This is a genomic window from Micromonospora sp. NBRC 110009 (genome assembly GCF_030518795.1).
Taxonomy (GTDB): domain Bacteria; phylum Actinomycetota; class Actinomycetes; order Mycobacteriales; family Micromonosporaceae; genus Micromonospora.
On record NZ_CP130427.1, the window covers coordinates 286,107 to 343,642 of the forward strand.

Annotated in this window: 49 protein-coding genes and 2 pseudogenes (2 of these 51 cut by a window edge); 33 read left to right on the forward strand and 18 right to left on the reverse strand. The window is 72.2% G+C overall.

Annotation, left to right across the window (positions count from 1 at the left end; genetic code table 11):
• The 12 genes from Q2K19_RS01315 to Q2K19_RS01370 form a co-directional block, all read left to right on the forward strand.
• On the forward strand, positions 1–1,175 hold the 3' portion of the coding sequence (locus Q2K19_RS01315; protein ID WP_302766888.1) for an ABC transporter substrate-binding protein. Its footprint begins 181 nt before the window's first position; only the last 1,175 of its 1,356 coding nucleotides appear in the window; its start codon lies off the left edge, out of view; it ends in the stop codon at positions 1,173–1,175.
• On the forward strand, positions 1,175–2,134 hold the full coding sequence (locus Q2K19_RS01320) for a carbohydrate ABC transporter permease (protein WP_302766891.1): 960 nt from the start codon (positions 1,175–1,177) through the stop codon (positions 2,132–2,134). The genes Q2K19_RS01315 and Q2K19_RS01320 overlap by 1 nt, the downstream gene beginning before the upstream one ends.
• A gap of 2 nt (positions 2,135–2,136) precedes the next feature.
• Positions 2,137–3,072 (forward strand): carbohydrate ABC transporter permease, encoded by a 936-nt coding sequence (locus Q2K19_RS01325; protein WP_302766894.1) that lies wholly within the window; start codon positions 2,137–2,139, stop codon positions 3,070–3,072.
• A gap of 70 nt (positions 3,073–3,142) precedes the next feature.
• Positions 3,143–4,051 (forward strand): ROK family protein, encoded by a 909-nt coding sequence (locus tag Q2K19_RS01330; protein WP_302766897.1) that lies wholly within the window; start codon positions 3,143–3,145, stop codon positions 4,049–4,051.
• The gene (locus Q2K19_RS01335) at positions 4,048–4,641 is read left to right on the forward strand and encodes a D-sedoheptulose-7-phosphate isomerase (protein WP_302766899.1); all 594 of its coding nucleotides are present in this window, start codon (positions 4,048–4,050) and stop codon (positions 4,639–4,641) included. The genes Q2K19_RS01330 and Q2K19_RS01335 overlap by 4 nt, the downstream gene beginning before the upstream one ends.
• A 139-nt stretch (positions 4,642–4,780) precedes the next feature.
• Positions 4,781–7,243 (forward strand): alpha-mannosidase, encoded by a 2,463-nt coding sequence (locus tag Q2K19_RS01340; protein WP_302766902.1) that lies wholly within the window; start codon positions 4,781–4,783, stop codon positions 7,241–7,243.
• A complete protein-coding gene (locus Q2K19_RS01345; protein WP_302766904.1) occupies positions 7,240–9,777 on the forward strand; it encodes a glycoside hydrolase family 2 protein in 2,538 nt (845 codons plus the stop codon). The genes Q2K19_RS01340 and Q2K19_RS01345 overlap by 4 nt, the downstream gene beginning before the upstream one ends.
• Positions 9,777–11,660, forward strand: coding sequence for a YyaL domain-containing protein (locus Q2K19_RS01350; RefSeq protein WP_302766906.1), 1,884 nt, complete (start codon positions 9,777–9,779; stop codon positions 11,658–11,660). Before Q2K19_RS01345 ends, Q2K19_RS01350 begins: the two co-directional genes overlap by 1 nt.
• A complete protein-coding gene (locus tag Q2K19_RS01355; protein ID WP_302766908.1) occupies positions 11,657–13,015 on the forward strand; it encodes a GH1 family beta-glucosidase in 1,359 nt (452 codons plus the stop codon). The genes Q2K19_RS01350 and Q2K19_RS01355 overlap by 4 nt, the downstream gene beginning before the upstream one ends.
• Complete coding sequence (locus Q2K19_RS01360) at positions 13,012–14,271, forward strand: 6-phospho-beta-glucosidase (protein ID WP_302766909.1); 1,260 nt, start codon at positions 13,012–13,014, stop codon at positions 14,269–14,271. The genes Q2K19_RS01355 and Q2K19_RS01360 overlap by 4 nt, the downstream gene beginning before the upstream one ends.
• On the forward strand, positions 14,271–15,260 hold the full coding sequence (locus tag Q2K19_RS01365; protein ID WP_302766910.1) for a hypothetical protein: 990 nt from the start codon (positions 14,271–14,273) through the stop codon (positions 15,258–15,260). The genes Q2K19_RS01360 and Q2K19_RS01365 overlap by 1 nt, the downstream gene beginning before the upstream one ends.
• A 12-nt stretch (positions 15,261–15,272) precedes the next feature.
• Positions 15,273–16,067, forward strand: a complete 795-nt coding sequence (locus Q2K19_RS01370) for a 6-phosphogluconolactonase (RefSeq protein ID WP_302766912.1) — start codon at positions 15,273–15,275, stop codon at positions 16,065–16,067.
• On the opposite strand, the gene Q2K19_RS01375 is transcribed toward Q2K19_RS01370, so the two are convergent.
• The 5 genes from Q2K19_RS01375 to Q2K19_RS01395 are packed head-to-tail and all read right to left on the reverse strand — an operon-like array spanning position 16,057 to position 21,164.
• Positions 16,057–16,686: an aspartate/glutamate racemase family protein gene (locus tag Q2K19_RS01375; protein WP_302766914.1), complete on the reverse strand. Its 630-nt coding sequence runs from the start codon at positions 16,684–16,686 to the stop codon at positions 16,057–16,059. The two genes, Q2K19_RS01370 and Q2K19_RS01375, sit on opposite strands and share 11 nt — an antisense overlap.
• 23 nt (positions 16,687–16,709) lie before the next feature.
• Positions 16,710–17,501 (reverse strand): hydroxypyruvate isomerase family protein, encoded by a 792-nt coding sequence (locus Q2K19_RS01380; RefSeq protein ID WP_302766915.1) that lies wholly within the window; start codon positions 17,499–17,501, stop codon positions 16,710–16,712.
• Positions 17,501–18,391 (reverse strand): hypothetical protein, encoded by an 891-nt coding sequence (locus tag Q2K19_RS01385; RefSeq protein WP_302766917.1) that lies wholly within the window; start codon positions 18,389–18,391, stop codon positions 17,501–17,503. The genes Q2K19_RS01380 and Q2K19_RS01385 overlap by 1 nt, the downstream gene beginning before the upstream one ends.
• Entirely contained in the window at positions 18,388–19,842 is a 1,455-nt protein-coding gene (locus tag Q2K19_RS01390; protein WP_302766918.1) for an FGGY-family carbohydrate kinase, read from the reverse strand. Before Q2K19_RS01390 ends, Q2K19_RS01385 begins: the two co-directional genes overlap by 4 nt.
• On the reverse strand, positions 19,839–21,164 hold the full coding sequence (locus tag Q2K19_RS01395) for a four-carbon acid sugar kinase family protein (RefSeq protein ID WP_302766919.1): 1,326 nt from the start codon (positions 21,162–21,164) through the stop codon (positions 19,839–19,841). Before Q2K19_RS01395 ends, Q2K19_RS01390 begins: the two co-directional genes overlap by 4 nt.
• 136 nt (positions 21,165–21,300) lie before the next feature.
• Here Q2K19_RS01395 and Q2K19_RS01400 point away from each other — a divergent pair, with 136 nt between their 5' ends.
• Positions 21,301–22,104: a DeoR/GlpR family DNA-binding transcription regulator gene (locus Q2K19_RS01400; RefSeq protein ID WP_302766920.1), complete on the forward strand. Its 804-nt coding sequence runs from the start codon at positions 21,301–21,303 to the stop codon at positions 22,102–22,104.
• Here Q2K19_RS01400 and Q2K19_RS01405 read toward each other — a convergent pair.
• Positions 22,101–23,120, reverse strand: coding sequence for a class I mannose-6-phosphate isomerase (locus tag Q2K19_RS01405; RefSeq protein WP_302766921.1), 1,020 nt, complete (start codon positions 23,118–23,120; stop codon positions 22,101–22,103). The genes Q2K19_RS01400 and Q2K19_RS01405 overlap by 4 nt on opposite strands.
• 360 nt (positions 23,121–23,480) lie before the next feature.
• On the opposite strand from Q2K19_RS01405, the gene Q2K19_RS01410 reads away from it, so the two are divergent.
• Positions 23,481–25,970: a low temperature requirement protein A gene (locus Q2K19_RS01410; protein WP_302766922.1), complete on the forward strand. Its 2,490-nt coding sequence runs from the start codon at positions 23,481–23,483 to the stop codon at positions 25,968–25,970.
• Between the two features lie 7 nt (positions 25,971–25,977).
• Here the strand turns inward: Q2K19_RS01410 and Q2K19_RS01415 are convergent, their stop codons facing one another.
• Positions 25,978–26,661 carry a DUF2306 domain-containing protein gene (locus Q2K19_RS01415; RefSeq protein WP_302766923.1) on the reverse strand — a complete coding sequence of 228 codons (684 nt, stop codon included), beginning with the start codon at positions 26,659–26,661 and terminating at the stop codon, positions 25,978–25,980.
• 120 nt (positions 26,662–26,781) lie between these two features.
• On the opposite strand from Q2K19_RS01415, the gene Q2K19_RS01420 reads away from it, so the two are divergent.
• A complete protein-coding gene (locus Q2K19_RS01420) occupies positions 26,782–27,480 on the forward strand; it encodes a TetR/AcrR family transcriptional regulator (protein ID WP_302766925.1) in 699 nt (232 codons plus the stop codon).
• A gap of 81 nt (positions 27,481–27,561) precedes the next feature.
• Positions 27,562–28,008: a DUF1801 domain-containing protein gene (locus Q2K19_RS01425; RefSeq protein WP_302766928.1), complete on the forward strand. Its 447-nt coding sequence runs from the start codon at positions 27,562–27,564 to the stop codon at positions 28,006–28,008.
• Between the two features lie 38 nt (positions 28,009–28,046).
• Here Q2K19_RS01425 and Q2K19_RS01430 read toward each other — a convergent pair whose 3' ends face one another.
• Complete coding sequence (locus Q2K19_RS01430) at positions 28,047–29,432, reverse strand: FAD-dependent monooxygenase family protein (protein ID WP_302766930.1); 1,386 nt, start codon at positions 29,430–29,432, stop codon at positions 28,047–28,049.
• 278 nt (positions 29,433–29,710) lie between these two features.
• Positions 29,711–30,796, reverse strand: a complete 1,086-nt coding sequence (locus Q2K19_RS01435; RefSeq protein WP_302766931.1) for an SdiA-regulated/phytase-like domain-containing protein — start codon at positions 30,794–30,796, stop codon at positions 29,711–29,713.
• A gap of 256 nt (positions 30,797–31,052) precedes the next feature.
• On the opposite strand from Q2K19_RS01435, the gene Q2K19_RS01440 reads away from it, so the two are divergent.
• Together Q2K19_RS01440 and Q2K19_RS01445 are read left to right on the forward strand one after the other, a co-directional pair.
• A complete protein-coding gene (locus tag Q2K19_RS01440) occupies positions 31,053–32,102 on the forward strand; it encodes a sodium:calcium antiporter (protein ID WP_302766932.1) in 1,050 nt (349 codons plus the stop codon).
• Between the two features lie 136 nt (positions 32,103–32,238).
• Positions 32,239–32,754 carry a GNAT family N-acetyltransferase gene (locus Q2K19_RS01445; RefSeq protein WP_302766934.1) on the forward strand — a complete coding sequence of 172 codons (516 nt, stop codon included), beginning with the start codon at positions 32,239–32,241 and terminating at the stop codon, positions 32,752–32,754.
• Between the two features lie 65 nt (positions 32,755–32,819).
• Here Q2K19_RS01445 and Q2K19_RS01450 read toward each other — a convergent pair whose 3' ends face one another.
• From Q2K19_RS01450 to Q2K19_RS01465, 4 genes are all read right to left on the reverse strand, one after another.
• A complete protein-coding gene (locus Q2K19_RS01450) occupies positions 32,820–33,263 on the reverse strand; it encodes an SRPBCC family protein (RefSeq protein ID WP_302766935.1) in 444 nt (147 codons plus the stop codon).
• 1 nt (position 33,264) lies between these two features.
• The gene (locus tag Q2K19_RS01455; protein WP_302766936.1) at positions 33,265–33,612 is read right to left on the reverse strand and encodes an ArsR/SmtB family transcription factor; all 348 of its coding nucleotides are present in this window, start codon (positions 33,610–33,612) and stop codon (positions 33,265–33,267) included.
• Positions 33,609–34,067 carry an SRPBCC domain-containing protein gene (locus Q2K19_RS01460; protein ID WP_302766937.1) on the reverse strand — a complete coding sequence of 153 codons (459 nt, stop codon included), beginning with the start codon at positions 34,065–34,067 and terminating at the stop codon, positions 33,609–33,611. The genes Q2K19_RS01455 and Q2K19_RS01460 overlap by 4 nt, the downstream gene beginning before the upstream one ends.
• A 147-nt stretch (positions 34,068–34,214) precedes the next feature.
• Positions 34,215–34,958, reverse strand: coding sequence for a GntR family transcriptional regulator (locus tag Q2K19_RS01465; protein WP_302766938.1), 744 nt, complete (start codon positions 34,956–34,958; stop codon positions 34,215–34,217).
• 276 nt (positions 34,959–35,234) lie between these two features.
• Between Q2K19_RS01465 and Q2K19_RS01470 the strand changes: the two genes are divergently transcribed.
• From Q2K19_RS01470 to ddaH, 10 genes are all read left to right on the forward strand, one after another.
• On the forward strand, positions 35,235–36,335 hold the full coding sequence (locus Q2K19_RS01470) for an ABC transporter substrate-binding protein (protein ID WP_302766939.1): 1,101 nt from the start codon (positions 35,235–35,237) through the stop codon (positions 36,333–36,335).
• Positions 36,336–36,361: 26 nt separating this feature from the next.
• Positions 36,362–37,897, forward strand: a complete 1,536-nt coding sequence (locus tag Q2K19_RS01475; RefSeq protein WP_302766941.1) for a sugar ABC transporter ATP-binding protein — start codon at positions 36,362–36,364, stop codon at positions 37,895–37,897.
• A complete protein-coding gene (locus tag Q2K19_RS01480) occupies positions 37,894–38,853 on the forward strand; it encodes an ABC transporter permease (RefSeq protein WP_302766943.1) in 960 nt (319 codons plus the stop codon). Before Q2K19_RS01475 ends, Q2K19_RS01480 begins: the two co-directional genes overlap by 4 nt.
• Positions 38,850–39,869: an ABC transporter permease gene (locus Q2K19_RS01485; protein ID WP_302766946.1), complete on the forward strand. Its 1,020-nt coding sequence runs from the start codon at positions 38,850–38,852 to the stop codon at positions 39,867–39,869. Before Q2K19_RS01480 ends, Q2K19_RS01485 begins: the two co-directional genes overlap by 4 nt.
• The gene (gene lsrF, locus Q2K19_RS01490) at positions 39,862–40,746 is read left to right on the forward strand and encodes a 3-hydroxy-5-phosphonooxypentane-2,4-dione thiolase (RefSeq protein ID WP_302766947.1); all 885 of its coding nucleotides are present in this window, start codon (positions 39,862–39,864) and stop codon (positions 40,744–40,746) included. Before Q2K19_RS01485 ends, lsrF begins: the two co-directional genes overlap by 8 nt.
• A 60-nt stretch (positions 40,747–40,806) precedes the next feature.
• Positions 40,807–42,468 carry a glycerol-3-phosphate dehydrogenase/oxidase gene (locus Q2K19_RS01495; RefSeq protein WP_302766949.1) on the forward strand — a complete coding sequence of 554 codons (1,662 nt, stop codon included), beginning with the start codon at positions 40,807–40,809 and terminating at the stop codon, positions 42,466–42,468.
• The gene (locus tag Q2K19_RS01500) at positions 42,465–43,994 is read left to right on the forward strand and encodes an FGGY-family carbohydrate kinase (RefSeq protein ID WP_302766951.1); all 1,530 of its coding nucleotides are present in this window, start codon (positions 42,465–42,467) and stop codon (positions 43,992–43,994) included. The genes Q2K19_RS01495 and Q2K19_RS01500 overlap by 4 nt, the downstream gene beginning before the upstream one ends.
• Before the next feature lie 168 nt (positions 43,995–44,162).
• Entirely contained in the window at positions 44,163–44,837 is a 675-nt protein-coding gene (locus Q2K19_RS01505) for a TMEM175 family protein (protein WP_302766953.1), read from the forward strand.
• Between the two features lie 234 nt (positions 44,838–45,071).
• Positions 45,072–47,306, forward strand: coding sequence for a hypothetical protein (locus Q2K19_RS01510; protein WP_302766955.1), 2,235 nt, complete (start codon positions 45,072–45,074; stop codon positions 47,304–47,306).
• A 58-nt stretch (positions 47,307–47,364) separates the two neighbouring features.
• Positions 47,365–48,135, forward strand: coding sequence for a dimethylargininase (gene ddaH, locus Q2K19_RS01515; RefSeq protein WP_302766958.1), 771 nt, complete (start codon positions 47,365–47,367; stop codon positions 48,133–48,135).
• 54 nt (positions 48,136–48,189) lie between these two features.
• Here ddaH and Q2K19_RS01520 read toward each other — a convergent pair whose 3' ends face one another.
• Positions 48,190–48,972 carry a class I SAM-dependent methyltransferase gene (locus Q2K19_RS01520; RefSeq protein WP_302766959.1) on the reverse strand — a complete coding sequence of 261 codons (783 nt, stop codon included), beginning with the start codon at positions 48,970–48,972 and terminating at the stop codon, positions 48,190–48,192.
• Positions 48,973–48,993: 21 nt separating this feature from the next.
• On the opposite strand from Q2K19_RS01520, the pseudogene Q2K19_RS01525 reads away from it, so the two are divergent.
• The 3 genes and pseudogenes from Q2K19_RS01525 to Q2K19_RS01535 form a co-directional block, all read left to right on the forward strand.
• Positions 48,994–49,404 (forward strand): annotated as a pseudogene (locus Q2K19_RS01525) (L-arabinose isomerase); the annotation flags it as partial.
• A 216-nt stretch (positions 49,405–49,620) separates the two neighbouring features.
• Positions 49,621–50,571, forward strand: a complete 951-nt coding sequence (locus Q2K19_RS01530) for an alpha/beta fold hydrolase (protein WP_302766961.1) — start codon at positions 49,621–49,623, stop codon at positions 50,569–50,571.
• A gap of 410 nt (positions 50,572–50,981) precedes the next feature.
• Positions 50,982–52,129 (forward strand): annotated as a pseudogene (locus tag Q2K19_RS01535) (low temperature requirement protein A).
• Positions 52,130–52,365: 236 nt separating this feature from the next.
• Here Q2K19_RS01535 and Q2K19_RS01540 read toward each other — a convergent pair.
• Positions 52,366–52,605 carry a tautomerase family protein gene (locus Q2K19_RS01540; protein ID WP_302766964.1) on the reverse strand — a complete coding sequence of 80 codons (240 nt, stop codon included), beginning with the start codon at positions 52,603–52,605 and terminating at the stop codon, positions 52,366–52,368.
• Between the two features lie 32 nt (positions 52,606–52,637).
• A complete protein-coding gene (locus tag Q2K19_RS01545; RefSeq protein WP_302766966.1) occupies positions 52,638–53,351 on the reverse strand; it encodes an SDR family NAD(P)-dependent oxidoreductase in 714 nt (237 codons plus the stop codon).
• Between the two features lie 106 nt (positions 53,352–53,457).
• Here Q2K19_RS01545 and Q2K19_RS01550 point away from each other — a divergent pair, with 106 nt between their 5' ends.
• Complete coding sequence (locus Q2K19_RS01550) at positions 53,458–54,075, forward strand: TetR/AcrR family transcriptional regulator (protein ID WP_302766968.1); 618 nt, start codon at positions 53,458–53,460, stop codon at positions 54,073–54,075.
• Positions 54,076–54,243: 168 nt separating this feature from the next.
• On the opposite strand, the gene Q2K19_RS01555 is transcribed toward Q2K19_RS01550, so the two are convergent.
• Complete coding sequence (locus Q2K19_RS01555; RefSeq protein ID WP_302766970.1) at positions 54,244–55,485, reverse strand: esterase-like activity of phytase family protein; 1,242 nt, start codon at positions 55,483–55,485, stop codon at positions 54,244–54,246.
• 290 nt (positions 55,486–55,775) lie between these two features.
• On the opposite strand from Q2K19_RS01555, the gene Q2K19_RS01560 reads away from it, so the two are divergent.
• Complete coding sequence (locus tag Q2K19_RS01560; protein ID WP_302766972.1) at positions 55,776–57,200, forward strand: M1 family metallopeptidase; 1,425 nt, start codon at positions 55,776–55,778, stop codon at positions 57,198–57,200.
• A gap of 124 nt (positions 57,201–57,324) precedes the next feature.
• On the opposite strand, the gene Q2K19_RS01565 is transcribed toward Q2K19_RS01560, so the two are convergent.
• A protein-coding gene (locus tag Q2K19_RS01565) for a 3-keto-disaccharide hydrolase (RefSeq protein WP_302766974.1) crosses the window boundary here: on the reverse strand, positions 57,325–57,536 show its 3' portion. The gene runs 802 nt beyond the window's last position; only the last 212 of its 1,014 coding nucleotides appear in the window; the start codon falls outside the window, past its right edge; it ends in the stop codon at positions 57,325–57,327.

Below are 57,536 nucleotides of genomic sequence, written 5' to 3' on the forward strand. Positions count from 1 at the left end.
TCGACGCGTTCAAGAGCGCCTATCCGAAGGTCCAGCTCAACATCAACGAGGGCGACTTCGACCCGCAGCAGTTCCTTTCCGCGGTCGCCACCGGCAACGCCCCGGACCTGGTGTATCTCAGCCGCGAGCTGATCGGCAGCTACGCCTCCCAGGGGGCCATCCAGCCGCTCGACGACAAGCTGGCCAGCGCCGGGGTCAAGACCGGCAACTACCGGGAGGCCGCGATCAAGGAGGTCACGGTCGACGGGAAGGTCTACGGCGTTCCCGAGTTCTACAACACCCGCAACATCCTGGCGAACGGCAAGGCGCTCCAGGAGGTCGGGCTCTCGCTGACGGACCTGAACACCTCCGACTGGGACAAGCTGCACACCAGCACCGTAAAGCTGTACAAGGCCACCGGCGGCCGGATCTCCCGGATCGGGTTCGACCCGAAGCTGCCGGAGTTCCTGCCCCTGTGGGCGAAGGCCAACGGCGCGGACCTGGTGAACCCCGACGGCTCCCCGAACCTGGAGGACCCGAAGGTCATCGAGGCCCTGACGTACGCGCTGAGCCTGATCAACGAGCAGGGCGGCTGGTCGAAGTTCAAGGCCTTCCGCGACACCTGGGACCTCTTCGGCGCCAGCAACCAGTTCGTGAAGAACCAGGCCGGCGCGTTCCCCTGGGAGGGCTGGCTGGTGAACGTCCTGGTCCAGGCGTCACCGAAGGTCGATCTGCAGTCGCTGCCGTTCACCGACCGGCAGGGCAACCCGATCAGCTTCGAGAGCGGCAGCGCGTGGTGCCTGCCGAAGGGCGCCAAGAACCCCGCCGCGGCGGTCAACTGGATGAAGACCATGACCAGCACCGACACCTGGCTGAAGGCCGGTGAGGCACGCCAGGCGACGGTGGAGAAGAACAAGTCCACGTTCACCGGCCTCTGGACCGCCAACCCCGAGGCCGACAAGCAGATCAAGGCGAAGTACGTCAAGCCCGGCCAGACCGGCTTCGACAAGGCGATCGAGAACTACTACGCGTCCACCGAGTACGCGTTCGCCGTCGTCGGCTCCAAGGCCGGCAGTGAGATCAAGACGGCCTGGCAGGACGCGGTCAACCGGGCCCTCTCCGGCCAGCAGAAGCCCGACGCGGCGATGAAGCAGGCGCAGTCGGAGGCGAGCAAGGCTTTCAGCGCGGCGAAGTGATGGCCGCATCGACATCGGTCGCCGCCACCCGCAGCTTGACTCCGGGTGGCGCGCGCCGCACCAGGAACTGGCGGGAGATCCGGGCCGCCTACGGCTTCATCTCGCTGTGGATCGTCGGGTTCCTCATCTTCACGCTCGGTCCGATGATCGCCAGCCTCGTGCTGTCGTTCACCGACTACAACGCGATCGACTCCCCGCAGAACGTGGGGCTGGAGAACTATCGCCAGCTGGTGGAGGATCCGAAGGTCGCCAAGGCGCTCGGCAACACCCTGGTGTACGCGGCCATGTTCGTGCCGGCGTCGATGGCCGTGGCGCTCGCCCTCGCGTTGGTGCTCAACCGCGTGGGGCGCGCCTCGGGCTTCTTCCGGACGGTCTTCTACCTGCCCAAGATGACGCCGACGGTCGCCGTCGGCGCGTTGTTCCTGCTGCTGCTCAACGGGCAGGAAGGGCTGCTCAACCGGACGCTGCGGGTGTTCGGCATCGATGGTCCCAACTGGACCACGGACACCCACTGGGTGAAGCCGGGCCTCGTCATCACCACGCTCTGGAGCCTCGGCGGGACCGTCGTCATCTACCTCGCCGCGCTGCGCCAGGTGCCCAAGGACCTCTACGAGGCCGCCGAGCTGGACGGCGCGGGCAGGTGGACGAAGTTCCGCAAGGTGACGATCCCGATGATCAGCGGTGCGCTCTTCTTCACCCTGATCGTGCAGACGATCGCCGCGCTGCAGATGTTCAACGAGGCCTACACCATGTTCTTCGGCGCGCAGCAGAACAGCACCTATTCCAACGAGGCCGCGCTGTTCTACGTGATCTACCTGTTCCAGCAGGCCTTCCGGTTCCTGCACATGGGATACGCCTCGGCGCTCGCCTGGCTGCTGTTCCTGATCATCATGATCATCACCGCCGTGCAGGTGCGCGTCTCCCGCCGGTTCGTCTACTACGAAGGCGAAAGGGACTGACCATGACCGCTTCGCCTCCCCACCTGACCGCCGCGGCTGCGGCCCCCGTCGACCCGCCGGCCGGGCAGCGCGTCGACGGCGTCCGCCCGGAGTCCGGGGGGCGCGACCAGGGGCCGTTCTGGAAGCGGGCCCCGTACCTGGTCGTGCTCGCCTTCGCCAGCGTCGTGTTCACCTACCCCTTCGTCTGGCTGATCAGCGCCTCGCTGAAGCCGCGCACCGAGGTGTTCGACAACGCCCTGATCCCCCGCGACGTGCAACTGTCGAACTTCGCCGACGTGTGGGACTACGCGCCCGTCCTGACCTGGATGGGCAACAGCGTGGTGGTGGGCGTCGCCGCGGCCACGACCGTGACGATCAGCAGCGCCCTCGTGGCGTTCGGCTTCGCGTACTTCCGGTTCCCCGGGCGCAACGTGTTGTTCGGGCTGGTGCTCGCGACGATGATGCTGCCGCAGGCCGTCACCATGATCCCGGTCTACCTGATCTGGAACAAGCTCGGCCTCACCGGGACCCAGGTGCCGCTCTGGGCGCAGAACATCTTCGGTTCGGCGTTCTACATCTTCCTGCTGCGCCAGTTCTTCCTGTCGCTGCCCCGCGAACTGTTCGAGGCCGCCCGGGTGGACGGCTGTGGCTTCGTCGGGTTGTTCCGGCGCATCGCCCTGCCACTGTCCCGACCGGCCCTCGCGATCGTGTTCGTCTTCGAGATCCAGGCGAGCTGGGACGACCTGCTCAAGCCACTGATCTACCTACAGGACACCTCCCTGTTCACGATCCCCCGCGGGCTCAAGTCGGTCATCGACACGTTCGGCCAGGGCGGCGAACAGCACTGGGAGATCGTCATGGCGGCGAGCCTGATCGCCACCCTCCCGATGCTCATCATCTTCGCCGTGGCCCAGCGACACATCATCGAGGGCATCGCCACCCAGGGCCGGAAGGGCTGACGACAGCGTGCCGTTCTGCGATCACGTACTGGCGCTCGACATCGGTGGCACCAAGCTCGCGGCAGGTGTCATGAACCGCACCGGGCAACTCCTCTCCTTCGTGCGGGTGCCCACCCGGGTCGAGGAGGGGCCGGACACCGTCATCAAGCGGCTGCTGAAACTCGGTCACGACGCATTGGCGGCGTCCGGGCACAGCCAGACCGACATCGCCGCGGTCGGCATCGGCTGCGGCGGCCCGCTCAACCCGGTGACCGGCCGGGTGCAGGGCCCGCCCGGGCTGCCGAACTGGGACGACGTGCCGATCGTGGAGCTGGTCACCGGCGCCTACGACCGTCCGGCCTTCCTGGAGAACGACGGCACGGCCGCCGTGCTGGGCGAGTACCGCTTCGGGCCCTGGCACGGTGTGCGGCACATGCTCTACCTCACCGTGTCCACCGGCGTGGGCGGCGGCCTCGTCCTGGACGGCCGGGTCCACCGCGGCGCGGCCGGCAACGGCGGCGAGTTCGGCCACGTGATCATCGACTGGCACGGGCGCGTCTGCGGATGCGGCCAGCGCGGCTGCATCGAGGCGTACGCCTCGGGCACCTCGATCGCCCGCCGGGCGGTCGAGGCGCTGGCCACCGGTTCCGCCTCGTCCATGCGCGACGTCGCCGTGGTCACGGCCGAGACCGTGTCGGCGCACGCGGCGCAGGGTGACCGGCTGGCCCGGCAGATCTGGGACGAGACCACGGCCGCGCTGGGGCGCGCCATCGCGGTGATGATCAACGTGGTCGAGCCGCAGCTCGTGGTCCTCGGCGGCGGTGTCACCCGGGCCGGCGACGCCCTGCTGGTGCCGGTCCGCCGCGCCGCCCTCGCGCAGGCCATGCGACCGGCCGGCGCCGCCGCCCGGCTGGAACTTGCCTCGCACGGTGAGACCGTCGGCGTGGTCGGCGCGGCGGCGTCCGCACTTCTCCACCTCGAGGAGGGAACGCACTCGTGACTCCCGACGACCGGTCCCCGCTCGTACACCACGTCGACGAACACCTCACGGTGATCGAGTCCGTCCGCAAGCTCGTGGCCGACGTCGAGGCCCTCGGCGACGAGATCTGCGCCCGCCTGAGCCGGGGCGGCACCGTCTACTCGTTCGGCAACGGGGGTTCCGCGGCGGACGCCCAGCACCTGGCGGGTGAGCTCATCGGGCGGTACTGCCGTGAGCGGCGCCCGCTGCCCGCCGTGGCCCTCTCCACCGACCCGACCGTGACCACCTGCATCGGCAACGACTACTCGTTCGAGGCTGTCTTCGCCCGGCAGGTCTCGGCACTGGCCCGGCCGGACGACGTGGTGGTGGCCTTCACCACCAGCGGCCGGTCCCCCAACGTCGTCGCCGGCCTGCGGGCCGGCCGCGACGCCGGCGCCCTGACCGTCCTGTTCACCGGGCACCCGGAGGCCGGTGGTGGACCGGCCGCGCGGCACGCCGACCACGTCTTCGCGGTCGCGTCCGAACGCACGGCCCGGGTCCAGGAGGCGCACGTCCTGCTCCTGCATCTCCTCAGCGAACACATCGACCGCTGGGCCGTCGCGCCCGGCTGACCATCGCGCACCGCACCACCGGAAGGGATCCCCGATCCACATGCTCCGCGCGCAACCGCAGTCCGGCACCCGTCGGCCATCGGCGATGCCCCGCCAGTCGGCGCCTCCCGCCGGCCGGGCCACCCGAGGCCAACTGCACATGATCGGCAACGCCCACATCGACGCGGTGTGGTTGTGGCCGTGGCAGGAGGGTTACCAGGAGGTGCGGGCGACGTTCCGCGCCGCCCTGCAACGGATCGACGAATATCCGGAGTTCGTCTTCACCTGCGACTCGGTCGGCTACCTGGCCTGGATCGAGGAGCACGATCCCGACCTGTTCGCGGCGCTGCGGGAGCAGGTACGCGCGGGCCGGTTCGAGATCGTCGGCGGTTGGTGGGTCGAGCCGGACTGCAACATCCCCGGCGGCGAGGGATTCGTCCGCCACGGGCTGTACTCCCAGCGGTACCTGGCCGAGAAGTTCGGGCGGATGGCTTCGGTCGGCTGCAACGTCGACCCGTTCGGGCAGAACGCCGTGATCCCGCAGTTGCTGGCGAAGTCCGGCATGGACAGCTACGTGTTCATGCGGCCGCAGCCGCAGGAGGCCGCGCTGCCCGGGCCGACGTTCTGGTGGCAGGCGGCGGACGGCTCCCGGGTGCTGGCCTACCGGATCCCGCACGAGTACTGCAGCCCCGGGGGGCATCTGGGTGTGCACGTCGGCAAGGCGCTGGCCCAGCTGCCGCACACCACCGACCCGCTGATGTGCTTCTACGGCGTCGGCAACCACGGCGGCGGTCCGACCCGGGCGAACATCGAGAGCATCCGGGAGCTGGACGGCAGTGACCAGTTCCCGCAGATGCTCTTCTCCACGGTGCGGGCGTTCTTCGACGCGGCCCGCGCCACCGGACGGGACCTGCCCGAATTCGACGGCGAGATCCAGCCGCACGCGGTGGGCTGCTACTCCGCGCACTCCGGGATCAAGAAGCTGATCCGGCAGACCGAACACGCGCTGCAGGCCGCCGAGAAGTGGGCCGCGGTCGCCAGCGCGACGACCGGCCTGCCGCCCGCGACCGACCAGTTCGAACACGCCTGGCGGCAGGTCCTGCTCAACCACTTCCACGACACCGCGGCCGGCACCGCACTGCCCAGCGCGTACGACGACGCGCGCGACCAGCTCGGTGAGGCGCGGTCGATCGCGGCCCGCCTGCAGAACCAGGCGATCCAGCGCATCAGCCGCCAGATCGACATCCCCGACGAGGACCAGATGACGCCGCTGGCGGTGTTCAACCCGCACCCCTGGCCGGTGCGGACCACCGTCGAGGTCGAATTCGGCAGCTTCCTCGGCAACGGCGGGATCGTGGCCGAGGACGACGCGCAGAACCGCATCCCCGTGCAGTCCGCCCGGTCCACGACGGTGACCGGCGGCCGCCGGCGGCTGGTGGTGCCGGTGGAGCTGCCGCCGCTCGGCTACCGGCTCTACCGCATGTATCCCGATCACCGCACCGCCCCCGGCGCGGCGGTGGAGCGCGACACGGTGCTGGAGAACGACCACCTGCGGGTGGTGGTCGACCCGGCGACCGGGTGGCTGTCGAGCCTCGTGGACAAGGCCACCGACGCGGAGCTGATCAGCGGCGACGCGGCACGCTCGGGGCACGCGGTCGTGCTGAACGACCCGACCGACACCTGGGGCCACGGCGTCATCTCCTACCGGGACGTGATCGGCGCGTTCACCCCGATGTCGGTGCGGCGGATCGAGACCGGCCCGGTCCGGCAGGTGCTCCGGGTCCGCAGCGCCTACGGCGCCTCGACGCTGACCGAGGACTTCGTGCTGGCCGCGGACGCGCGACACGTCGAGGTCAGGGTCACCATCGACTGGCACGAACGCCTCCGGATGCTCAAGCTGCGCTTCCCCACCGGCCTGACCGACGTCACCGCGACCCACGCGGTCCCGTACGGGCACGTCGAGCGCGTCGCCGACGGGCACGAGACGGTCAGCCACTCGTGGGTGGACGTGACCGGCACGCTGGGCGGGCGCCCGGCCGGCCTGTCGGTCCTCAACGACGCCAGGTTCGGTGTCGACGTGACCGGGGGCGACATCGGCCTCACCGCGCTGCGCAGCCCGGCCTACGCCTGGCACACCCCGCAGCCCCTGCCCGCCGCCGACGACGACTACGAGGTCATGGACCAGGGGGTGCAGCGGTTCACCTACCGGCTGCTGCCGCACGCCGGGGACTGGCGGGCCGCCGGGACCGTGCGGGCCGCGGCGGAACTGGACCAGCCGCCGGTCGCCCTGCTGGAGTCGTGCCACGACGGTCCGCTGCCCCAGCAGCGCTGCTTCGCCGCCGTGACCGACGCCGACAACGTGGTCGTCACGGTGGTCAAGCAGGCCGAGGAGCAGACCGGCGACTACGTGGTCCGGGGCTACGAGACTGCGGGTGCGGCGGCGAACGCCACCATCGACCTGCCGTTCCTCGGCCGCACGATCACCGCCGAGTTCGGCCCGCACGAGATCAAGACGTTGCTCGTCCCGCGCGACCCCGCCCGGCCCCCGGTCGAGGCCGACCTGCTGGAGCGGCCGACGGCGGCCGGGGCCGGACCCGACGAGCCGGACGGTGAGCGGGAATGACGTCGGTGACTGCCCTGACCGGGGGCTGGCGGCTGCGCGGCTTCCTCGGCGACGACTGGCAGCTGCACCGGGCCCAGCTGCACGCCCGCGACGGCCAGGACGACGAGCGGCGGTGGATCCCTGCCCGGGTCCCCGGCAGCGTGCTCGCCGACCTGCTCGCCGCCGGCCAGGTCCCCTCCCCCTACGTGGGCACGCAGAGCCTGCTGTCGGAGTGGGTGCCGCAGCGGACGTGGGTGTACCGGACCCGCCTGCGTACCGCCGGGCTCGCGCCCACCGAGCGGGCGTTCCTCGAATTCGACGGCATCGACTACTCGGCCGCGGTCTACCTGGACGGCGAGCGGATCGCCGTGCACGAGGGCACGTTCGTGCCCCGCACGGTCGAGGTGACCGGGCGACTGGGCCCCGGAGAGCACACCCTCGCCGTGGTCGTCGATGCCGCGCCGGTGAGCCAGCCGCAGGTCGGCTACACCGCCCAGGTGAACGTCCACAAGGGGCGGATGGGCTACGGGTGGGACTTCTGCCCCCGGATCGTGCACCAGGGGTTGTGGGGCCCGGTCCGGCTCCGGACGACCGGACCGCTGCGGCTGGCCGACGTGTGGGCGCGACCCACGGTGACGGACACGACGGGACGCGTCACGGTGACCGTCTCGGTGGACGGCGCGGCGACCGGTGCGAGCGCGGAGTGCACGCTGCACGACCCGGCCGGCGCGACCGTCGCCAAGGCCACGGTGCCGCTGGACGGCCCGGTGACCGAGGTCGCCCTCCAGGTCGACGCGCCGCTGCGCTGGGAGCTCAACGGCCGGGGCGACGCCCACCGGTACGCGTTGCGCGTGGCGCTGCACGACGGCGGCGGAGCACGCAGCGACGAGCACCAGCTGCGGTTGGGCTTCCGGGACGTACGCTTCAGCCGCGACGCCGACGCGCCCGCCACGGCCCTGCCCTACCGGCTGACCGTCAACGGGCGGCCGAGCGACATCAGGGGCTGGAACTGGGTGCCCGCCGACGCCCTCTACGGCGCGGTCGACGAGGCCCGACTGCGCCACCTGCTCGGGCTCGCCCGGGACGCCGGGGTGACGATGCTGCGCGTGTGGGGCGGCGGCCTCATCGAGAGCAGCCTCTTCTACGACCTGTGCGACGAGTTCGGGATCCTGGTCTGGCAGGAGTTCGCCCAGTCCAGTTCCGGCATGCGCAGCGTGCCGAGCGAGGAGGTCAGCTTCGTGGCCCGGATGGTCGCCGAGGCCGAACAGATCGTCCCGGCCCGCCGTAACCATCCCAGCCTGGCCATCTGGTGCGGCGGCAACGAGTTGCAGCGGGCCGACGGGGTACCGCTGACCGACGCGGACTCCCCGGTGCTCGCCGCGCTGCACGACGTCGTCGCGCGCCTCGACCCGGACCGGCAGTGGCTGCCCACCTCCCCGTCGGGGCCGGTGTTCGGCAACACGCTGGACAGCGTACGGACCAGCCCGGAGCAGCACGACGTGCACGGACCCTGGGAACACCAGGGACTGTCCGACCACTACCGGCTCTACGACTCCGGCCGCGGGCTGCTGCTCAGCGAGTTCGGCGTGGAGGGCATGAGCAACGTCCGGGCGATCGAGTCCGTCGTACCGGCCCCGCAGCGCGTCCTGCCCACGGCCGGCGACCCCGTCTGGGACCACCTGGGCCGGTGGTGGAACAACGAACCGCTGGTGCGGCAGGCGTTCGGGGACGCCCTCACCGACCTCGCCGCGCTCTCCCGGGCCAGTCAGTTCCTCCAGGCGGACGGCCTGCGCTACGCCGTCGAGGCCAACCGGCGCCGACCGGAGAGCTGCGGGGTACTGCCCTGGCAGCTCAACGAGTCGTTCCCGAACGGCTGGTGCACCGCCGCCGTCGACTACTTCGGCGAGCCGAAGGCCGCCTACCACTACGTGCGTCGCGCCTACCGGCCGCTGCACGTGTGCGCCGCCCTGCCGGCGCCCCGCATCACCGACGACCAGTTCGCGGCGACCGTGTGGGCGTGGTGGGACACCGCGTCCGGGCCGGCGCGCGTCACCGCCCGGGTGGTACGCCTGGACGGGAGCCAGGTCGCCGAGGCGCACTGGGCGACCGAACTCGTCGCGGGCCGGCCCCAGCCGCTCGGCGAGATCCGGTGCTCCACGGCTGAGCTGGGCGGGACACCGTTCCTGCTGGATCTGTCCGTGCACGCCGGCACCGAGTCGCGGACCAACCGCTACCTGCTCACCGCCGGCCCCGACTTCCGGGACCTGCTCGCCCTGCCGCCGGCCGGCATCTCCACCCGGCTGCACACCAGCGGCGCGACCTGGACGCTGCGGCTGCGCCACGAGACCGGGCCGGCCGGGGTGTTCCTGCGGCTGCTCGACGCCCGCCCCGCGGCCGAGCCCGGCTGGCCGACCTGGGACGACAACGCCATCGACCTGCTGCCCGGCGAGGAGCGGGTCCTGCACGGCCGGTGGGACGGCGTGCCGTCCGAGGACCGGCGCGTCCGGCTCGACGGCTGGAACGTGCCCGCTCGACTGATCACCGAGGTCGGCTGATGGCGGCCACCGTGACAGACGCTCCGCTGCACATCAGCGGCCTCGACCCGAACCTGTTCGAGGTGGCGGTGCGACGGGCGGCGACGGCTTCGCCCGCCGGGGGCGTGACCGCGACCATCACGGCCACCTACCGGGGCACGGTGCCGGTGGAGGCACGGCTGCGGGTCTCCGTCGGCCTGGCCGACGCCGACGATCCGTACTGGCTCATCCCCGGGCTCTTCTACGGCGAGAACCGCCCCGCGGACAACCATCGGCTCTATCCGCGCTTCGCCCGCACGGTCGACGAGCCCGCCGACCCCGGGCGGTACGTCTCCCCCGCCTGGAGCTTCCGCGCCGACCGCGCGGCCACGCCCGCGGTGTTCGTCTGGGGGGCGTCCGGCGGCCTGGCGCTGGCCGTCGACGAACGCAGCTCGCTGGGCCTGACCGGGATCGGTTTCGCGCACGAGGGCGACACCGCACAGCTGCACGCCGACTTCCCGTACCGGGAGGAGCCGGTCAGCTACGTCGGCAGTCGGGAACCCGCGGCGCCGCTGGCCCAGACGCACCTGTGGCAGCCGGGCGAGCGGCACGTCGTGGAGCTGTGCCTCTACCGGCTGCCCGCCGACCGGCACGCGTACGCGCCGGTGCTGCGGGAGCGGCACGCCCGGTCGGCGACGGAGCCGCTGCGCCCCTGGGTCGACGTGGCGGAGGCGGCGGACCTGGCCGCGTACGGCCTGCACCGCTGGCACTTCCGCGCCGATCCGGCGGTGCTGCTGGAGACCGCGGCGTTCGACCGGGAGTTCAACGACAACGTCCGGGGCCTGGGTGACCGGGCCGCCATGCACGTCGCGTGGGTCAGCGGCATCCCGTACGCCCACGCGCTGCTGGCGCACGGGCGCCGCCGGGGAGAGGACGACCAGGTGGCGGCCGGCGCGGCGGTGATCGACCACATCTGCGCCAACCTCGCTCCGGCCGGGACGTTCTGGGGCCAGTGGACCGCGGCGACGGGTTGGGGCCAGAGCTGGACGCCGGTTCCGGGCGGCCTGCACGCCCGTACCCTCGCCGAGGCGACCCTGTTCCTGCACCGTGCCGTCCGCGCGGAGCGGGCCGCCGGCGTGGACCGCGCGGGCTGGCTGGCGGCGGTGCGGAGCAACCTCCGCGTCGCGGTCCGCAACCAGCGCGCGGACGGCAACCTGGGCAGCCTCCTGCACGCCGCGGACGGCCGGGTGCTGTCCTGGGCCGGCGCCGCCGGGCTGACCTGGGTCGCCGCGCTCGCCGAGGCGGGCGACCTCGACCCGGGCTTCCTGGCGGCCGCACGGCGGGGTGGCGACTACTACGCCCGCTTCGTCGAGGAGGAGTTCCTGCACGGCGCCCCGGAGGACGTCGACCTGGCGCCGACGTCGGAGGACGGCTACGCGGCGGTGCTGGCGTACGTGGCGCTGTGGCGGGCCACCCGCGAGCCGCGCTGGTTGGCGCTCGCCCGCCGGGCCGCGGACTGGATGCTGACCTTCCGCTACAGCTACGACGTGCACTTCGACGGGCACACCCTGCTGGCGCAGTACGGCTTCCGCAGCCGTGGCGCCGACCAGGCCTCCCCCAGCAACCAGCACCTGCACTCGTACGGGCTGATCTGCCTCCCGGAGATGGTCGAGTTGGCCGCCGCCACCGGCGACCGGCACTACCTCGACCGCACCCGGGAGAACCTGGCCTGCTTCCGGCAGTTCATCGCCCGCGCCGACGGCGACTTCAACGCCTACCGGGGCATGGCCAGCGAACGCTACTACCAGACCGCCTGCTTCCAGGCCAAGGGCATGCTGCTCACCCTGTCGCACGCGTGGAGCGTCGGGGTGCTGCTGCTGGGCTGCGAGGCGGCGCTGCACCTGCCGGAGGTGGACTGGCAGTGAACACCTTCCCGGCCGGATTCCTGTGGGGCGCCGCGACCTCCGCGTACCAGGTCGAGGGCGCCGTGGACGACGACGGCCGGGCGGCGTCCATCTGGGACACCTTCACGGCCGAGCGCGGGATGGACTCCGGTGCCGACGCCTGCGACCACTACCACCGCTGGCCCGCCGACGCCGACCTGATGGCGCAGCTCAACCTGAACGCCTACCGGTTCTCGCTGGCCTGGCCGCGCATCATCCCCGGCGGGACCGGCGCGGTGAACCGGGCCGGGCTGGCGCACTACGACCGGATGGTCGACGGTCTGCTCGACCGGGGCATCACGCCGCTGCCGACGCTGTACCACTGGGACCTGCCACAGGCGTTGCAGGAGCGCGGCGGCTGGACCGACCGCGCGACCGCCGACGCCTTCGCCGCCTACACCGACGTCTGCCTCGACCTGCTCGGTGACCGGATCGACACCTGGCTCACGGTCAACGAGCCGTGGGTGGTGTCCGTGCTGGGCTACCGGCTCGGCCTGCACGCCCCCGGCGAGAAGGACCTCCGCACCTCCGTCCTCGTCGGCCACCACCTGTTGTTGGCGCACGGCCTGGCGACCGGCCGGATCCGCGAGCGCCACCCCACCGCCCGGGTCGGCATCCCGCTGAGCCTGTTTCCCAACTACCCCGCCACCGACGACCCGGCCGACGTCGCGGCGGCCTGGGCCTCCGAGGGGTACACGAACCGCTGGTTCCTCGACCCGGTGCTGCGCGGCAACTACCCGGCCGACACGGCCGAGCTGTTCGAGCGGCTGATCGGGCCGATGGACTGGGTACGCCCGGGCGACCTCGACGTCATCGGCAACCGGCCGGACCTCATCGGGGTGAACTACTACACCCGCCGGCGGGTCACCGCCGCCGCGCAGGACGAGCTGCCCTGGCGGGTGCTGCCCCCCCAGGAGGGCGTGCCGGTCACCGACAGCGGCTGGGAGAGCGTTCCCGACGCGTTCCACGAGCTGCTGGTCCGCCTGCACCGCGACTACGGCGTGCCGGTGCTGATCACCGAGAACGGCGGGGTGTGGAACGCCGAACCCGACGCCGACGGGCGGGTGCGGGACACCGGACGGGTGCACGCCCTGCGCGAGCACCTGCGCGCCCTGTCCCGCGCCATCGACGACGGCGCCCAGGTGCTCGGCTACCTGCACTGGTCGCTGCTGGACAACCTGGAGTGGGCCGAGGGGTACGCCCCACGCTTCGGCCTCGTCCACGTCGACCGGGCGACCCAGCGGCGCACCGTCAAGGACAGCGCCCGCTACTACGCGGCGGTCATCGCCGCCAACGCGGTCGTCGACGCGACCGACGAGACGGAGGGACGATCGTGAAACTGACGATCATCGGCGGCGGGTCGACCTACACCCCCGAGATCGTGGACGGGCTGGTGCGCCGGCGCCACCAGCTCGACGTCTCCGAGCTCGCCCTGCACGACGTGTCGGCCGACCGCCTGGCCGTGCTCGCCGGGATGAGCCGGCGGATGCTCGCCGCCGGCGCTCACCCGGCGGTGGTCAGCACGCACACCGACATCGCGTCCGCCGCAGACGGCGCGGACGTCGTGCTGGTGCAGTTGCGCGTCGGTGGGCAGGCCGCGCGGCTGCGGGACGAGACGCTGCCGCTGCGGTGCGACTGCCTGGGACAGGAGACCACCGGCGCCGGCGGGCTGGCCAAGGCGCTGCGCACCGTGCCGGTGATGCTTCAGGTCGCCAAGGAGGTACGGGCGGTCAACCCCACCGCCTGGCTGATCGACTTCACCAATCCGGTCGGCATCGTCACCCGGGCCCTGCTCGAGGCGGGACACGACCGGGTGGTGGGGCTGTGCAGCGCCGCGGTCGTCTTCCAGCAGCACTTCGCCAGGCTGCTCGACGTCGCCCCGGAGCGCATCACGCTCGACCACGTCGGACTCAACCACCTGACCTGGGAGCGTCGGGTCCTGCTCGACGGGACCGACGTGCTGCCGCGGCTGCTCGCCGAGCACGGCGATCCGGTGGCCCGCGCCACCGGGCTGCCCACCGAGCTGGTGCGGCGCCTGGGCACCGTGCCCTCCTACTACCTGCACTACTACTACGCCCACGACGAGGTGGTCGCCGAGCAGCAGGCGCGCGGCGTCCGGGCCCAGGAGGTCATGGAGATCGAGCGCCAACTCCTGGCCCAGTACGCCGACGAGCGGGTGACCGGCAAGCCGGAGCTGCTCAGCCGGCGCGGCGGCGCCTACTACTCGCAGGCGGCGCTGGACCTGATGGCGTCGCTGCGCCGAGGCGACGGCCGGGTACACGTGCTCAACGTCCGCAACGGCTCGGCGCTGCCGTTCCTGCCGCCGGACGCGGTCATCGAGGTGCCGGCCACCATCACCGCGGCGGACGCCACCGCCCAGCCGGTCGAGCCGGTCGAGCCGCTGATCGCCGGCCTCGTCGCGCACGTCACCGCGTACGAGCAGCTGGCGCTGGAGGCCGCGGTGCACGGCGGTCGCGAACGGGTGTTCCGCGCCCTGCTGGCGCACCCGCTCGTCGGCCAGCACGCCGTCGCCGACCGGCTGGCCGACCTGCTGATCGCCGCGAACCGCGAGCACCTGCCCTGGGCCCGGTGATGCCGCGGCTCGTCCTGGCGGTCGACGGCGGCAACTCCAAGACGGACGTCGCGCTGATGAACGGCGACGGGCTGCTGCTGTCGTGGGTACGCGGTCCCGGCAGCGCCCTCGGCGCGCAGCGCACGGCCGCGCTCGTCACGCGGCTGGCGGCCATCGCCGCGCAGGACGCCGGCCTGACCAGCGCCGCGCTCGCCCGCGCGCACGGGGCGTACTACCTGGCCGGCGCGGACCTGCCGGTCCAGGTCGACGCCCGGCGCGAGGCGATCGCCGCGCACCAGGTGCTGACGTCGATCGAGGTCGGCAACGACGCGTGGGCGCTGCTGCGGCTCGGTGCCGCGGCCGCAGCGCCGGCCGTGGCGGTCGTCTGCGGTGCCGGGCTCAAGTGCGTGGCCCGCGCCGGCGACGAGCGGTACGAGTTCCCCGGGCTCGGCTGGCAGACCGGCGACCTCAGCGGCGGCGGTGACTTCCTGGCCCGGGAGGCCGTCCGGGTGGCGGCCCGCGCCGAGGACGGGCGGGGCGCGGACACCCGGCTGCGCGAGGTGATCTGCGAACAGCTCGCCGTGCCCAGCGTCCGGGCGGTCGCCGAGCGGCTGCTCACCGGGACGCTCGCGGAGCAGCGGCTCGGCGAGCTCGCCCCCGGCGGTCCTGGCCTGCGCCGGCGACGGCGACGGGCTCGCCTCCTTCCTGGTGCACAGTCTGGCGGCGGAGGTCGTCACACTCGCCTACGCCGCCCGCCGGCGGTTCCCGGCCGCCGGGCCGGGCTGGGCGCTGGTACTGGGCGGCGGCCTGCTCGCCGATCCCGACGGGCGGCTGCTCGCCAGGGTCCACGCCGTCGCACCGGACATCGACACCGACTTCACCGTGACCGTCCCTGCCGAGCCCCCCGTGGCGGGTGCCGCCATGCTCGGCTTCGACCACCTCGGGATCTCCGCCGACGACGCGGTACGCGCGGCGTTCCGGGACGCGGAGCCCAGCGTGATCTGCCCTGAGGAGCTGCCGGAATGACGCCACTGCGCATCTTCCCCGACGCCGACGCGCTCGGCGCCGCCCTCGCTGCCGAGATCCTCACCGGGATGACGGAGGCGGCCCGGGAGGGCCGCCGGTATCTGCTGGGCTGTCCCGGCGGACGCAGCCTGATGAGCACGTACCGGGCCGTGGCCGCCCGGCTGCACGAGGCGCCCATGGACCTGGCCCACGTCGTCATCGTGATGATGGACGACTACCTCGACGACGCGCCGGGGCCGGCGCGCCGGGTGCCGGTCGAGGCGCGGCACAGCTGCGAGCGCTTCGGGCGGCGGCAGATCGCCGAGCCCTGGAACCGGGCGGTCGGCAGCCGTCCGGGCGTTCCCGCCGACCAGGTGTGGCTGCCCGACCCGCTCGACCCCGCCGGCTACGACGAGCGCATCGCCGCGGGCGGCGGCGTCGACCTGTTCCTGCTGGCCACCGGCGCCTCCGACGGGCACGTCGCCTTCAACCCGCCGGGCTCGGACCTCGCCGACGGGACCCGGGTGATCCCGCTCGCCGACACCACCCGGCGCGACAACCTGGCCACGTTTCCGCACTTCGCGGCGCTGGACGAGGTACCGCGACGGGGGGTCAGCGTCGGGCCGGCGACGATCGCCCGGCTGTCGCGGCGGGTGCGGTTGGTGGCGACCGGGCCGGCGAAGGCCGCCAGCGTCGCGCGCGTGCTGGCCGCCCCCGGTTGGCAGGCGGAGTGGCCGGCGACCCTGGTGCACGCCTGCCGCGACGCCGAGCTGTGGACCGACCGGGCAGCCGCCGCGGAGCTCAGCCCGTAGCGAAGGGGCCCAGCTGCCGCACGCCGGAGCGGGGTGAGGTGAGCACCGGCGCCGGTACCTGCTCGGCGGGCAGCCGGTCGACCACCCGCGCCATGCTGGCCTGGGCCAGGACCAGCACGTCGACCTCGCCGGCGAGGCGGCGCACCTCGGCGGCGACGATCTCGTCGTGCCGGCCGGGATCGCCGTGGCGCAGCGCGTCGAACGCGCCGGGGCAGACCGACTCGCGGATCTCGCACGGCGCACCGCGCTCGGCGGCCGTGCGCCGCAACAGGTCGCGGGTGGGCTGCAGGGTGGCGGTGAGCGTCGCCAGCACGCCGATCCGGCCGCCGACGGTGACGGCCCGGACGGCCATCGGTTCGTCGACCCGGTAGATCGGGATGCTCACCTCGGCGCGGGCCTGTTCGGCCGCCTCGCCGATGGACGAGCAGGTGACCAGGACGGCGACCGCCCCGGATTCCTCCGCGAACCTCGCGTAGGCGGCCACCCGCCGGCGGGTGCGCGCCAGCATGCCGTGCGCGATGGTGTCCCGCAGCAGCGTCTCGTCCACGATGTTGACCGCGTCCACCGGGCCCACCTCGCCGGGGAGCAGGTCGGCGAAGACGGCGGGAAGGGCCGTCACGGTGTGCAGGAGACAGACGCGGTTCATCGGACCGGCCCCAGGCGGGGGTGGCGCGCCGCGACGGCGCGCAGGCTCGCCGCCGACGGCCCGGTGGGCTCGTACTCCAGCGCGAGCCCGCCGTCGTATCCGGCGACGTCCAGCGCCGCGAGCAGCGCCTCGACGTCCAGAGCGCCGCTGCCCGGCTCGTGCCGGCCGGGGAAGTCCGCGATCTGTACGTGCCCCAGGGCTCCGGCCGCCGCCGCGACCGTCTTCGCCACGTCGTCGCCCATCGCGGCGACGTGGTAGGCGTCCAGCTGCAGTTTGACGGCGGGCCGGCCCACCTGGTCGAGCAGGGCGATCACGTCCGGGACGCGGGGCAGGAGGTAGCCGGGGATGTCGCGGTCGTTGATCGGCTCGACGACCAGGGTCAGCCCGGCAGCCGCGGCCAGATCCGCCGCCCAACGCAGGTTGTCCGTCAGGCAGCGCCGCTGGTCCCACTCGTCCACGTCGGGCAGCCGCCGCCCGGCGAGCACGTTGACCAGCGGGCAGCCGATGTCCCGGGCCAGGTCCACCGCTCGGCGCAGCTGGTCGCGCCAGCGGGGGCTCAGTCGGGGATCGTTGCTGTAGCCGCGCTCGCCGGCGGCCAGGTCACCGGCATCCATGTTCACCAGCGCGACCTGTACGCCCGCCGCCCGCACCAGCCCGGCCACCTCGTCCGGCGGCAGCGGGGGCCACGGGAACTCCACCCGGTCGAAGCCCGCGTCGGCTGCGGCGGCGAAGCGCCGCCGCCACGGCAGCTCGGTGAACAGCAGGCCCAGATTGACGACCGGGTGCATCACCGAACCTCGGTCCAGGGGCGGCCGTACCGGTCGACGATGTCGGTGAGCCGCCGGAGCCGGGCGACGGAGCCCTCCCGCAGGGCCGCCGCCGGGTCGGTGGTGGCCAGGGCGTCCCGCCACAGGGCCCGCCCGGCCAGCATGCCCGACGCCCCTCCCCGGCAGGCCGCCTCGACCGCGGTCGGGAAGTCCGCCGCGTCCACCCCGTTGGAGAGCACCACCCACGGCCGGGACAGCTGCCGGTCGAGCTTCTCGCAGGCGGCCACGAGATCGCACAGGTCACCGCGCCCCTGGCGGGGCACCTGCGCCTTGTAGAGGCTCGGCTCGAGCGGCCCGAGCGCGGCGGCGGCGTCGAGGATGCCCGCCTCGAGGTCGAAGTCCTGTTGCCCCGGCGCGGGGACGGCGACCGGTTCGAGGACGGACAGCAGTCCGGCCTGCCGGCACAGCTCGACGAATCGGTGGGCCAGCTCGACCCGGCGGTCCTCGCCGCCGTCGCGTTTCCAGGTCACCAGCAGCTTCAGCGCCACCACGCCGTCGCGGCCGGCCTGCGCGAGGTCGGCGTCCGGGTCCAGCTCGGTGTCCTCCACCGGGCCACCCGGTTGTTGGGACAGCGCGTCGACGGCGAGGATCAGCCCGCAGCCGGCCGGCAGCACCCGGTCGCGGACCAGCTGGGCGTAGGCGTGGTGCCGGTCGATCAGGAACGCGGAGGCGAGCGGCGCCAGGGTGGCGGCGACGTCGAGCTTGAACGAGGCCAGCGCGGCGTCATCGGCCGGGTGGCCCTGCTCGGTGAGCATCGTCCGCAGGCTCTCGCGCTGATCCATCGCGACCATGGCGAACGTCCCGGTGGGCCGGGCGAGCCGGTCCAGGGTCAGCGGTGGTGTCTCGGTCACGCTTCTTCCTTACTGTCGGGGGCGTTCGCGCGTACCAGGGGGAGGAATTGCGATCGGTACGCCGTCTCCCACTCCGGCGCGGAAACCGGCACCCGGGGCAGCGGTCGTCCCGTCGGCGGGGTGTCCGCGACGCCGATCGCCCGCCCGGCGAGCTGGGCCGCGCCGAGCGCCGCGGACTGCTGCCCGGGCAGCACCACGACGGGCACCGGGGTCACCTGGGCTTTGATCCACATCCAGGTGGGGTTGGCGGTCGGGCCGCCGAAGACCGTGACGGTGTCGGGCTGGCGTCCGCTGATCGTCGCCTGGCTCTCGAGCATCCAGCGGACCTGCAGGCACAGTCCTTCGAGGACGGCGCGGCCGAGGTCGGCGAGGCTGTGCTCGGGTCGGATGCCGTGGAAGGACAGGGTCCGGTGCGGATCCGGCTCGGGGCTGGCCCGCCCCTGCAGGTACGGCTGGACGGTGATGCCGGTGGGCGGGCGGCCCGGCGGGCCGACGAGGTCGCTGAACCACCGGTGCCGGTCCGGCTCCGTCCCGGGCGCGAACCGGTCGAGCAGCCACTCGACCAGCCCACCGCTGCTGGACAGGCCGCTGATGAGGCAGTACGAGCGGCCGTCCACGAAGGGGCCGACCGAGGTGCCGGTGGGCTGCGCGGGCGCCGGCGGCGGCGCGGCGACCGGGGTGACGACGGCCTCGGCCGTACCCATGGAGTCGGCGACCTGGCCAACGGCGCGCACCCCGGCGGCCCAGGCCGCGGCGAGATGGTCGTGGCCGGCGACGACGACCGGCGTCCCGGCCGGCAGGCCGGAGCGGGCCGCGGCCGAGGCGGTGACCCGTCCGGCGACCCGGTCGGCGGCGGCCGGGGGCATCTGGTCGGGCCGCAACCCCGCCAGGTCGAGCAGTTCCGGCGAGTAGGCCATCGCGGTGATGTCGAAGACGCCGGTGCGGGCGGCCAGGGTCGGGCTGGTGGCGACGGCCCCGGTGAGGGCGGCCACCACCAGATCCGCCGCGTTCGCCCAGCAGGACGCGCGGCGCAGCAGTTCCGGTTCATGCCGCCGCAGCCAGATCCACCGGGCCAGGGGCAGCTTCGCGCTGGGATGCAGGCCGGTGGCGGCGAAGAAGGCCGCCCGCCCGACGGCGTCGCGCAGCTCGTCGGCCTGCCGGTGGGCCCGGCGGTCCCGCCAGTGCAGCAGCTCGCCGACCGGGGTGCCGTCGGCGGCCACGAAGCTGCCGGTCTCGGCCATGCTGGCGACGCCCAGGGCGACCGGCGCGGTGCCGGCGGCGGCCACGCATTCGGCGAGCAGCCGCAGCGCGGTGTCCCGGAGCGCCTCGACGTCGGACGGGGTGCCGGCCTTGCGCTGCGCCACCGGGGTGCCGTCCGCCCGGAACACGCCGGCCTTGGTGTGCGTGGTGCCCACGTCCAGGCCCGCCAGCAGCGGCTGCCCCGCCGTCATCGGCCGGCGCCCTGATCGAGCAACGACCGCCGCGGGTCGGGGTCGGTGGTGATCCGGTCGAGGATGTCCCGCAGGGTGCTGTCGGTGCCGACGTTCCCGGGTACGACCACGTAGGACGGGGCGCCCTGCGGCGTGCGCAGGCGCCGCACCGGCACGCCGGGCCGGATCTGCCCCCGGACCCACGCGCCGCTCGCGCCGAGCGCGTCGGTGGCCAGCCGCGCCGAGGTGATGCCACCCTTCGCCACGACCAGGTCCACCTCGGCGGCGAGACGCCGAACGGTCGCCACGAGGGTGTCCATGAGCAGCTCCGGCGCGGCGGCGATCCGGTCGTGACTCGGCGCCCGGTCGCTCGCCAGCAGCGCGTGGCCGTCCTGCTGGAGTCGCTCGCGTACGGCGCCGGCCAGCAGCGCGTCGTCGCCGCGCTGGGCGCTGGCTGGTATCTCCACGCGTCGGTCCCACAGCCCACCCAGGGCCCGCAACTGGCGGGTACTGGCAGCGGTGAAGGAGCCGCAGGCGACCAGGACGCGGCCGGGCGGCGGCAGCGGGATGCGGTCGAGCGGTCGGGTGGAGAGGCCGGCCAGGGCGGCGGCCAACGAGGCGGCGCAGCGCACCACCACCCGCGCGCCGCGGTTCTGGGCTCTGACGAGGCCCGCCGCGATGGCCAGGAGGTCGGCTTCGCGGACGCAGTCGGGGATGACGAAGGCGTCCGGCCCGGCGCCGAGCAGCGCGTCGGCGACCGCGTCCGGCCCGTGCGCGCGTAGCCGCGCCAACGGCACCGGCACCGCGTGTCGGCGGCCGCCGCTGACCTCCCGCACCCAGTCCGCAAGGGTGCCGCTGCGGTAGCCGAAGACGGGGTCGCGGGCGAATTCCGTGTCCGCGACCGGAACCGCCCCGGTGGCGGTCCGGAGGTAGTGGATGCCGTCGCGGGTGAAGCGTCCGCCGTCGAGGAAGGCGGGCACGAAGAGCACCGGCGTGTGCGGCGCGACGGCCTCGACCTCGGCGACCACGTGGCCGCGCAGCGTCGAGTCCCCGCGCAGGATCAGGGTCGCGGACCGGCCGGCGTCCCGGGCCGCCGCGTCGACCGCGCGGGCGATGCCGCCGACCAGTTCGACGGCCGGCCGCTCGGCGAACGCCCGGCTGTTGGAGAGCACGAAGACCGCCGGCTGCGCCGAGGCGAGGAACTCGTCGAAGGTGGCCCGGTCGGGTCGCAGGATGACGTCCACGTCGCTGACCGCCTGGGTTCCGGTCGGGTCGTCGTCGATGATCACCTTCGCTCGCTGGTCGGCGGCGATCTCGGCTCGCCAGGCAGCGAGATCCTGCACGCCACGCCCCTTTCGATCGCCGGGCCCCGTCCCACTCTGCGTCCGGTGGCAAAAGATGTCAATGGTTGGACATCTTTCGGCCGAACGTGGACGGATGGCTGACCGTCGGGCCTCCGGCCACCGGTACGGTCTAGCCGTGACAGTCCGACAGCGCACCAGCGATCGGGAGCTGCGTTACACGTCCGCGCCGCAGCGCCGGGAGGAGATCCTGCGCCGGATGCGCGGCACCGGCTACGTGTCGGCACCCGAGCTCAGCGTCGAGCTGGCGGTGTCCGAGCGCACCGTCCGGCGTGACCTGCAGAAACTCGCCGAGCAGGGGCTCGTCGACCTCGTCTACGGCGGAGCGCTCGCACCGACCGGCGTCGCCCCCGGCTCCCCCTTCCTCACCCGCGTGCAGGCGCAGTACGCGCAGAAGCGGGCAATCGCCAACCAGGCGCTCCAGCTCGTCGAGCCCGGCGCGACCATCGGCATCGACGCCGGCACCACCACCCTGGAGATGGCACGGCTGCTGCCGCCCGGAAGCGATGTCACCGTGGTGACCCACTCGCTCCCCGCCATGGGGGCAGTCGGCGAGCGGGACGACCTGACCCTCATCGGGCTGGGGGGCCTGCTCCATCCATCCACCCAGACGTTCACCGGACCGGACACCATCACCACGATCAGCCGGCTCCGGGTCCACACGTTCTTCCTCGCCGCGAGCGGCCTGGGCCCCGACGGGGCGTACTGCAGCAGCCCGCTCGACGCCGAGGCGAAGCGGGCATTCATCGGGATCGCCGAACGGGTCGTGCTGCTGACGGACTCGTCAAAGCTGCGCCAGATCGCGCCGGTCCCGATCTGCGACTACGGCCGGCTCGACGCGCTCATCACCGATGACGCCATCACCGACGCCGACCGGACGCGGCTGGCATCCCGCACCCGGCTGCTCATCGCGGCGGGCTAGGCAGCCGGAGCGGGACGACAGCGGATCGCCTCCAGGTCGCCGCGCAGCTCGCCGCGGCCTGCCCCGAACGGCACCACGATCGTGTCCCCCGCCGTGACCGGCAACGTCCCCTCGGCGTACCGCAGCGAGCCGTGCCCGGACACCATCACGACGACCGAGAACCCCTGGTCGAGGTCGCTGACCGGAGCGGGTCGCAGCCGCTCCGCGGCGAAGAACTCGTCGGCCTGCTCCGGGAACAGCCGCTCCACGCCCTGCCGGACCTGGCGCGCCGCCCGCCGAGCGCGGCTCAGGTCGGCCAGGCGCCCGTCCGTCCACGCGCCCCGGTCCACACAGGCCAACGCCGCATCCCTGCCGAGGCCGAGGTAAGCGGACGATTCCGACACCGCGAACCCCTGACGCTCCAGGAGCACCGAGAAATCGGTGGGCTCCTGCACCTCGACCAGGAAGATCCCCGGCCCGATGGCGTGCGGCAGACCGGCCGGCACCAGGACGGCGTCACCGCGCCGCACCCGTACCCGATTCGTCGCCGCGAGCATCGGGGCGACCTGCTCGGTCCTGACCCAGCCGGTCAGCTCGTCCGGCTCGACGTCGCGGGCGAAGCCGAGATGCACGACGGCGTCCGGCACCGCGTCCACGATCACCCACGCCTCCGTCTTGCCGTAGGGCGAGGCCAGGTGACGGCGGGCGAATCGCCGGTCCGGATGCACGTGCAGCGGCAGCCGCTCGCCGGCGTCCAGCAGCTTGACCAGGATCCCCGGGTCCGGCCCGTACCGGGCCACATGCTCGCGGCCCAGCCAGCGTTCGGGCTCCGCCGCCATCTCCTCGGCCAGCGTGCGCCCCTCGTCGAGCACGGTCAGGCCGGCGGGCGCGGACCGGTAACGGGCCGTGGTCGAGGCCACCCAGTCCTCGGGATGGAAGGCGTCGTCCGGCACGGGCAGCCCCCGGAAGCGATGAATGCGCCCGGTGCCGCGATAGAAGGAGCGCGGCGTGTTCGCGGCAAGGCGCAGGGGTCGCATCGGTGGTCTCCTTCAACGGGACGCGTTCTGCGTGGCACCGAGTCTCGCCGGTGGCGGCTCAACATGGACGCTGGAGGGGCGCGGTGCGGCACTGCCGCCATGACGTCCGTCATCAGATCACACGGCTGGTCGTGGTGGGTCCGAGGCGGGCATGCGGTGGTCGCGTCAGACGCGGGGGCGGTCACGGCGGAGGCCGCGCATCCGGTACGGCGACCCGCTGGGGGCAGAGGGGTCGGCGGCACTGTCGTTGGACCCGGCACCCCGTGGGCCGATGCTGCTCATCCTGCCGGGGCGGTCGGGAATATTCCGTTTTGCGGCGAGTCAGGCGACACCGACCCGCCGAGGCGGAACAGTAGGTGGGTGACCGGCAGCGAGCGGGAGTCGGGGCGGCGCGCCCGATTCTTCCGGCAGCTCGAGCTCAGGACGGGGGGCTCCGGGGTAAACCGGCTGGAACTGTTCCTCGATCTGGTGTTCGTGTACGCGTTCCTGAGCGTCACGGACCTGATGGCGGAGAACTTCGGGATCGAAGGCCTGCTGCAGGGTGTGGCGGTGATCCTCCTGCTGTGGCGGGCCTGGACCTCGTACACCGTGGTGGGCAACGTCGTCCGGGTACGTTGGGGAATCATCCGGCCGATCATGTTCGGCGTGGCCGCGACCATCCTGCTGGTCGGTATCGCCACACCGGTGGCCTTCACCGATCGGCCCGGCGCTCTGTTCGGGCCGCTGGTCTTCGTGACCGCCTTCCTGCTGGCCCGGCTGACGGCGCTGCTGACCCTGACCTATGCCGGGTGGGGCACGAAGATCATCCGGAGTCTGGCAACGGGCGTCTGGCTGCCGTTGTGCGCCAGTGCGGCGCTACTCCTGTGCGGCGCCCTGCTGCCGCGTCACTTGCCTGCGGGGGTGAACGGTGGCGCCGTCCGGCTGGCCTTCTACTTCGCCGCCGCGGTGGTCGACTTCATCGGCGTCCGGGCGATCGGGGCGGGCGCCCTGCGGATCGCGTCGGTGCCGCACTGGACCGAACGGCACCGGCTGATCGTGCTCATCGCGCTGGGCGAGACGATCATCTCGATCGGCACCAGCCGGGGCCTGAGCGGTGGCCCGCCGATCACCTGGGCGGTCATCCTCGGCTCGGCGCTGAGCCTCCTCGTCGTGGCGGTGCTGTGGTGGCGCTACTTCGACATCGCCGGGCTCGCCGCCGAACAGGCGCTGGAGCAGGGACCGGCCGGCAGCAGATCGATGCTGGGCCGGGACGCGTACAGCCTGCTGCACGCACCGATGATCGTCGGCCTGGTCCTGCTCGCACTCGGGCTCAGGCGCGCGTTGAGCGCGGTCGAGCCCGCGGCCGCGCCCCGGTGGGACCGGCTGAGCGTGCTGGTCCTCTACGGCGGTGCTCTCCTCTACCTGCTCGGCCTCGTGGCCCTCGAGCGCCGCACCATCGGCCTGCTGGGCCGCAGCCCGCTGCTGGGAATCGCCCTGGTCATCGCCCTGCTGCCCGTCGCGGTCGAGCTGCCGGCGGTGGCCGTGGTGGGACTCCTCGCCGCCGTGCTGGTCAGTATGGTGCTGGTTGACCTCACCGTGTTCCGCCGGCGCCACCGCGCGCTGCACGAGATGGTCGCGTCGGTCGCCGCGCGCACCGCCGGCAGCGGTGTCACACCGAAGGAACTCTTCCTCGACCTGGTGGTCGTCTACGCGTTCATCCAGGTCAGCGTTCTGATGGCCCGGCACCCCTCCGTGGTCGGAGTCACCCAGGGGCTGGCGGTGCTCAGCCTGCTGTGGGCGGCCTGGTGTCTGTCCGCGCAGCTCGGCAACGCGCTGCGCAGCGAGTCCATCGTCGCCCGGCTGACCGTCCTGCTGATCGTGGCGCTGACCCTGACGATCGGCATCGCCATCCCGCAGGCCTTTGAGCGGGTGCCGGGCGGTCTGCCCGGGCCCCTGATCGTGGTGCTCTGCTATCTCGTCCTCCGGGTGCTGCACCTGGCCGCGTTCCGCCGGGTCGCTGCCGCAGCGCCGCCCGCGCCACTGTGGCGGGTCAGCGTCTCGACCCTGGTGTCGCTGCTGCTCCTGCTGCTCGCTGCCCTGGCTGCCTCGCGACCACACGGCCCGGGGGCGGGCCGGGTCGAGGTTGCCCTCTGGGTCGCGGCGATCGTCATCGACTTCTCCGGCGGCTACCTCATGGGGCCACGGTTCTGGCTGACAGGTTCCGCGAAGCACTGGACGGACCGGTACGAGCTGATCATCCTCATCGCCTTGGGCGAAGCGATCCTGTCGACCGGCGTGGCGCTGTTCGGGCGCCCCATCTCCTGGTCGGTCATCCTCGCCATCGCGGTCAGCATGATCCTCTTGTCCAGCCTCTGGTGGGCGTACTTCGACACCGATGCCCTCGTCGGGCACCGGGCCGTGCAGGCGGCGACCGGCAGACCGCGTGGAGCGTTGGCCCGCGACGCCTACACCTACCTGCACCTGCCCATGATCGCCGGCCTGATGCTGCTCGCCTTCGGCCTGCACGAACTCCTCGGCCTGATCAGTGACCCGGCAGGTCCGCACGCACCGCTCGGGCACCCGGCCGTCTTCACCGGAGTCATCCTCTATCTCGTCGCGACCCAGGCATTCTGGTGGCGGGTTCGGCATCAGATCCGCTGGGTCCGGACGCTGGGGATCCTGCTCATCGCGGTCCTCGCGCCGACCACCCTGCGCCTACCCCCGCTCTGGGTGCTGATCGTGCTCGCCGCGGCCACCGCCGCCGTCCTGGTGATCGACTCCCGGCGCGCCGTCGACCTGCGTCGACGGCTGCGCGAACCGTCACCGTCGGCCATCCTGGCCGATGCGCGTCCGGCCGAACCCCTCCGGTGACCCGCCCTCACCGGCTGGCCAGAACGCCGGCGGGCGCGCCGGCAGGTTCGGTGGTCCGGGCACGGTTGGTCGGCCGCCTGCGCAGCGCCCACTCGGCGACAGCCAGATTGATCACCCAGGCGGCGACCATCAGCAGCACCCGGGTGAGCCCCTTCGGCTGGCCGGCGAGCAGCATCCAGGGCAGGTGGGTCAGGACCTGGGTGCCCGCGCCGAGCCCGATCGCGTACCCGCGGGTCATCCAGGCGCGGTGGCGCACGATGTCGCGACGCCGGATCGCGGCAAGGCCGAGGACGATACAGCAGGCCATGGCCGAGCCGAAGCCGAGCCGAATCGGGGTCAGCAACACATCGTCGATGGGCGGGCGAGGGTAGAACAGCGTCATCCACAGCCCCGACAGTGCGGCGGCGAGCCCGCAGGGGACAAGCAGCCGTCCGGCGAGGCGGTGCCACCCGGGACGCCGGCGGCGGAAGCCGGGGGCGAACTGGAGCGCGCCGAGGAGGCAGTAGAGGCTGGCGCCGACGATGTGCACGAGCACGGGCACGGGCGAGGCGAAGAACCGGGCGTTGTCCGAAGTGACCGTCGCACCACCGGTGAGCTGGGCGACCCGGGCGGCGCCGGCCACCACGGGCACCAGGCTGAGGATGATCAGGCCGATGGGCACCAGCCACTGTCGCTTGGCCGAGGAGGTCACGGCGGTCCCTTCTCCAATGCACGAGGTGTACGGCGTACACCTGCCCACCACGGTAAGGTGTACGCCGTACACCGTCAAGGGGCGGTACGGTGGGCACCGCTGGAAGGGACGGCGACGGAGATGGCCCAGCAGGTGGACGGCGCACGCCGGGCACCCCTCAACCGGGACCGCGTGCTGCGCGCCGCCGTTGCGCTCGCCGACGACGGCGGCATCGACGCGGTGAGCATGCGCAGCCTGGCCCAGGAGCTGGGCGTCGTGCCGATGGCGCTCTACAAGCACGTAGCCAACAAGGACGAGCTCCTCGACGGCATGGTCGACGTCATCGTCGGTGAGATCGAGCCGCCGGTCGGCGGCGGCGACTGGAAGACGGCGATCCGCGAGCGCGTCCTCTCCGCGCGGCGCGCCCTGTTGCGCCATCCCTGGGCGTCGCGCGTCATCGAGTCCCGCCCCCACCCGACCCCGGTCGTGCTGGATCACCTGAACTCGGTCATCGGCATGTTCCGGGCCGGAGGCTTCTCCGCCGATCTCACCCACCACGTGATGCACGCCCTGGGCAGCCGCATCTGGGGATTCACCCAGGAGGTGTTTCCGGCCGCACCGCCACCGCCTGATCCGGAGCTGCAAGCGGCCATGATGCGCGAGATGGCCGCCAGATACCCCTACATCATCGAGATTGCCACGGCCGCCGCGCATGAAAGCGGGTCGGTCGTCGGCGGCGGCTGTGACGACCAGTTCGAGTTCGAGTTCGCGCTCGACCTGCTGCTCGACGGGTTCGAGAGACTCCACCGACAGGGGTGGACCTCCCGCAGCCGGGCCTGACCCGACGCCACTGCTGCTCACCCAACCCGCGGCCGGGTGCTGAGCCGCCGCGGTGTCGTACTCCCGTGCCAGCATGGCCGCATGGCGACCTCGAAGCGGCCGGTGACCATCCCGACCGACGCCAGCGTCGACGACTTCCTGGCCGCGGTCCCCGACGAACGCCGCCGGGCCGACGCCGAGCGCCTCTGCGCGATGCTGCGCGACAGCACCGGCGAGCCCCCGGTGATGTGGGGCCCCAGCATCGTCGGCTTCGGCAGCTACCGCTACACCTATCAGAGCGGGCGCACGGGCGACTGGCCGCTGGTGGGCTTCTCCCCGCGCAAGCAGCAGCTCGTCATCTACCTGGTGGGTGGGTTCGAGGAGCGGTACGCCTCGGTGCTCGCCCGGCTCGGCCCGCACAAGACCGGCAAGGGCTGCCTCTATCTGAAGCGGCTCGACGACGTCGACGAAAGCTCGCTCCGCGAACTCGTCGACCGCACCGTGCGGGTGCACACGGGCGTCGACCGGGCCGGCGAACGCGGACGCTAGGCGGGACCCCGGGGCCCGGGGCCCGCCGACGGCCCGGCTCAGCGGGCGGCCAGCTCCTCGACCCGCGCCGGCTCCCGGTGGGTCACCTGAGGTGTGGTGCGTCGTCGACCCGACCAGAGCACCCGGGCGACGATCCCCGGCGCGAAGAGCCCCGGCGGCGGCGTCATCAGGTTGGCGACGCTCAGGAAGCGCCGCCCGACGACCGGGTGCCGCGCGGCTGCGGCGTGCAGGCGGCTGACGTACCCGTTGAGGAAGCGGGTCCGGCGGCTACGCGGCCCGACGACCGCCGGGTAGCGCAGGTCGGCGCCGACGGCCATGTCCCACGGCACGTCCACCACCTTCGCCGCCGCGGCGAAGAAGCGGCGGGGCAGCTCCCGCCGGCTCAGCCGGAGGCAGTCGCGCAGCACCATCGCCTCGGCCGCGGCCACCGTCATGCCCTGCCCGTACGCCGGATTGAAACTGCAGATCGCGTCCGCGACCGCGATGAAGCCCTCGGGCAGGCGGGCGAGGCGCTCGTAGCGACGGCGCACGCTGGTGGGCAGCCGCATCCGCTTCGGCGGGCCGAGCGGCTCCGCCCGGCTCAGCAGCGCGCGCAACTCCGGGGTGGGCAGCCGTCCGGCAAAGGCGAGGTAACCCTCGGGGTCGGTCGGCGGGGCCTGGTCCGGGCCCACGCCGAGCAGCGTGACCATCCACCGGTCGCCCTCCGCGGAGATGGCCACCCCGCCGTACGGGGCGGCCGGCGACGGGCTGCTGACCAGGGCGGCGAAGTCACTGTCCCCCGGGGTGCGGCGGTAGTCGCGGGAGACGTACACCGTGTGGGGGTCGACCCGGTCCTCGACGGGCGGCTGGTAGCCGAGCTCGGCGAGCCAGGTGGGGCCGCGGTTGCCGCGGCCGGTCGCGTCCACCACCAGGTCGGCGGCATGGCGCTCCTCCTGGCCACCCCGGGGCAGGATCCGCGCGCCGGTGACCGTGTCGCCGTCGGCGTCGCAGAGCAGCCCCAACGCCTCGCACCGCTCGCGGACCTCCACGTTGGGCAGTGCGCGGACCCGGCCCCGGACGTACGACTCCAGGGCGCGCCGGCTGACGCAGAGCCCTTCCAGGCCGGAGGCGACCCGGGGAATCGGATGGCCGTCGTTGACCCACCGGCAGTCCCGCTGGACGTCGACGGGGAGGGCCCCCTGGGCGGTCAGGTCGGCGGTCAGGCCGGGGAAGAGCTCCTCCAGGATCTGCAGCCCCCGGGCCAGCAGGCCGTGCGCGTGCTCGCTCTGCGGCACACCCTTGCGGTCAGCGACCTCCGCCGGCAGCTCGTCCCGGTCGAAGACGGTCACCTTCGCGTACGACTCGCTCAGCACCCGTGCGGCGAGCAGGCCGCCGATGCTGCCGCCGAGGACGATCGCCGAGCCGGTCTCATTGGTGGTGGACACGGTTGACTCCGTTTCAAGCAAAAGGGATGCCAACAGTTAGCGGCACGGGGTCGCCACGGGAAAAGCGAAATGGCGGACGGCTAATTGACAGTGCGCGGCGCCGCCCTTTCCGAAACGCCGACCGTTCCGCGTTCGGCACGAGAAGCGCCTGGTCAGGAGCATCCGAGGTTTTCCTGACCCGCACAGTGGCCGATATCTCAGTCGACTACCGGTCACTGTTCCCAGGCTGCCGGCTCGGCGCGGCACTCCAGCAAAGCCGGAGGCGGAGCGGCGCGGGATCAGCGCCGCGTGCGGCGGGACCTGACCGTCCGGACCAGCCCCACGCCGAGCAGACCCGCCCCCAGCACCCCCAGCCCGCCGAGCAGGCGCGGCAGGTCGCTCCGAGGCGGAACGGCGGGCACCGGCGACCGGGAGACGGGAGCGGTCGGCGCACCCGTGGCCCTCGCGGGACCGGGCACCGGGTAGCGCAGGATGGTCGGTCGGGTTCCGGGCGGCTGGTCCGCGGATTCGGAGACCGTGAGCAGGAAGCGGCCGTCCGGGGTGTAGGCGATGGACTCACCCTGGGGTTCGTCGGGCAGCGGAACGACCCGGGGTGTCCCGCTGGTGATCGCGCCGACGACGTCGTCGTCGGGGACGTCGAACTGAAAGGCGTCGGCGTAGGTGCGCAGCACCACCCGCCGCCCGTCCGGCGCGGTGGCCGCCCCGGTGACGACGGCGCGGCCGAGGAAGCCGGACGGGTTGCTCGTGTCCGTGCCGGGCAGGCGCACCTGCCCCCGCCGCGCCATCGGCACCGTCGCGCCCGGCACCAGGTCCCGGGTCGGGGCGTAGATGCCGGCGGCGCCGCCCTGCTTCGTAATGATCAGCGGTCGCCCGTCACCGGTCAGTAGCAGCGCCTCGGCGTCGTGCGGCCCGTCCGGGTAGGTCAGCCGGTGCAGCACCGGCCGATCACCGCCCGGCGGAAGCTTCCACACGGCCACGGTCTGCCGAGACTGGTCGTTGTCGCCGATGTCGGCGACCCAGATCGTGCCGTCGGCCCCGACGGCGAGGTCCTCGGTGTCGCGCGGCCGGGACGGATACCGCACCGCACGGGTCACGCGGCAGTCAGCGGTGAGGAAGAAGATCCGCCGCCGGGCCTCCTCGTCGGCGCTGTCGTTGACTACCACGAGTCCGTTCGCCGTGGCGACCATTCCGGAGATCTCGGTGAGCCGGCTGTCCCGCACCCGGCACACCGGCACGCCGCCGGCCGGCGACGAGTGCGGTGCCGGTGCGGCCACCGCCGCACCGGCAGGTGCCAGCGCGAGCACCAGGCCGCCACCCGATGCCGCCGCCCGCCGCCACCACGCTGGCCGACGCCGCTCCCCCACCGCCACCTCGATCCGTGTCCCGCCGGGCCGCGCCCGCCGATCCGCCAGCGACCGCGACAGCCGGTGGCGCGGGCGCGGACAGTTGAGGTTACGACTGCGACGGCCGGTCCTGCTGACCCTCGCTACCGGGGAACACCGCGCCACACCAACACCAACAGGAGCACCAGATGAGCCGTACGCCGTAGCCGGACGCCCCGCCCCCGGCCCGACGTCGCCACACGGGGCATTTTCGCCGCCGTCCGGGGAATCAGCGGCCGTGCCCGACCTGACCGCCCTGCCGTGGCCCCTCGCGTGGAGCGTCGGCGTGTTCCTGCTGGCCGGGGCGGTCACCGTCGCGGGAAGCATTCGCCTCGCCGGCCTCGGGGACGCCCTCGCCGACCGCACGGGCTGGGGCGAGGCGTTGTTCGGCGTGGTGTTCTTCGGGGTCGTCACCGGCCTCTCCGGCATCATCATGACCATCGTCGCCGCGGCCAGCGACCAGCCCGAACTCGGCTACAGCAACGCGGTCGGCGGGATCGCCGCCCAGACCACCGCCGTCGCGGTCGCCGACGCCTTCTACCGCCGAGCCAACCTCGAGCACGCGGCCGCGTCGCTGTCGAACGTGCTGTCGGGGTGCCTGCTCGTCGCGCTGCTCGCGCTCGCCCTGCTCGCCAGCTACGTCCCCGAGACCAGCATCGCCGGAGTCGACCCCATGTCGGCGGTGCTCGTCGCGGTCTACGTGGGTGGGCTGGTGCTCATCCGTCGGGCCGGCGCCCAACCCATGTGGCAGGCCATCGCGACCGCGGAAACCCGACCCGACGTCCCCCACAACGAGAGCGCCCTCAACCAGCACTCGCCCGTCTGGTTGTGGAGCCGCTTCGCAGTCGTCGGGCTGCTCGTCGCCGGGGGCGGGTGGCTCGTCGCCCTCGCCGCGGAGAGCACCGTCGAGGTCACCGGACTCACCGCCGGGTTCGTCGGCGGCGTGCTCATGGGCGTGGTCAACGCCCTGCCGGAGACCGTCACCGCGGCCGCCGCCGTACGGCGTGGGGCACCGACCCTCGCCATCGCCGCCGTGCTCGGCGGCAACATCCTCGACGTGCTCACCCTGGTCGCCGGTGACCTGGCCTACCGGCACGGGTCGATCTACCACACGGCCGGCACCCAGGAACTGCTCACCACCACCACCAGCCTGTTCATGACCGCCGTCCTCCTCGGCGGGCTGCTCATCCGGCAAACCTGCGGGTGGGGCCGGCTCGGCTTCGAAGGCGTCCTGCTCCTGGCGAGCTACGCGGCCATGACCGTCATCCTCGCCGTCGGACACGGATAGCGGGGCTCGGTTGGGCCGTCGGGCGACGAGGCAACCCGGCTGGGCATGGCCGGCAGCGGAGACCGCTCGTTCCCGAGCTCTACGATGCGAGACAAGCCGACCGCCTGGCCCGCGCCCCGCCTCGCCGAGGAAACCGATGACCACTCCCGCCAGCACCGCCGGCGTCACGATCGCCGCGATTCGTGAGCAGCACGCCGATGCCGTGCTCGACATCTACCGGCTCGGCATCGCCACCGGCCACGCCACCTTCGAAACCGAGCCACCGGCCTGGGCGCAGTTCACCGCGACCCGGCTGCCTGGTCACCGTTGGGTGGCCGTCGACTCCGCCGGCCGCGTCCTCGGCTGGGTCGCCTGCTCAGCCGTGTCCGACCGGTGCGTCTACGCCGGGGTGGTGGAGCACTCCGTCTACGTCCACCCGGACGCCCGCGGCCGAGGCGTCGGCCGGCTCCTGCTCGATGCCCTGATCGCCTCCACCGAGCAGGCCGGGATCTGGACCATCCAGTCCGGCGTGTTCCCCGAGAACACGGCCAGCCTCGCCCTGCACACCGCCTGCGGCTTCCGCACCGTCGGCACCCGGGAACGCATCGGCCGCCACCACGGCACCTGGCGCGACGTCATCCTCATCGAACGCCGCAGCCCCGCCATCACCTGAGCCGGCGCGCCAAGGCTCCCGATCGACGCTCGCGCTCGCCTCGATCGGGAGCCCTCGTGCCGAGGTCAGTGCCAGTCGCTGATCTGGACGTCGTCCGGCGCCGGCCTGCCGCGCCCGGTCTCCACGAGCTCCTTGAGACTCATCAGGAACATCGCCCACTTGGTGCTGCAGTGGTGCATGAACTCGACCGGCTCGCGCCACCCCTCGTGCTTGAACTGGACGATCGTGTAGTCGCCGCGCTGGTCGAAGCGCCAGTCGATCTCGGTCCCGAGCCATTCCTCCGGGCCGTCGGTGACCCGCCACCGCACCCGGCCGGAGGGATCGAGCTCCAGGATCTCCATGTCGAAGCCACCGACGTCGCCGAACCGGAAAGCCAACTGCCCGCCGACCTCGCTCTTGCCCACCGTGTCGGTCGTCCACCAGCCGGCGATGCCCGCCGGAGTCGCCACTGCGCGGTAGACGTCGTCGAGCGGAGCGACGACGCCGACCCGGTGCAGGATGTCGACCATTTCATCCTCCTTGGTTGTTGCGGTTGCGTTCGATCGCCTCGGCGATCCGCTTGATCCGGCGGAGTCGGGCGTCCCACGTGGCGCCGACCGCTGACAGCTGGGCGACAGCTCGGGCGAGCTGCGCCTCGTCGACCTGGTAGTGACGCTCGCGACCGGCCGGCGCGGCGTGCACCAGGCCGACCCGGTCCAGGACGGCCAGGTGCTTCGAGACCGCCTGCCGGGTGACGGGTAGTCGCTCGCTCAGGGACGTGGCGGTGCCTGGTCCCCCGGCAAGAAGAAGGTCGATCATCGTCCGCCGGATGGGGTCACCGATCGCCGACCACAGGTCGTCATCGATCGCCGCGCTCATGCGGCGGCGACCAGCCGCGTGACGTACGTGCCCAGCGCGGGGATGTAGTGGTCCCACCCGCTCACGTGGTCGCGGTACTGCTCCTCGAGGACGGCGATCTCCCAGCCCATTTCGCGGAACCCGGCCTCGGTCATGCGGATCCGGGTCCCCGCACCGGTCGGGGTCAGGTCGAAGGTGACGAGCAGCGAGGGCCCGCTCCGGTCCGGGTCCGAGAAGCACCACCGGAAGGAGAATCGCTTCGGTGGGTCAACTTCCACGACGGCGAGTGCGACGCTCGTCGTCTCGCCGGTCTCCGCGTTGCGCCACACGAGTTCGCCGGGTGTGCCCGCGACCGGCTCGAACCGCGCGTCGTCGGGCCACCATTCCCGCATGTGCTCGGGCCGACTGATCACCTCGAAGACCACCTCGGGCGATGCGTCGACATGAACGTCGCGCTCGATGGATCCGTACTCCATGTCCCACCAGCCTTTCGCAACCTTTGGTTGCGTCACGCTACAACAGCCACCCCCCGATGTGCAACCTTTGGTTGCGCATTTGGCTGCCGTCCGCGCCGGCCGCCGCCCTGGCAATGGACGCCGCGACCGACGGGCGGTGGCGGAGGATCAGCGGATGCCGACGAAGAAGCGGGTCTGGTCGCTGCGGTGCAACGCGTGGTAGGCCTCGAACCGGGTGCCGTCCGGCAGCCAGGCCACGGACTCGATGCCGAGCAGCGGCATTGAGGTCGTGATCTCGAGCAGGGCGGCGTCCTCGGGCTCGGGGAAGACGGCTTCGATCCAACGGTCGGCCCCGACCGGTTCCAGTCCGTACCGGCGGCGCAGTACGTCGTACAGCGACTGGTTCTCGAGCACCGCGCGTTCCAGGCCGGGCACCAGCCGGGCCGGCAGGGCCGTGTCGACGAGCAGCCAGGGCTGACCGTCGACGCGTCGGAGTCGCCGCATCCGGACGACCGGCTCGCCCACCGGGATCTGCAGGAGTTCGGCCTCGCGCTGGTCCGCCGAGCCGAGGGCCTGGCTGATCGTGTGGGTGGTGACCCGGCGTCCCGACTCGCGCAGGTCGTCGGCGGAGCCCGAGACGGAGCCGACGAAGCGCAGCTCGGTCTTGCGGGGTGCGACGAAGGCGCCCCGTCCCTTGACCTTGTAGATCATCCGTTGCTGGACGAGCTCGCGGAGGGCCTCTCGCACGACCGTGCGGGAGACGCCGTAGAGGTCGGTCAGCTCCGCCTCGGACGGCAACGGCTGGTCCGGACCGATGTCGCCGGCCTCGATCTGGCCGCGCAGCTCCCGCATCAGCTGCATCCACAGCGGCTCGTTCCCGTCCCGGGTGAGCCGCCGGTAGGTCATCGTCATGGACTTCCTTCCCCGTCGATCGAGTACAGCATGCCACGGCAAAACGATCCCTGTCATGACAGGCGTTGGGGCCTGATGACCGCCCGAGTGCCGGGAAGACACAGGAACGTAACCGCCATCACTGTGACTTGGAACACGTTTGTCATCCAGCCCTAGCCAACCTGTCACTACAGGTCTGTAATGACTGGACCTCACCGCAGCCCCCGCCGCGGTCGGCTGACTGAGCACGTCCACTCCCGCTCCGGCGGGTTTTCGCTCTCCCTGGAGGCCCCCACCATGCGTACCCATCCCTCATCCCGACGACGGCGCACCGCGGTCGTGGCCGCGCTGGTCGCGGCCGTCGCGGTCACCGCGACCGGCTGCGGCTCCGGCGCGAGCGGCGGCAAGGCCAAGAGCGGCGACAAGCCGTTCATCGCGCTGAGCAACGGCTTCATCGGCAACGGCTGGCGGCAGACGATGATCGCCAAGTTCGAGGCCGCCGCCACCAAGGCCCAGAACGACGGGCTGATCAGCAAGTTCAAGGTCGTCAACGCCCCGGGTGAGAACTCGGCCACCGAGCAGGTCGCCCAGATCAAGAGCCTGCTGCTGCAGAAGCCGGACGCCCTGCTGATCGACCCGGCCTCGCCGACCGCGCTGAAGCCGGTCATCCAGCAGGCCTGCGACGCCGGCATCAAGGTCGTCGTCTTCGACTCGGCGATCGACGCCCCCTGCGCCCACGTGCTGCTCAACAGCTTCAAGGACTGGGCGACGGCCGCGGCCGAGCCGCTGGTCAAGGGCATCGGCGGCAAGGGCACCGTGATCGTCAGCCGGGGCGTGGTCGGCTCTCAGCCCGAGGCGGAGATGTACCAGACGACGCAGGACATCCTGGCCAAGAACCCGGACGTCAAGGTCGCCGCGACCGTCAACGGGATGTGCGACGGCGCCAAGGCGCAGAAGGCCGTGCTCGGTGTGCTGTCGAGCGTGGCGACGGTCGACGGGGTCATCGGCTGCGGTGACGGTTACGGCGTCGCCCAGGCCTTCAGCACGGCCGGCAAGCCGATCCCGGCGCTCACCTTCGAGACCAACGGCCGGGCGCTGAAGTACTGGCAGGACAACAAGCTCGACAACGGCTCGGTCGCGGTCATGTCCGACCCGGGCCAGTCGGTCGCCGCGCTGTGGGAGGCGATCGACCTGCTCGACGGCAAGGACGTCCCGAAGGAGCTGACCTTCCCGATCGTGCTGGTGGAGCAGAAGGACCTCGCCGCGTGGGCCAACGTCCTGAAGCCCGACGAGTACGCCGCCTGGCCGTGGACCCAGGAGCTCTTCCGCAAGCAGGTGGAGGCCGTCAAGAGCGGCGCCGCCCCGGTGCAGCCGCCGATCCCGACGGCCGCCGGCTGACCGGACAGCAACCCAAGGAGCGCATCATGCACGTCGACAACCTGCCGGTGGGGTCGCTCGCGGCCCCGCCGCAGGGCGACCGGAAGCCGTCCCCGGCCCCACCGGTCGTCACCGCGCGGCGGGTGACCAGGACGTACGGGCGCACTCGGGCCCTCACCGGCGTGGACCTCGACGTCCGCGCCGGTGAGGTGCTCGGCCTCGTCGGCCACAACGGCGCCGGCAAGAGCACGCTGATGCGCGTCCTCGCCGGCCTCGAAGCGTGCGACGAGGGTACGGTCACCGTGGGCGGCCAGGAGGCACCACGCGACGTCGCGCCGGGCGCCGACCCGTTCCGTGCCGTCCGGATGGCCTACCAGGAAACGTCGCTCTGCCCGGACCTCACCGTCGCGGAGAACATCTGGGTCTCCTCCCGGCACTGCCTGCCCCGCCTGCGCTGGCGGCGGCCGGCCAGCACCGCCGTGGCCCGCCGGCTGGACGAGATGTTCCCGGGACACGGGGTGACGCCGCGGGACCGGGTCGAGGACCTGTCGCTGGCCCAGCGGCAGATGGTGGAGATCGCCCGGGCGAGCCTGGTCGACCGGCTCGACCTGCTGATCCTGGACGAGCCGACCGAGTCGCTCGGCCCGGACGCCGCGCGCTCGCTCTACGCGTACGTCCGCCGGGTCACCGCCCAGGGCACCGCAGTCCTGCTCATCTCGCACCGGATCCGTGAGGTGCTCTCGGTGGCCGACCGCGTCGCGGTGATGCGCGACGGCGCGGTCGTCGCGGAGCGGCCGGCGGCCGGCCTCGGCGAGCGGGACGTGCTCACCCTGATGGGAGCCGAGGTGGTCGAACCCACCGCCGCTCCCGCGTCCGCCCGCGCGGCCGGCGAGCGGCCGGTCGTCGCCGAGCTGCGCGGCGCCACCGGCCAGGGCCTCCACGACGTGTCGATCACGGTCGGCCGGGGCGAGGTCGTCGGGCTGGCCGGGCTGGCCGGCCAGGGCCAGCAGCAGGTGCTCGAACGGCTGTGGCGCCCGGTCCGGCGGGACACCACGGTCCGGGGCACCCGCGCCTACGTGCCCGGTGACCGGCAGCGCTCCGGCGTGCTGCCGCTGTGGTCCGTGGCGGAGAACCTCATCGTCACCGCCATGCGCGGCCTGGCCCGGTACGGCGTCCGCCGCTCGGGCGCGGAGGAGGCCGCGGTCCGCGACTGGGTGGACCGGCTGGCCATCCGCGGTGGCGCCGACGCGGGCATGACCGAGCTCAGCGGCGGCAACCAGCAGAAGGTCATCGTGGCCCGGGCGTTCGCCTCCACGGCCGACCTGGTCCTGCTCGACGACCCGTTCCGCGGGGTCGACGTGCACACCAAGACCGACCTCTACACGCTCATCCGGCAGGAGGCGGCCGGCGGCCGCAGCGTGGTCTGGTACTCGAGCGAGAACGCCGAGATGGCGCACTGCGACCGGGTCTACGTGCTGCGGGCCGGCCGGGTCGTCGCCGAACTGACCGGCGCGGAGATCTCCGAGGAGCGGATCATCGCCGTCTCCTTCGCCGAATCCGAGTCGACAGGAGCACAGCGATGACGAACCTCGTCGCGACGGCGCTGCCGTCGCGGGCCCTGCTGCGCCGCACCGGACCCGCCCTGGTCAGCGCGGTCGCCATGATGGCCATGATCGCGGTCTGCTCGTCGCTGCAGTCCGACGTGCTGACCGTGCCCGGTCTCGCGTTGATCCTGTCGACCACCGTGCCGCTGGTCATCGCGGCCCAGGCCCAGATGGTGCTGATGGCCGTGGGCGACATCGACCTCGGCATCGGCAACTTCGTCGGGCTGGTCACCGTCATCACCGCCACCAAGCTGGTCTACTCCCCCGGCACCGGCGCGCTGCTGCTGCTCGGTCTCGTGGCGGCGTACGCGGTGCTCGGCGCGCTGATCCACCTGCGCCGGGTGCCGTCGCTGATCGCCACCCTCGGCGCCTCGTTCGTCTGGCTGGGCCTGGGACTGTTCGTCCTGCCCACCCCGGGCGGCAGCACCCCCGAGTGGCTGGCGACCTTCGGCTCCTGGCAGCCGGCCGGTTTCCCCGCCCCGCTGCTGCCGATCCTCGTCGTCGCGGCGCTGGTCTGGCTGCTGTCGGCCCGCAGCTCCGTCGGGGTGCGGGTCCGCGCGCTGGGCAGCAACCCGGTCGCGCTGCAACGGGCCGGCCTGCGACCGCTGGCCGCCCGGGTCGTCGCGTACGCCGTGGCCGGCGCGCTCGGCGTGCTCTCCGGGCTCATGCTCGCCTCGCAGACCGGTGGCGGCGACGTCTCGTCCGCCACCAGCTACACGCTGATCACGGTCGCCGCGGTGATCCTCGGCGGCGGGTCCTTCGCCGGCGGCACCGCCGTGCCGTGGGGCGTCGCCATCGGCGGCATCACCCTCGGCCTGGTCAGCGTCGTCCTCAGCCTGCTCGACGTGCCGTCGAACATGCAGTCGGCCGTGCAGGGCCTGATCGTGCTGGCCGTGCTCGCCGGCCGCGTCGTGGTCGGAAAGGTGCTCCGTTGACCCTCCGTACGCTCGCCCGCCCCTGGATCTGGGGCTTCGCCGCCGCCGCGCTGGTCTGGGTCCTCATCCTGGCCATCTCGAACCAGGGCGGCGGGCAGACGGTGTCGCTCGCCCTGTCCCTGGCCCCCTACCTGGTCATCGTCGGCCTGGGCCAGATGCTCGTGATCACCGCCGGACCGGGCAACATCGACGTGTCGGTGGCGCCGATCATCTCCCTCGCCGGGTTCGTCGCGGTCCAGGTGACCGCGACCACCGGATCGGTGCCGGTCGGCATCCTGGCCGGCATCGGGACCGGGCTGGCCGTCGCGGTGGTCAGCGTGGTGGCGATCCTCGGGCTGTCCGTCCCGCCGATCATCGCCACCCTGGCCGCCGGGCTGATCGCCTCGTCGCTGACGCTGTCGCTGGCCGACGGCTTCACCGCGGTGCCCGACGACGGACTGCGCGGGCTGCTCAACCTGCGCCCGGCCGGCGTACCGGTGCTCGCCGTCGCGGTGGCCGCCCTGACCGCGCTGGTCGTGGCCCTGCTCCGCCGCACCACGTACGGTCGCTCGCTGCTCGCGGTCGGGCAGAGCCGGCCGGCCGCGGAACGGGCCGGCCTCCCGGTCAGCCGGATCATCGCCATCACCTACCTGGCCAGCGGCGCCCTCGCCGGGCTGGCGGGCGCGCTGCTCGCCGCCTACATCGCGCCGTCGCCCGACCTGGGCACCCGCTACCTGCTCGACTCGGTCGCCGTCGTCGTCATCGGCGGCACGCTCATCTCGGGCGGCCGGGCCGTGCCGGTCGGCATCTGGGGCAGCGCGCTCTTCTTCATCCTGCTCGACGGCCTCGTCAACCTCGTGGGCTGGAGCACCGCCGCGCAGAACCTGCTCAAGGGCGGCCTGGTGCTGTTCGTCCTCTTCCTCGCCGGTGGCGGAACGCTCCGCAACGCCGGCGGGACCACCCGACCCCGTCGACGGCTGCGACCCGCGGCCGCGACCACCGCTGGAACTGACACAGGAGAGAACACCAATGCCTGACACCGACGGTCTGCTCGACGCCCGCGACTTCGGCGGGACCATCCCCACCGCCGCCGGCTTCCACATCAAGGGCGCGCACGCCCAGGACTGGGGCCTGCAGAACCGGCTGTCCCGGATCTTCCGGCCCGACAACGGCCGTACGGTGATGCTGGCCTTCGACCACGGCTACTTCCTCGGGCCGATGGCCGGCCTGGAGCGGATCGACACCAACATCGCCCCGCTCGTGCCGGACGCCGACGCGATCATGATGACCCGCGGCGCCCTGCGCACCAGCATCCCGTCGCACAGCAGCGCCGGGATCGTGCTGCGGGCCAGCGGCGGGCCGAGCGTGCTGAAGGACCTCTCGGACGAGCACATCGCCCTGGACATCGAGGACGCGGTCCGGCTCAACGCCGCGGCGCTGGCGATCCAGGTGTTCATCGGCGGCGAGCACGAGTCCCGGTCGGTGGCGAACCTCGCCGCCCTGGTGGACGCCGGCCAGCGCCACGGCATCGCCGTGCTGGGGGTGACCGCCGTGGGCAAGGACATGGTCCGCGACGCCCGTTACTTCCGGCTCGCCACCCGGATCAGCGCCGAGATGGGCGCCCACATCGTCAAGACGTACTACGTCAACGAGGGCTTCGAGACGGTGACCGCCAGCTGCCCGGTGCCGATCATCGTGGCCGGCGGCAAGAAGCTCCCCGAGCTCGACGCGCTGACCATGGCGTACCGGGCGATGCAGGAGGGCGCCGCGGGCGTCGACATGGGCCGCAACATCTTCCAGAGCGAGCACCCGGCCGCGATGCTGGCCGCGGTCCGCGCCGTGGTGCACGACGACGCCAAGCCCGAGGACGCCCACGAGCTCTTCCGGGAGCGGTCGGCCGGTTCCGCGTCCTGATCATCGCCAGGGGTGCGGGCCGGCCACCCGGCCCGCACCCCGCATCTCCGGGAGCTCCTCATGTCACACCCACCGACCGGCGCCGATGACCTCGTCGACCTGGTGATCATCGGCGCCGGCGTCAACGGCCTCGCCATCGCCCGAGACGCCGCCAGCCGGGGCCTGAGCGTCGTCGTGGTCGACCGCGGGGACGTCGGCGCCGGCACCACCGCCACCTCCAGCCGGCTCATCCACGGCGGCCTGAAATACCTTGAGCGCTACGACTTCACCCTGGTGCACGAGTCGATCCGGGAGCGGCACCTGCTGTTCCGCACCGCACCGCACCTGGTGCACGACTACCCCATGCTGATCCCGTTCTACGCCGGTGACAGCCGGCCGGGACCGCTGATCCGCCTCGGCCTGGCCGCGTTCGACGTGCTGGCCGCCGGCCGCGGGCGCGGACGCAGCCGGGGCCTGTCGGCCCGGGCCATCGCCCGGCGCTGGCCCCACCTCTCCCGCAAGGGCCTGCGGGGCGGCGTGCTCTTCAACGACGCCCAGGTGCCGTGGGCCGAGCGGCTCTGCGTCGAGCTGCTGATCGACGCTGAGCGGCTGGGCGCCCGGGTGCTGACCTACACGACGGTGACCGGTCTGCTCGTCACGGACCGACGGGTGCACGGAGTCCGGACCCGGGACAACGAGTCGGGACGCGAGGGCGAGATCCGGGGCCGCCTCACGATCAACGCGGCCGGGCCGTGGATCGACCGGATCCTCGACGGCCAGGTCGAGAGCGGACGCCTCAACGGCGGCACCAAGGGCAGCCACATCATCATCGACCCGTTCCCGGGCGCCCCGGACACCTGCATCTTCTTCGAGGCCGCCGCCGACCAGCGACCGATCTTCATCTTCCCCTGGCAGGGCCGGTACGTCCTCGGCAGCACCGACCTCACGTACGACGGGGACCTGGACGAGGTCGTCGCCAGCGACGCCGAGATCGACTACCTGCTCACCGAGGCCAACCGGTTGTTCCCCCAGGCCGGCCTCACAGCCGACGACGTGCTCTACAGCGTCGCCGGAATCCGCCCGCTGCCCTACACGGCCGGCGTCTCGGACAACGCCAAGATCAGCCGGGGGCACACGGTGCTCAACCACGCGCCCGCGTACCAGGGGCTGCTCACGATCATCGGCGGCAAGCTGACCACCCACCGTGCCCTCGCCGAGGACGCCACCGACGAGGCGCTGAAGCTGCTCGGCCGGCCACGGCAACGCTGCACCACCCGTACCCGCCCGCTGCCCGGCGCGGATACCCCGGACTGGTACGCCTTCCGCGCGGACTTCCCGCGCTCGGCCACACCGTTCACCCCGGCGCAGTCCGCCCGGCTGCTGGACCTCTACGGCGTCCGGGCCCGCCGGGTGCTCGAACTCGCTGTAGCCGACCCGGCACTGGCCGAGGTCGTCGACGAGCGGACCGGGGCGGTCGCCGCCGAGGTGGTGATGGCCTTCCGCGAGGAACGAGCCGTGACCTTGGCCGACGTGCTGCTGCGCCGTACGCTGATCGGCCTCGGCCCGGACATGGCGGTGTCGACGGCCGTGACCTGCGCGGACGTCGCCGTACGACAGCTCGGCTGGGACACCGGACGGGCCGAGGCGGAGGTGGCCGCCTACCGGGCGGAGCTGCTGCGCTTCCGCCCGCGCGGACTGAACCTCGCCCCGACGACCGGAGCGAGCGAGAGGAGGACGTCGTGACGATCCCGCACACCTGCTACCTCGGGGTCGACGTCGGCCTCACCGCCACCAAGGTGGCCGCCTTCGACGTCGTCGGCAACGAGCTGGCCGTGGTGCACGCCCGCACGCCACGCACCAGCGTCACCGCCCACCGCCACGACGTGGACATGACCGCCCTCGCCGACACGGTGCTGGCGCTGCTGGCGGAGGTCGGCGGCAAGCTGGCCGCCGAGGGGTACGCCCCGGCGGGCATCGGCGTGGCCGCACACGGCAACGGCATCTACCCGGTCGACGGGTCCCTGCGCCCGATCGGGCCGGCCATTGCCTCGTCCGACAGTCGGGCGCAGCACATCGTGCAGGCGATCCCGCCCGAGGGGGCCCGCCGGCTGGCCCGGGAGACCGGCTCGATCCCGTGGGTCGCCCAGCCCGCCGTCCTGCTGCGCTGGCTGCGGGACACCGAACCGGCGACGTACGCCGCCACCCGGTGGGTGCTCTCCTGCAAGGACTGGGTCACCGCGCAGCTCACCGGCGTGGCCAGCGCGGACTACAGCGACGCCAGCGCGTTCGGCATGGTCGGGCTCGACACGCGGGCGTACACGCCGACGGCGCTCGAACTGGTCGGGCTGCCCGCCGCCGACCTGGACCGGTTCCCACCGCTGCGCAGGTCCGACGAGGTCGTCGCCGGACTGAGCGCGGCGACCGCGGCCCGCACCGGGCTGCCCGAGGGCCTGCCGGTCATCGCCGGGTGCATGGACTGTGTGGCCGCCACCCTGGGCGCCGGGGGACGGGACCTCGGGGACGGGACGATCATCGTCGGCACCTGGGCGATCAACGGAGTGGTGGTGCCCGCGCGCACCCCCGCCCCGGAGGTCACGCTCAGCGCGTTCATGCCCGATCCGGCCACCATGCTGGCCATGGAGGTGGCCCCCACGTCGGCGGCCAACCTCGAATGGCTCGCCTGCGCCGGGGTGCCCCACCGGCAGACCGGCGGCGTCGCCGCGGCGGAACTGCTGCAGGAGGCCGCCGCGGTGCCGCCGGGCGCCGACGGTCTGCTGTTCCTGCCCTTCGTCAACGGCGCGCCCGAGCATCCGTCGGCGTCCGGCACCTTCCTCGGCGTCTCCAGCAACCACCGCCGGGGCCACCTCACCCGGGCGGTCATCGAAGGCGTCGCGCAGTACCACCGGGTGCAGCTCGACCGGGTGCTGGCCAGCGGCGCGGACGTCGGTGACCGACCCTGGCGGCTGGCCGGCGGGGGCGCGCGGTCGACGGTGTGGGCGCAGATCTTCGCCGACGTGCTGGGCCGGCCGGTCCGGCGGCAGCTCACCAGCGAACTCGGCGCCCGGGGGGTCGCCTCCCTGCTTCCCGGCGCCCTCGGCCACGACGTGCCGCCGTGGACCGTCAACGACGAGGACGACCTCTGCGTGCACCCGGGGCCAGACCGCGCCGCCTACCTGGAGCACGCCCAGGTGTTCGACCGCTGTCTGGCCCGGATGTCCGCCGTGTGGTCGGAGGTCGAGCGCTACCGCAACCCTGGTGGGAGCTGCTGACCGGGCCGTCATGCCGGACTGGGAAGAGGTGGGCAGCTGCGGTGCGTCGTCTCGGCCGACGCATCGGCCGAGATCGCACCGCAGCTGCCGCCCCGACCGCCCACTGCGCACCGATGACATGCCGCTCGGCTCCGCCGGCCCGGGCGGTCGGTGCCGGATGCTTGGACGGTGACAGAACCGGTTCGCAGACCAGCTAGGTCATCGCCGTTCGGCCTGGAGCGAGATCCGTCACGAATCGTCGGGTTCAGCGATGCGGTCATCGCCATCGCCGTCACGCTGCTCATCCTGGAGATCCGTCCACCGGACAGCCGGCACCTGTTCCACGGCCTCGTCACGCTCTGGCCGTCCTACCTGGCTTACGTCGTCACCTTCATGTTGATCGGGCAGGTGTGGGCCAACCATCACGTCATGTTCGACCAGATCCGTACCGTCGACCGGACGGTGTTGTTCCTGAACACCGTGCTGCTGATGGACATCGCGTTCCTGCCCTTCGCCGCCGCCGTTCTGTCCCGGGCGTTCCGTGACGGGGAGGGGCAGCGAGTCGCCGTCGTCCTCCACGGCCTCACGTTCGAACTGGCGGCCATCCTGTTCAACGCGATCTGGGAGTACGCCCGCCGTCATCCCCGGCTGCTGGTGACCACCCTCGATGCCGCCGGTGCCCGAGCCATCAGCCGGCGCTTCCGGCTCGCCCTCACCTGGATCGCCACCGGCACGCTGCTGGGCGCCCTCCTACCCCCGCTCGGCGTGGTGGTGATCGCCGCGTTCATCCCCTTCTACTGGCTGCCGATCCGGGGCGAGATCGACAGGCGGTGGCCCCGCCGAGAGGGCGGCGGACGGCCGTGACCGCGGCGGCCCGGCGGACCGTCCCCCACCCTGACCGAGCGCCGTTCCCAGCCCCGCTGGGTGCGCCAGTCCAACCGCGTCGCAGGGCGTATCCCACGGTTGGGCCCGTCCGGGTGGGGTAGACCGCCGCGAGTGGCGGGGCGCTCCTCGGCCGGGTTCACCCGGTTTGGGCCCGCAAAGGCGGCTCGGGGGGGACCGATGTCGGATGCATCAGCGCGGTGGGGCGGGCCGGGGATGTCCGATGACGTGGTGGAGCTGCGGGTACATGGCGTCTCCGGCGCGAGCGCCGGCCAGGTGTTGGACCTGCTGCAGATCGAGCAGGTCGCCGGCGATCGCAGTGGGGGTTTCTACCGACCCCGCCGCCGGTCCCCGGGCACCGACCGCGCCGCCCGGGTGACGCTGGAGGCGTACCGCTGGGGCGACCTGCCCTCCGGAACCGTGGGTCGAACCCTGTCGCTGGTGTTCCTGCTGCCGTTCATGCTGGTCAACGTGGCGATCTGGATGCGTCCGGCGGACCGCGGCTCCGACGCGATGGTCAGATCCCTGTGCCGGCTGCTGGCGCTCACGCTCACCGCGCTGTACGTGCTCGCCGTCGCCGGCGTCGCCCTGGACCTGATCGCGTGGAAGTGCATGAGCTCGCCGCACTGCCTTGCCGGGCGCAGTTGGTTGTCCTGGTTGGGTGGGCAACCGGTCGGGCTGCGGCTCGCGGTACTGGCGCTGGTCCCGGCCGCTGCCATCGGCCTGCTCTGGCGGGCCAGTACACGCCCAGGGCGGCTGTTCGACGCGTTTCGTGCTCCCGAGGCGGGGGTCTCCGGGCATCGGCTCGGCACCGTCGGTCGGTGGGACGCCGAACCGCTGGTGGGTCGACTGCGCTCCATCCACGTCGCGGCGGCGTTCGCGACCCTGGATGTCACGCTGCTCGCCGCCCGGGCCTCACCCCGCGCCTCGGCCGGCACCGTCGCGCTGGCCGTCGTCATCGGGGCGGTCCTGGCCGCCTGTGCGGTCCTGCTCTGCACCCCACCGCTGATCGACCGGGCCGCCGCCGATCGGCGACTCGACCGGATCACCAGCGCGCTGCGAACGATCGCCGTCGTCCTGACCGTCGTGGTCGCGGCCGACATCCTGACCAACCCGGCGCCGTGGCACGAGGGGGGCGGCCTGCCGGGCTACGACTGGATCCTCACCTGGCTGTTCGTCGCCCAGACCGCCCTGCTGACCGCGCTGGGAGCGGTGCTGCTGTGGCGCCGGGGTCGCCAGCCGGCTGCCACTCCCCTACTCGGCCTGGGAGCGCTGGCGATCGCGGCCGCCGCGATCAGTCTGGCGGTGGCGTTCTCCGCCGAGCTGGTCTACCGGGTGGCGGACTTCCTGGACCGCGACGCGCCGACCGCGGCGGGCGTGGCCGCCGGGCCCACGAGGGCGTACACCTGGGCGATCTTCGGCTTCTTCCGGGCGGTACTGATCACGCTGCTCGTGGCGGGCCTGGTGACCCTGATTTCCCGTCCGGGCCGGTACCGCGCCGCGGCGGCAATCGTCGGGCGCGACTACCCGGATCCGCCGGCGGAAGCCAGGCCCCGGATGCGGCAGGTGCAGAAGGCGATAGCCCAGGCCCGGTTCACCGAGCGACTGATACCGCTGGCCGTGGTCTACGCCTGCCTCGCCGGAATCGGCACGGCCACCACCTCCATCGGTCTGCTGGAGCTGTATCCGGGTGACGTCGTCGAGCGGTTCGAAGGGGTGCCCGCCGACCTGGTCACCTTCGCCATCGCGTTCGGCAGCTGGGTGATCGCAGCGACCATCCTCGGCCTGATGATCGCCGGAATCTTCGCCTACCGGACCGCCGGGTTCAGGCGCCACGTCGGCGTGCTGTGGGACCTGGGCACGTTCTGGCCCCGGGCGGCCCACCCGTTCGCGCCGCCCTGCTACGCGGAACGTGCCGTGCCGGAACTGACCCGACGGATCACCTACCTGGTCGGACGGGGCAAGGCGGTGCTGCTCACCGGGCACAGCCACGGTTCGGTGCTGGTCGCCGCGACGGTGCTCCAGTTGCCTCCCCAGATCAGCAGCCGGGTCGCCCTGCTCACCTACGGGTCACCGCTGCGCCGGCTCTACGGCCGGCTCTTCCCCGCCTACATCGACGACGAGGTGCTGCACGAGATCGGCGCTCGAGTCGACTGGCGGTGGATGAACCTGTGGCGCGACACCGACCCGATCGGTGGCTGGATCTTCTCCGCCCACCGGCCAGCCGCGCCGGACACCGCCGGCCGCCCGGCCGCAACGGTGGACCGCCGGCTGCGAGACCCCGTCGCCGTGGTGGCTCCGCCCGGCGACAGCGTCCCACCCCCCGTGCAGGGACACCGGCCCTGCGAGTCCGAGCAGCCGTTCACCGAGGCGGTGCGCGAACTGGTCGAGCGCCTCCGCATGCCGATGGACCACGGGCCCCGGCGGGCCGAACCACCGGCCGGGCAATGACTTCGGCTGCCGCCTGTCCCGCTTGAGCCCGGGGACAGGCGCACGGCAGACTGGTGGCATGACGCGAGGCACTGCCCTGGTCCGGCGACCGAGCGGCCGGCTGGCTGAGGGGCTGGTCACCCACATCGAGCGCAGCGACGTGGACATGGCACGGGCCCGGCGTCAGCACGAGGCGTACCGGACCGCGCTGGTCGAAGCCGGCTGGCAGGCTCACGAGGTCGCCATCGCCGAGCACTGCCCCGACTCGGTGTTCGTCGAGGACACCGTCGTGGTCTGCGAAGGCCTGGCGGTGATCACCCGGCCGGGCGCGCCACAGCGCCGCCCGGAGATTCCCGGCACCGAAAAGGCGGTCCGCGACGCCGGGCTGGAGGTCGTGCGCATCGAGGCTCCCGGGACGCTCGACGGCGGCGACGTGCTGCAGGTCGGCAGCACCGTGTACGTGGGTCGGGGCGGTCGCACCAACGATGCGGGCGTGGCCCAACTGCGCGCGCACCTGGCGACCCGCGGGCGCACGGTGATTCCGGTCCCGCTGCGCGACGTGCTGCATCTCAAGTCGGCCGTGACCGCGCTGCCCGACGGCACCCTCCTCGCGCTGCCGGAACTGCTCGACGCGGCCGCGCTCCAGCAACCGGTGCGGCCGGTCGACGAGGAGGCCGGCTGCCACGTCGTACCGCTCGGTGACGACCTTGTGCTGCTGGCCGCGTCGGCGCCGCGCACGGCGGCGCTCGTGGCGGACCTCGGCTTCACGCCGGTCGTCGTCGACATCGGCGAGTACGAGAAGCTCGAAGGCTGCGTCACCTGCCTGAGCGTGCTGATCCCCCAGGTCTGACCCACGCCCCGGCCGGGCCCGGCCGGGCGCCGAAGTGGCGGTGGGCGACGAGGGTCAGCGACGCGGCGCGCGAACCCGCCCGATCAGGTGGAACACCCGGCTGAGCTGTCGGTAGGGGTCCCGCACGCTCGCTTCGAGCTCGACGGCGGCCACGGCCGCCAGGTCCGTGCTGTCGGGCGGCAGGTCCAGCCAGTCCGAAAACAACCAGACCCCGTACCAGGCCTCGGGGTCCACCCCGCTCTGCTGCAGCAGGGTGGACAGGCCCTCGACGGTGTCGCCCCGGGTGTCGACGCCGAGCACCCCGACCTCGCCGGTGGCCTCGAAGGCGGCCAGGGCGTCGGCCCAGCGATGATCGAGGGCCGGGCGGACGGCCAGCGTGCGGGCATTGAGCGCCATGACCGAGACGACCCCTCCGGGTGCTGCACAGCGGCACAGCTCGGAGACCAGCGGCTCGGGTCGATCGAGGTACATCAGCACGCCGTGGCAGAGCACCGCCGTGAACTGCTGCCCACCGGTCGCCGCCCGGGCCTGCTCGCCGGGTGCCTCGACCAGCCGGACGCGCCGCCGGACGTCGTCCGGCTCGGCCTTGAGCCGCTGCTCGGCCTTGGCGAGCATGGCCGGCGACGGGTCCAGGACGGTGACGTCGTAGCCGAGTCGGGCCAGCGGCAACGACTGGTGGGCCGCACCCCCGCCGACGTCGAGGACGCTCGCCGGCGGCTGCGGGAGGTGCCGCAGCAGCTGAGCATGGAGGACGTACGTCCGCACCTGCCCCTTGACCGAAGCGTACGCACCTTCCACGAACGGGTTCGCCAACCCGGCCCAGGCGTCCGACGGCATACGGGCATTGTGGCATCGGATGAGATCCACCCGCTCGGTGTCGGCGGCCGCGAGGACCCGGTCCGGCTCGTGTTCGACGCCGCTCCCCGCGAAGGCTTCGTCGTCGGCATGGCCGACATGGGCGACCGCTTCCGCCTGGTCGGCAACGCGATCGACGTCGTCGAGCCGCTCGAGGCACTCCCCGCGCTCCCCGTCGCCCGAGCGGTCTGGGCGCCCCGTCCGGACCTGCGCACCTCGACCACCTCCTGGCTCACCGCCGGAGGCCCCCACCACACCGTGCTCTCCACCGCCCTGACCCGTGCGCACCTGGAGGACTTCGCCGAGATGGTGGGCGTGGAGCTCGCCTACATCGATGAGACCACCACAACCCACGGCTTCGCCCGCGAGCTGAGATGGAACAACGCCTACCACCGGCTGGCGCAGGGCCTCTGATCCAGACGAGATCGGGTTGGTCCGTCGCGCCCTGATTTTGCTGGTCCCGCCCTCGTTCCGGATGTTCCTGCATATCGTGAAGTGGTCCCGCAGGACCACCGCTCAGGTGTGCGGCCGGGGAGTCTCTCTGGGGTTGCGCCGAGCCGGGCAGTGCAGGTGATCGGGCCGGCACCGATCGTGTGCCGACTCCCTGGGGTGTGGTGAAAGGAGATCGTCATGGGTTCGACTTCCGTTCCGGAGGGCCCCGGCTCCGTCTCGCAGGCGCCGAACCTTCCGGCAGGGTTCACCGACACGTTCACCAGCCGGTACGTCGACATCGGCGAACTGCGCCTACACGCGGTCGTCGGCGGTGACGGACCGCCGCTGCTGCTGGTGCACGGCTGGCCGCAGAGCTGGTACGCGTGGCGCCTGCTGATGCCCGCCCTGGCCCGGGACTTCAAGGTCATCGCAGTCGACCAGCGTGGCATGGGGCTGTCCGACAAGCCCGAGGACGGGTACGACCCGGGCACCCAGGCGAACGACATGGTCGCGCTGATGGACGCGCTCGGCCACCAGCGGTTCGCCGTGGTCGGCACCGACACCGGACTCCCGATCGGATACGCGTTGGCCGCGGACCACCCGGAGCGGATCGAGCGCGTGGCCCTCGCCGAGGTTCCTGGGCCTCCGGGGGCGGTTCCCTCACCGCCCATGTTCGCTCCCGGGCCGCTCAACGACCGGTTCTGGCACATCCCCTTCAACCGGATCAACAAGCTGAACGAACAGCTCGTCCAGGGACGGGAGAAGATCTTCTTCAGCTGGGAGTTCACCATCCAGGGCGGGAAGTTGCCCGACGACGTGATCGACTACTACGTCGGTATGCTCTCCAACCCCGACTCCCTGCGTGGCAGCTTCGGGTTCTACCGAGCGTGGGACGCGATGATGACACAGAACGAGAAGCGCAAGAACAAGCGGCTCGCCATGCCGGTCCTGGCGATCGGCGGAGCGGCAAGCAGCGGCGACAAGGTCGGGGAGGCGATGAAGACCCTCGCGGACGACGTGCAGACCGCGGTCATTCCGAACAGCGGGCACTTCATCGCCGAGGAGGCTCCCGATGCGCTGCTTGCGGCGCTGACCGCGTTCCTGGCCCCGTATCGCCAAGTGGCGACGGTGGGCGCCGCCCGGGCTTAGTACGCGCTCTCCGGTACCGGCCGCGGCGGGGCCCGAGCGCAGCGGCCGCACTGGGTGCTGATCGACGGAAGTCGCCCCGGCGATCCCCGGCCACGTGCTGAACGTGCGGCCGGTCGAGCACCTGGCTGGCCTCAGCGCCGGACGCTCAGTGGACCCGCCGCTCAACGACGTCTCCTGACCGCCTCTTCGAAGGACGATGACGCAGCTGACCCGGTCGTGACCCCTGACGTGCGGCCAGCGGTTCGTGGTGGCCGGCCGTCAACGAGAAGCTGGCGTTCCACCCCGGCGAGCCACCGATGGTTACCTGGGCGGACAGTCAGCTACCACCGGCCGGGCATTTGCCGGGAGACGCCGAGAGGTGGTCACCGCGGTGGTACGCAGGGCCGAGGGCCTCAGGGGGCGACGTGAGGATGCGGGCTCCGCTGCTGCGACAGCGCGACGAACCGCTCAGTGCGTCCTTCCTGGAACTGTTCTTCGATCTGGCATTCGTGTTGGCGCTGAGGCAGCTGTCAGGGGTCCTGCTGTCCGACATGACCCTCGCCGGAGCGTGGAACACCGTCCTTCTCCTGTTGCCGCTGTGGTGGCTCTGGGTGGTGACCAGCTGGTTCTCCGACTGGTATGCCCGTACCAACCGCAGTGTGCGGGCTCTGCTGGTCGGTTCGACGCTGGGCGTGGTCCTGATGAGCGCCGCTGTCCCGTACGTGGAGAAGGGGCAGGCGGTTCTCTTCGCCGGCACCTACGTCGCCGTTCACGTGGTCCGGAGCGCTTTCGCGGCCCTGGCACTGCGGAAGCATCCGCTGCGCAGGCGTCCCTTGAGAATCTTCGTCTGGTTCAGCGCGTCCGGGGTCCTGTGGCTGGTGGGGGCATTCTGGGCGGCGGCGCGAACACCGACGTGGGTGGCGGCCCTGGCACTCGACTATTCCGGGCCGCTACTTGGCTGGCGGGCGCCACGGCTTGGCCGGGCGGGGCCGGAGGAACTGCGACTGCGAGGGGGCCATCTCACCGAGCGGTACCAGCAGATTTCATCATCGCTCTCGGCGAGCTCCTGTTCTCCGCCGGTCTGGTCTTCTCCCGTACCGACAAGGATCTCCGCCACTCCGTCGCGTTTCTGGTGGTCTTCGCGGCAACGGTGCTGATCGGGTTGTCGTACGTCACTCCGGCGGGAACCTACCTCGGTGCCGCAATCGAGAAGCGTGGTCTGCCCCGATTCGGCACGTCGACTGGCGACCTGCATCTCGTCATGATCGCCGGCGTCCTGGCCTCCTCCGTCGCCGCTGAAGCTGTCATCGCACATCCGACCGAACGGGGATCCGGCGGGGCCGTCGCCGTCACGGTCGCCGGCCCCGCGCTGTTTCTCACCGGTCGGGTCCTGCTGTCCGCCACCATCTACCGCCGGCTGTCCTGGCCCCGCCTGAGCGGCCTGCTCGCCACGCTCGTCGCCGCCGTCACCGCCCACTGGTTGCCGCTGATCGGGGTCAGCATGACCACGACCGGAGTGCTTCTCGTGGTGGCCGTCGTTGAGAACCGGGCCACCCAGCCGCGTCCGACCGGCAGCTAGCTCAAACGGCGCAGTGCACCCGTGAGCACTGCTGGGACGATTGTGCCGACGGGTCCAGCTCTGGCTCGCCCACCAGCCGGCCGCCTCCCTGCCGTAGGGCGAAACTCGCAAGGCGGGGACAGCCCAGGAGGATCACTCACAGGCCTGTCGACGAGGTCGAGGCGCACCGACCGGGCCGATGGCGCAGGTCCCGGCTCGGCTCCGGCCATCGTTCCTGTCGGTGCGCCCCACCCGTTCTATTCGCTCGAGCTTGGCTGCTGTTGTGCGCGGAACTGCTCGACCGGCAGGCCGCCCCGTCCCCAGTTCTCGGTGTCGACCTCGTCGATCACCACGAAGGTCGACGTCAACGGCTTGTTCAGGACGTCGAGCAGCAGCTGGCTAACCCCTTTGATCAGGGCCGCCTTCTCCTCGGCTGTCGCCGCGGAGGCACCGGGCGTGCTGCCCTCGCGGGTGATCTGGATCGTGACGATCGGCATCGTAGTGGTCCTTTCTCCGGTTCGCGGTGGGGTCAGTGACCGGCGTTCTGGCCACCGTCGACGTGCAGGATCTCGCCGGTGACGAACGGCGCGGATTCGAGGTAGACGACCGCGTCGACGATGTCGCTGATCTCACCCATCCGGCCCACCGGGTGCAGCCCGCCGTACGTGTCGTGGAACTCGACCGGGTGCATCGGGGTCTTGATGATCCCCGGGGCGACGCCGTTCACCCGTACCCCTCGGCCCGCGTACTCGATGGCCAGGGACTTCGTGGCGGAGCTGAGGCCACCCTTGGTCAGCGACGCGAGCACGGACGGCACGTTGGAGTTGGGCTGGTCCACGAGGCTCGTGGTGATGTTGACGACGTGTCCCCCGCCGACGGCGAGCAGGTGCGGCAGGACCCGCCGGGTGAGGTGGAAGAAGCCGGCGAGGTTGACCCCGGTGACCAGGTCGAAATCCTCATCGGTGTAGTCGGTGAACGGCTTGGCGATGAAGACGCCGGCGTTGTTCACGAGGGTGTCGATGCGGCCGAAACGGTCGAACGCGACGGTGATCACCCGCTCGGCGGTGTCGGCGTCGGCGACGTCGCCCCGGACGGTGACGATCTCCGGATCGTTGGTGTCACCGATCGAGCGTGAGGTCGCCACGACGCCGTACCCGAGCTTGCGGTAGGCGTCCACGAGGCCGGCGCCGATGCCCTGAGACGCACCGGTGATCACGGCCACCTTCTGTCCCTGACTGTTCATGACGTTCCTCTTCCTGACTGGCCGGAACCCTTGTTGGCCCGGGCCTGAAGACCAGTAGACGACTGGTCGACAAAAGCTAGCCGACCGGTCGTGTATCGTCAAAGGCATGGGACGGACGAGTGACGCGCGGAACAAGATCCTCGGCGCGGCGGCGACGCTGCTGGAACAGCGCGGATATTCCGCGCTGGGGGTGGCGGAGATCTGTGCGACGGCGGGCGTGCCGAAGGGCAGCTTCTACTACTTCTTCGAGTCCAAGCAGGCTCTCGCGCTCACCGTCATCGACGAACACTGGGCGCGCCAACGCCGGCAGTGGGTCGAGCTGCTCAGCAGCGACCGCGACCCGCTGCGGCGCCTGCGGGACCTGTTCGAGGCCACCGAGGAGGTGCAGCGGACCGGGCAGCAGCAGGCCGGGCTGATCGCCGGCTGCCTGTTCGGCAACCTGGCGCTGGAGCTCAGCAACCAGGCCGAGGAGATCCGCAGGCGGCTCCAGGAGATCTTCGAGGCCCAGATCGACCTCATCGAGCAGGTGGTCCTGGAGGCGAAGGAGCGGGGCCAGGCCGGCCCGTCTGTCGACGCCCGCGAGGCTGCCCGGTCCATCGTCGCGCAGATCGAGGGACGGGTTCTGCTGGCGAAGCTGCTCAACGATCCGGCTCAGCTGGAGACGCTGTGGCGCAACTGCCTGGACCTGCTGCAGGTGCCGGCGCACGCGCGGCCGGCCGACTGAACGACCCCGCTCCGGCTCCCACCACCAACCATGCCTACCGTACGGCCGGCGGCACCTCGATCTTGTCGGACAGGGCCTTGGCTGATTCGGGGAAGATTCCGGTGACCTGGGTGGCCGTCGGGGCGGGCGCCGACGCCGCGGCGCCCGCCGTTGAGTTGTCTGCTCTCGCTACTCGCCGCGGAGGCCTGGCACCTTCACGACGATGAACTCGCTGTCGTCCGCGCGGCCGGGGTTGCGCCCGGTGTTGGGGAAGTTGTTGTCACAGCCGAGCAGTAGTTGATTGCCTGCGATCTGATGGATCGCCTCGATCGACTCGCACGTCACGCGGTACGGGTTGCCCAGTCCGACGTCGCCGCTGTGGACGGGCGGCAAGGAAACCAGGTCCGGGTCGGGCACGGCCGCCAGGTCGATCGCCTCCGTCTTCACCAGGGACCCGCCCGCATCCACGTCGGCGAGGTCGACGACGTACACCTTGCGGAACAGCGCGTTCAGCCCAAGACCGCCGTCGCGCTCGACCACCGCAAGGTGGTGTCCGTCGAGGGCCGCCAGGTCCGACACGAAGTAGCCCGGCTGCTCGGTCTGATACAGCCAGACCCGCCCCGTGAACGCCTCCTCGCGCACGCTGAATTCGAAGACGTAGCGGCGCGTGGTACCGAGTTCGGCGACCGTGGCGCCCTCCAGAGTCGGGTACAGATACCTGCCGTCCGGGCTGATGGCCATGGCCTCGAAGCCGCGACTGTTCGGCTGAGTTGCCGCCGCTCCCCCGAGGTGGGGGTTGTTGGGCGACTGCAGGCCGCCAGGCGCCGCGAAGGGCGGGTCGAGCAGTTTGCCGGTGGCGTCGAAGTGTAGGAGCCACGGCCCGAACTCGTCGCCGACCCACAAATCCCCGTCAGCGCCGCTCTGGAGGGACTCGGGATCGATGTCGCCGCCGGTCAGTGGCCGGTCGGTCGCGCCCTCGTTGACAATGGTGAAGCCGATCAGGCGGTCAGGGTCACGGAACTGGATGAACTCGTCCAGATCGACGTCGACTTCCCCGCTGCCATCCTTGGCGGTCTTGAAGTCCGGCCGGATGTAGTAGGCGCGGATCAGGAAGTCCTTTGAGTTCGCCTTGGCACCGAACCCATTGTCCGGCATGGCGAGATACTCCCCTGGCTGTCGGCCGGCCACAATCGCCGAGAATCCCTCGACCGGCTGCGACGGCAGCGGGAATGTGACCCCGTTGACGGTTCCGGGAGGTAGCAGGGTCCCCGACGGAGGGCCGGGGGCGTACGTCTCGACCGGTAGCACGGCGCGACCGAGCAGCGTTGGTTGTGATCTTCCGTTGTCGTCGCCGTATGCGCCGCCCGAAGGGACCGCAGCCGTCGTGGCGAGCGCGACAGCGATGAGTGTGGACGGTCGTCTGATCATCATCGGCTCCTCCACAGGGCGATGAACCGCTGTTGAGAACGCGCAAAGGCCGTGTCCCGGGTACGCGTTGCCGAGGTCCGACCCCCACCCGAGACCGACTCGATGTTCAGCGTGGTCCATACCGGACCGCCTGACAATCCGCCCAACGATGCTATTGCCTGGACGAACGTCCCCGTCCGCTCGCCGCCGCGATCGCGCAGCAGACCTTGACGCATTCACGCCCGGTGGGGGTGGATAGGGCGTACCCATCTGGTGGCCGGCGCTGCCGTGGCGGTCCAACGGAGAGGATTCACATGACAATCCCACGCCTGCGCGGTGCCGCGCTGGCCATGGTCGTCCTGGTGGCAGTCGGGTCGGTGACGGCACCGGGGGCGGCCGGCGCCGCACCCGGCAACCCGGGAGCCGCCCGCTACTCGGCTGGTGCGGCGAGCGTCGGCGACCCGTACTTCCCGGACGAGGGCAACGGCGGATACGACGTCCAGCATTACGACCTCAACTTCTCCTACGACCCGGCGAGCCGGTTCATGGCCGCCACCGCGACGATCACCGCGATCGCCACGCAGGATCTCGACCGGTTCAACCTGGACTTCCGCGGTCCGGAAATTACGTCGCTGACGATCGACGGGCATGCGCACGATTTCGCGCGGGACGGTCAGGAACTGGTCGTCACGCCGCGCCCGAAGCTCAAGAACGGGCAGGCGTTCACCGTGGTGGTGAGGTACGCCGGCGTACCGGGCCCGATCACCGACCCGGACGAGTCGATCGAAGGCTGGGTGCCTACCGACGACGGCGCCTTCGTCGTCGGGGAGCCGCAGGGCACGCCGGCCTGGTTGCCCACCAACGACCACCCGACCGACAAGGCCACCTTCCGGTTCACCGCGAAGGTGCCGGCGGGGCTGACCGCCGTCGGCAACGGCCAACTCCTGTCCGAGGAGACCCGGGACGGCTGGACCACCTTCACCTGGGACTCGACCGAGCCGATGGCCACCTACCTGGCGACGATCACCATCGGCAACTTCGTGGTCACCGAGTCGACGACGCCGAGCGGGATCCCCGTGTATGTCGCGATCGACCCGCGGCAGGTCGCCGGGTCCGCCGCCGCGGTGGCGCAGATCCCGAAGATGATCGACTTCTTCTCCTCGACGTTCGGTCCGTACCCGTTCGCCTCGACCGGTGCGATCATCGACCGGGCCCCGGACGTGGGCTACGCCCTGGAGACCCAGACCAAGCCGATCTTCTCCAGCCCGGCGAGTGTTGGCACCATGGCGCACGAGCTGGCACACCAGTGGTACGGCGACAGCGTCTCCCCGCAGCGTTGGTCGGACATCTGGCTCAACGAGGGCTTCGCCACGTACGCCCAGTGGATGTACACCGAGTACAACGGCGGCGCGTCGGTCAACCAGACTTTCAACAGCAGCAGCAACTACGGTCGGGCCGCCTCGTCGTCGTTCTGGCAGATCGTCCTCGCCGACCCGGGTCCCGAGGACATGTTCAGCAACATCCCGTACAACCGGGGGGCGATGACCCTGCACGCGTTGCGGGGCAAGGTCGGCGACGACACCTTCTTCCGCATCCTGCGCGAGTGGGCGGCGAACCACCGGTACGGCCACGCCGGAACGGCCGACTTCATCGCCCTGTCCGAGCGGGAGTCCGGGCAGAACCTCAACGCCTTCTTCGACGTGTGGCTGTTCCAGAAGGGCAAGCCCACGACCTGGTGATGTGGAGGGGCCCCGCGACCGTCTCGGTCGCGGGGCCCCACCCATGGCCCTGGAGGGAGCGGATCCGCCGGGCACCGGATGGCCCGGCGGATCACCCCAACCACAAGCCGGCATCCGGCCAGGATCAGCCGAGGTCCCGCACCCGTACGTTGCGGAAGGCGATGACCGAGCCGCCGTCGTGGTTCTGCAGGCCGATGTAGCCCTGCGCGTACTGCCGTCCGCTGGTGCCCGGGTCGGTCGGACGGCCCGGGAACGGCAGGCCGGGCACGTTGTCGAACTCGTTGATCACGACGCCGTTGCGGATCACGGTGTAGTGCTGGCCGACGACCCGGATCT

Bases quoted from the DNA above. Each gene is read 5' to 3' on its own strand.
- Q2K19_RS01320 (WP_302766891.1), top strand. From the start codon at position 1,175: ATGGCCGCATCGACATCGGTCGCCGCCACCCGCAGCTTGACTCCGGGT.
- Q2K19_RS01325 (WP_302766894.1), top strand. From the start codon at position 2,137: ATGACCGCTTCGCCTCCCCACCTGACCGCCGCGGCTGCGGCCCCCGTC.
- Q2K19_RS01330 (WP_302766897.1), top strand. From the start codon at position 3,143: ATGAACCGCACCGGGCAACTCCTCTCCTTCGTGCGGGTGCCCACCCGG.
- Q2K19_RS01340 (WP_302766902.1), top strand. From the start codon at position 4,781: ATGATCGGCAACGCCCACATCGACGCGGTGTGGTTGTGGCCGTGGCAG.
- Q2K19_RS01345 (WP_302766904.1), top strand. From the start codon at position 7,240: ATGACGTCGGTGACTGCCCTGACCGGGGGCTGGCGGCTGCGCGGCTTC.
- Q2K19_RS01350 (WP_302766906.1), top strand. From the start codon at position 9,777: ATGGCGGCCACCGTGACAGACGCTCCGCTGCACATCAGCGGCCTCGAC.
- Q2K19_RS01365 (WP_302766910.1), top strand. From the start codon at position 14,271: ATGCCGCGGCTCGTCCTGGCGGTCGACGGCGGCAACTCCAAGACGGAC.
- Q2K19_RS01370 (WP_302766912.1), top strand. From the start codon at position 15,273: ATGACGCCACTGCGCATCTTCCCCGACGCCGACGCGCTCGGCGCCGCC.
- Q2K19_RS01380 (WP_302766915.1), bottom strand. From the start codon at position 17,501: ATGCACCCGGTCGTCAATCTGGGCCTGCTGTTCACCGAGCTGCCGTGG.
- Q2K19_RS01390 (WP_302766918.1), bottom strand. From the start codon at position 19,842: ATGACGGCGGGGCAGCCGCTGCTGGCGGGCCTGGACGTGGGCACCACG.
- Q2K19_RS01405 (WP_302766921.1), bottom strand. From the start codon at position 23,120: ATGCGACCCCTGCGCCTTGCCGCGAACACGCCGCGCTCCTTCTATCGC.
- Q2K19_RS01420 (WP_302766925.1), top strand. From the start codon at position 26,782: ATGGCCCAGCAGGTGGACGGCGCACGCCGGGCACCCCTCAACCGGGAC.
- Q2K19_RS01425 (WP_302766928.1), top strand. From the start codon at position 27,562: ATGGCGACCTCGAAGCGGCCGGTGACCATCCCGACCGACGCCAGCGTC.
- Q2K19_RS01445 (WP_302766934.1), top strand. From the start codon at position 32,239: ATGACCACTCCCGCCAGCACCGCCGGCGTCACGATCGCCGCGATTCGT.
- Q2K19_RS01450 (WP_302766935.1), bottom strand. From the start codon at position 33,263: ATGGTCGACATCCTGCACCGGGTCGGCGTCGTCGCTCCGCTCGACGAC.
- Q2K19_RS01455 (WP_302766936.1), bottom strand. From the start codon at position 33,612: ATGAGCGCGGCGATCGATGACGACCTGTGGTCGGCGATCGGTGACCCC.
- Q2K19_RS01460 (WP_302766937.1), bottom strand. From the start codon at position 34,067: ATGGAGTACGGATCCATCGAGCGCGACGTTCATGTCGACGCATCGCCC.
- Q2K19_RS01465 (WP_302766938.1), bottom strand. From the start codon at position 34,958: ATGACGATGACCTACCGGCGGCTCACCCGGGACGGGAACGAGCCGCTG.
- Q2K19_RS01470 (WP_302766939.1), top strand. From the start codon at position 35,235: ATGCGTACCCATCCCTCATCCCGACGACGGCGCACCGCGGTCGTGGCC.
- Q2K19_RS01475 (WP_302766941.1), top strand. From the start codon at position 36,362: ATGCACGTCGACAACCTGCCGGTGGGGTCGCTCGCGGCCCCGCCGCAG.
- Q2K19_RS01480 (WP_302766943.1), top strand. From the start codon at position 37,894: ATGACGAACCTCGTCGCGACGGCGCTGCCGTCGCGGGCCCTGCTGCGC.
- lsrF (WP_302766947.1), top strand. From the start codon at position 39,862: ATGCCTGACACCGACGGTCTGCTCGACGCCCGCGACTTCGGCGGGACC.
- Q2K19_RS01495 (WP_302766949.1), top strand. From the start codon at position 40,807: ATGTCACACCCACCGACCGGCGCCGATGACCTCGTCGACCTGGTGATC.
- Q2K19_RS01510 (WP_302766955.1), top strand. From the start codon at position 45,072: ATGTCCGATGACGTGGTGGAGCTGCGGGTACATGGCGTCTCCGGCGCG.
- ddaH (WP_302766958.1), top strand. From the start codon at position 47,365: ATGACGCGAGGCACTGCCCTGGTCCGGCGACCGAGCGGCCGGCTGGCT.
- Q2K19_RS01520 (WP_302766959.1), bottom strand. From the start codon at position 48,972: ATGCCGTCGGACGCCTGGGCCGGGTTGGCGAACCCGTTCGTGGAAGGT.
- Q2K19_RS01530 (WP_302766961.1), top strand. From the start codon at position 49,621: ATGGGTTCGACTTCCGTTCCGGAGGGCCCCGGCTCCGTCTCGCAGGCG.
- Q2K19_RS01540 (WP_302766964.1), bottom strand. From the start codon at position 52,605: ATGCCGATCGTCACGATCCAGATCACCCGCGAGGGCAGCACGCCCGGT.
- Q2K19_RS01545 (WP_302766966.1), bottom strand. From the start codon at position 53,351: ATGAACAGTCAGGGACAGAAGGTGGCCGTGATCACCGGTGCGTCTCAG.
- Q2K19_RS01550 (WP_302766968.1), top strand. From the start codon at position 53,458: ATGGGACGGACGAGTGACGCGCGGAACAAGATCCTCGGCGCGGCGGCG.
- Q2K19_RS01555 (WP_302766970.1), bottom strand. From the start codon at position 55,485: ATGATGATCAGACGACCGTCCACACTCATCGCTGTCGCGCTCGCCACG.
- Q2K19_RS01560 (WP_302766972.1), top strand. From the start codon at position 55,776: ATGACAATCCCACGCCTGCGCGGTGCCGCGCTGGCCATGGTCGTCCTG.